The following is a 57671-nucleotide window of genomic DNA, read 5'->3' on the forward strand; positions in this document are numbered from 1 at the left end:
GATCATTAATCGCATCCCAGGCTTTGCTAATCAGCATCACAGTACCCGCTTTACTCGCACTAAGTCCAGCGATATTCGTGAGAAAAAACAAGAAGAAAAAGGATAAAATATTGCCAGGAATCGCGGCTGATAACTCACCCACTCCATAGGTAAACTTGGTGGTAAAACGCAGCGTTTTAATCTCTGGCTTCGGTAAAGCGGATGAGGGAGACTGATCCATAGCGTCAACTTTAGAGTTTGTAGTAAGCGCTTTAGCGCTGATCTCTCATGGACTGACAACAAAGCCAAAGCCTTATTATTACTACCTTATACCGTGTAGACTATCTACTTTCCAAGTAGCGTATCACCCCGTCAGGTTTATGGCACTAAAGTGCCTACTACGAACGACGCGATCGCTTACCTCCCACACGCTGAAGACGCCAGTAAAGCTCAGTAGCCTTTGGAGACTGCCGTTGTGCCTAGCATAAGAATCCTCATAATAATGCCTCCGTCGCAGGAAACTCCGTGTATGCGAGACCGGAGAGGAATGCGCGGTAGCGGTTTTAAACTCCTAAGCTTTCCACAGGTTATACTGATTCTATTGTTGCTGCCATAGTAATTTAACTCAGGACAGCATAACTGAGTCTTCTGCTGATGTTAAAACGAGAGTTAAAAACTACTAATCGTAAGGATTTATGACTATGTTGGATTCTAAAGGTCGTCTTTTTGGTAAAATCAGCATTCTTGATCTAGGGGCTGCCTTGGTCATTTTATTAGTGATTGTGGGAATCTTTGTCATTCCGGGTACAGGTTCCGTCGCCCAGATACCTGGAAGCAGCGCCAAAAAATCTGTTGAAGTTGATTTGATTGTTCGAGGTTTGAGCGTGCGTAAGCCAGAGGATTTGATGTCTCAATTTAGAGAAGAAAAGAAAACAAATATCGTTATTCGCCATCAACCCTCTGGTCAGGTAGACATCATATCGGTAAAAGAATTGCCAAGACTGGTTATTGTACCTCAACCCGATGGCTCGGCTAAAGCACTACCCGATCCCAGACCTGACACCTTTAGCACTGATATACTAATGACCCTCGGTGGTCAAGCCACTATTACCAACGATGGCCCAGTTCTGGGAAATAGCAAGCTTAAAATTGGAACGCCTGTGGAATTAGAGGGTAAGGATTACAATTTCAACGCTAGCGTGATTGATGTCAGGGTTGAATGAAAGGGAACAGGGAACACCTCGGCTCCGCTCGGTGTGTCATAGGGAACAGGGAACAGGTGGGAGCATCCCGTTAAAGCATTCCCAAAAGTCACTACACTGCAATGGTTTCAGCACCTTTAAAACAGCGAACGTGCCAAATTGCAATGCTCCCGAACAGGTAAGAGAGAACAGGATAAACAACTGTTTCTTGATTCTTGAAAATGCTTTGACAGGCAGGTTTAGCTTTAGGGAAAAATGTTACCAAATGACAAATGACCAATGACAAATGACCAATGACAAACTCTTAATCGCCTATCGTTTCCTCTGAATTCAGCATCTTCAAATACTTTCGGATTAAGCCAATTGTGACGGCTGGTAATTCGAGCTGAGGAGTCAATCCAACATCCTCAAGGGTTTGAAAGACTTGAACGGCTTTCGGATTGAGAGCCGCCAGTCGTTTGCCGATTTCTGGGCTGGTAAATTCCGATTTTTGTCCCCAGATAATTGCTGTGGGAGTGGTCAGTTGAGTAATGTACAGGGATAAGTCAAAGCACAAGTCTCCCCGCACAAACGACAGCGCTGCATATTCAGCATTGGGTTGTTGAGCTGAGGCTAAATAAGCATCCACGATTTCTGAGTAAATTCGGCTCGAACGAGCAAATTGCCGGGTTTCTAAGAAACTGCGGATACCGCCTTCAGTGGCGACGCCAGTGCTGTAGAGGATGCGATCCAGAATCGGTGTGCTGATTAACTGAGCAAAAAAGCTACGTGTGTAGTCTTCCCCGAAATCAGAGAGTCCTGATGGAGTGGTGAGAATCAGAGACTTATACAGTTCAGGACGCGCGATCGCGGCTCGGATTGTCAAAGCGGCGGTTAGAGACGAAGCAATCACTGGTGTTCCTTGAGGACAGGTTTGCTCTAGGAATTCATTAATCGTGGTGATGTAGTCATCAATCTGATAATTGCGTTCAGGATGCTCTGAACGACCCCAACCGATGAGATCAGGGGCTAAAATTCGATACTCACTGGCAAATGCCGGATAGACCTTTGACCACTCATAGGCTGATGACCCGCCCCCAAAGCCATGCAAAAAGACTAATGTTGGTCGTTCTTCTGGCTCAGGGGTTTCTGGGGTTTGCCACGGCATGTCGTCAGCCGTGTAGTATGTCATGCGTCCCAGTGAGGTCACTAAGGAGTGCTGTTTAAAACCGTTGGGTTCAATCATATCTCAACCTTATCGCTATTGCTATCATCCCTGATTCTAGGGTCGAGAGCCTCTGACTTTAAGTTGATTCCCTTAACCCGGAATCCTAGGTCAACGTGAGTCAATCTTTGAGAAAGGCGTTAAAATCATAAGTTTTGAACTGAGGGAACTTTTCTCAATATTATTTCATCGGAGGATTTTATGTGAGTGGACGTTTACACACAAAAGGGTACAAACTCATATCAGTAATCACCTAAAAAACACTTGTAGTTTTGAGTGAGACGGTTCCAGGGAGCATCATTGCGGCTGAGTTTCAATTTGAGTATAACCAGCCTGTAGACTTGATTTGCCAGCAGAGCGGAGATATCGGGTGATTTTGAGAGCCGGATATTTGAGCGGTGCTTGAAACCTAAAACTTGACATTTTTTCTCGGCTTATAGAGTTATAAGCTTTCCGGTGTTCGATCTGATCAATTTATTTATTGTTTAAAATTTGTTATAACAATGCAATGCAATTTACAGTTACAGGAAATTATAGATGATAACTTCATCAAGTCGCAAGGGGCGATCGCTTCTCCTGGCTGGGATATAGCTGAATATGAGTCGAGTTTACTCGTGATAAGACCGAAGAGTGTCTGCCTTAATTTGGAAGCTTTAACCTGTTTTGAAGTGGTAGAGCATCAATTTCATCAGTTGGGAGTGACATTTAAAAACGCGATCGCTCTACAGCCATCAAACCCTGCCTATCCTCCCCGCTCTGGTACAATCGTACTCATGGCGGCACCTAAAAGCGGTTGGCTAGAAGCAACATTTTTGCAGCCGATTGCTCGGTTCTGCTGCTACGTCACCAGTTCCCAGCGAACGATCATGTCTGCTTACGACTCCCAGGGTATGCTTATTGATCAAGTGACGACTCAACCCAATTTAGCTGGATCAGATTCATCTACACCTCCCAATACCCAGCTACAGATTAATGCGCCGAATATCTCTCGCATTACATTCTATGCCTTTGACGGTCAATTGACCCTGGATGACTTAAGTTTTGAGTGTTGAGTCCCCTGAATCCGGACAAGGGCGGGTTTAGTTCAGTTATCGGTTTGTGCCAAAACGTTATGGGTAAAACCCGCCCCTACAGAATCGGCTGTATTCCCATCTCCCCCTGCTCCCCCTCCTACCCTATGCAGTTTGCCCCACTCTATCCCCTTTTATACCCAATTCTGAAAACAACCTTTCCCCATTGCCTTTGGTCAGGTTCACCCCAGTCACGAACCATTGCCCTTACGTTTGATGATGGTCCTCACCCCCAGTACACCCCCCAACTTCTGCACGTTCTAGAACGCTACGATATAAAAGCCAGCTTTTTCTGGTTAGGTACTTGCGTCAAATCGGCACCAAACGTTGCCCGTGAGGTCTATGCCAAGGGTCATTGGATTGGATTGCACGGCTATCATCACCACTCTTTCCCCTTGCTGACACCAGATACGCTCAAGCAAAGTTTAGAAAAAACCCAAGCAACAATTACTCAAGCTTGTGGACTGAACTCCGATCGCCTGCGGGATGTTCGCCCCCCGAATGGTTTGTTTACTCCCCAAACTCTCAGATTATTACACCAATGGCATTACCGACCTGTGATGTGGAGTGTTGTACCAGAAGATTGGGTACGTCCGGGGACTTCAGTCGTTGTCCGGCGAGTCCTACAGCAAGTACAGAATGGATCACTCCTGGTCTTGCATGATGGTTACTGTGGAGGAGAAGATGTGACACAAACTACAGCCAGCTTAATCCCAACTCTACTGGATCAAGGATATAATTTTGTGACCATTGATCAACTATGGCAACTCAAATCAGGCATTTTTGCTGTTAACTAAGTTGGCGTTAACGCTATCGGTAGAGTACCATAAGCCAAAAACTGGGATTATTACAACTATATATAGAGTTAAATCTTAGGGAAAATAACCAGGGAGGTAGAGGCGCAGTGGCTGCTGATATCTTGTCTTGTTCGTCTAAACACTGATCATTCCCTTTTACCTTGCCACCTTGATCTTGCCCTTCTGCCATCTGCCCTCTGCCCTCTGTCTTGTCTCCATCTCCGACTGCCAGTTTACATAAGATGACACAAGCGTTACGTATTGTAACCATCTCGGCAAATTTTCTTCAGATTTTCAACACAACTACTCCTATTGTGTGCTAAAACAAATGTTTTACACACCATCGAGCCTTCGTGACTTATGCATTACCTCTACCCTCAAAAAATTTGTTGCATGTACGCCGAACTTCGCTAACGTAGTCAAAGAAGAAGAATCCTCTCAATACAGAACGTTTGTACTAAAATAGGGTGTTTCATGAACTCTAGAGAAACTAAGGCTGTTGAAGTGTCAGCTAACTTCATTAAAATGGCTGATCACATTTCAGCGATTTGTCCGGGACGAACCAGTCTAGTCCCAGAGTACATTAAAGAAGGATTGACCTAACCGGGAGACATCAAGCAGATGGATTCAGTTTCGATGGCTTTCCCCAGCGTAACAGTAAAGCTTACAACTCTATTCGCATACTTCCATCAAGTTAGACTTAGTCCCTCAATTCATCTAGCCATGCAAATCGAGGAAAGACAATCTATAATGGTTTCATTCTTTAGGCAAATATTCATTTCTATTTCGCGCAAAAGCTCTTAAGCGCTGAAGATTATCAGCCCATCTAAGTTGACCAAAAGCGCGAACAAGTTTTTTGAATTAAAGCTAGAATCAAAAAGTCTCAACAGCCGCCAGGATGGAAAATTACTTGACCAGGCATTCATATCCCTATTGAGTTAAGAGGAATAAATTTCATCTGAGTTTATCAGGCTCAAAAATTCAATAACCGATTAGAATGCAAAAGGTAAGATGAAATCGCTGGCTAAACTTTTAAGTAGATTATTAGACATCTACTGGTATTTAACTGAAGGAGCATGAGGAAAAAGGCATGACCCAGGCACACGACGTACTTGCAACAATTTCTCAGCCTCAAAGCGAGTTTGAATTCTTGCTGGAGGATGAAGCCACTCAAAATGATCTGGCGGACGTGAACTCGGAAGCCGTTCAACCAGAACCGGAGGAGGAAGATGCTAAGCCTGGTAAGGTGCGTTCTACCCGCCGTCGCACACAAGCGAAAAAGAAGCACTATACCGAAGATTCCATTCGCCTCTACCTACAAGAAATTGGTCGAATTCGGCTATTACGGGCTGATGAAGAAATTGAACTGGCACGTAAAATTGCTGACTTGTTAGAGTTAGAACGTATTCGCGATCGCTTGTATGATCAGCTCGAGCGAGAACCGAAGGAAGGAGAATGGGCGAGTTCAGTCAACATGGAACTTCCCGCCTTTCGCAAACGCCTTTTCCTGGGTCGGCGGGCAAAAGAGAAAATGGTGCAGTCTAACCTGCGTCTAGTTGTGTCCATTGCCAAGAAATATATGAATCGGGGTCTGTCGTTTCAAGACCTGATTCAAGAAGGATCTTTAGGACTGATCCGGGCGGCGGAAAAGTTCGACCACGAGAAAGGATACAAATTCTCCACCTACGCGACATGGTGGATTCGACAAGCAATCACTCGTGCGATCGCGGATCAATCCCGTACCATTCGCCTCCCCGTTCACCTCTACGAAACCATCTCCCGGATCAAAAAGACCACCAAAATCCTCTCTCAAGAATTGGGTCGCAAACCCACGGAAGAAGAAATTGCCGATCGCATGGAAATGACCATCGAGAAGCTGCGATTTATTGCCAAATCTGCCCAACTTCCCATCTCCCTGGAAACACCAATTGGTAAAGAAGAAGACTCTCGCCTGGGTGACTTTATCGAAGCCGATGGTGAAACGCCAGAAGACCAAGTATCCAAAAATCTGCTGCGGGAAGACTTAGAAAGCGTTCTGGATACCTTAAGCCCCCGCGAACGAGATGTACTCCGCTTGCGCTACGGGTTAGATGACGGACGGATGAAAACCCTAGAAGAAATCGGTCAAATCTTTAACGTGACCCGCGAACGCATTCGCCAAATCGAGGCAAAAGCCCTGCGGAAACTACGCCATCCTAATCGCAACAGTATTCTCAAGGAATATATCCGCTAGGACAAGACCAGAAAGCTGGGGTTCATCGAGTTGAACACCCAGCTATTCTTTCCCCATTACTTAAGTCTGTACGATGCATAACTTCGTTGTTTTGGTTACATTATGTAAATTAATGTAACGAATTGTTGGCAAAACGACAAGAAGTGGGTCAAGGTGACGGTAAAGATAGATGAATATTATCTCCGGAATGCTAAGAACAATTAACTCATGAACTCTCACTAACGACCCTGGAAAAATAAATTTTATATCAAGTTTGATTAAGGGATGTCTATCATCGCAGCTCAACAGCCAGCTAGACTCGACAATTACTACCAACAGATTCGCGTTATTATTGATCGCCAAAATCCAATTACCGGATTATTACCCGCCAGTACAGCAGTGAATGCCCATGGTGACTACACCGATGCCTGGGTTAGGGATAACGTTTACAGCATTTTGGCGGTTTGGGGATTAGCCTTAGCGTACCGCAAACTTGACGCCGATAGTGGGCGCACCTTTGAACTGGAACAAAGTGTGGTCAAACTGATGCGGGGGCTGCTGTTTTGTATGATGCGGCAAGCCGCCAAAGTGGAACGGTTCAAAGACAACCAATCTCTGCTAGACGCACTGCACGCCAAGTACGATACCAGCACTGGTGATGTGGTTGTGGGGGATGATGAGTGGGGTCATTTGCAGCTCGATGCTACCTCCCTATTCCTGTTGATGCTGGCTCAGATGACCGCATCGGGGTTACACATTGTTTACACCATTGCTGAAGTGCATTTCATTCAGAATCTGGTGTATTACATTGGTCGTACCTATCGGACACCGGATTACGGAATTTGGGAACGGGGAAATAAAGTTAATCACGGGAATCCTGAACTCAACGCCAGTTCCGTTGGCATGGCAAAAGCCGCATTAGAGGCGATTAACGGACTCGATTTATTTGGCGTGCGGGGATCTCAAGCCTCCGTCATCCACGTTCTTCCCGATGAAATTGCCCGATCGCGGATTACGTTAGAATCCCTATTACCACGGGAATCGAGTTCCAAAGAAACCGATGCGGCATTGTTAAGTATAATCGGCTTCCCGGCATTTGCCATCGAAGACGTGGAACTGCTGGATAGAACTCGTCAAAAGATTGTCGATAAATTACAAGGACTCTACGGGTGTAAGCGGTTCCTGCGAGATGGACATCAAACGGTACTCGAAGATACCACCCGCTTGCATTATGAACCCTGGGAACTGCAACAATTTGAACATATTGAATGCGAGTGGCCCCTATTTTTTACATACTTAGCCCTAGATGGCTGGTTCCGGGGAGACATTGAACGGGCGCGGAATTATCTGGGGCGTTTGGATACATTGCTGGTTGAGCGAGATGGGATGCGCTTATTACCGGAAGTGTATTACGTGCCTGAGGACAAAATTGAAGCCGAACGCGCTTCTCCCCGTTCCCAAAATCGCCAACCCAATGAAAATTTGCCGCTTGTCTGGGCGCAGAGTTTGTATCTGCTTGCCCAAATGCTTCATGACGGATTAATTACGCGGGGAGATGTTGACCCCTTAGGGCGTCATTTTTGCGTAGGGCGTCACCAAGATCCGGTGGTACAAATTGCCCTGTTAGCAGAGGATGAAGCATTACAGGCGCAACTGGCAGCTTATGGGATTGCCACACAGACCCCCAAACAAGTCGATCCCGTGCAAGTGCGTCAGGCGACTGATCTATCCCGATTGTATGCCCAAATTGGACGGTGTGACTCTTTGGGATTAACTGGACGCCCGATTCGACGCCTACGAAGTTTGACCACATCTCGTATTTTTCGCTTCGGGCAAGAAACGATTGTATTTTTGCCAGCGTTTTTAGACCAGCAACAGTTTTATTTAACCCTGGATTATCATTTCCTGGTGGCTCAAATTAAAAGTGAACTGGCTTATATTCAACGCCACTGGGGTGAGTTGGGACGTCCGACGGTGACATTATTATTAACGCATCAGATGGTGCAGACAGGAGAGGAAACTAATCACCTGGGACAAGAGCAACTTCAAGGTTCAGCTTTACTGGAATTAATCCGGGAATTACAAGAGGGATTCTGTAATGGAGTGCGGGTGAAGTTAGGGCGTTTAAATCAGTTAATGCTCACAGCAGGCGTTGAACGCATTGATCTGCTGCAAGGGTTTGAGTTTACCGACTCTGCGGTTCAAGATGCGGCTCCTCCTGATTATTACCTGAGAAATAGTCCACGAAAAAATGGTCCGTTAAGTCATACGCAGGAATTCCTGCTGGAATGCGAAACGAATCTCCAACTCTTGCTCGATAGTTTACGGCATTCAGAAAATCTTTATGAGCAAATTGAATTATTACGCACCCTGAAAAACTTGCGGGGACTGGATTTTGATACAGGGTTTGGTCAACCTAAACGATCGGTGACGGTGGCGGATTTGCTGAATGAAGTGTATATAAGAGCCAGTAGTGAAGGAGCCTCTCCCTACTGGGGTGTGATTCGTCAAGCCGCGGGGTTACTGAATAAAGTCGAAATTAGTTTGTCCGATGCGGTGACGGATATTTTGGTGCGCGGGAAACAGATAACGGTTGGGAAAGCCTACAGTGAGGCTTCTCTGATTAAAAACCCAATGTCTCATCTGGAACTCCGGGCAAAAATTGACGAATTTTGTCGAGAGGATATTCGCGATCGCGTTTTGACTCAAGAACTCCTGATTTACTTAAGTATTCTGATTAAATCTGAACCTCATACTGAATAAAATTCAAGTCCCCACCTATCGACAGGTGAATATTGAGGCACTTGTGGAATTAGCCACGATATTGGAACGAAATCCAGAGTTGGAAATTGAAGAATACATTGTCCTGGATGTTTTAATTGGTCATGCTGTGCGGTTAGGCTGGTTGGAGCGATATCCAGAACGAGCCGATAAGTATGACGAATATAAGGCAGCCGCTTGGCGTGCTTTTTATGATACGTCTCCTAAACAATGTGCGACTTATATTGCTAAAGCGTTCCAGTTTTTGGCGCAAGTCGAACCCGCCAATGTTGCTTAATTTTGTCATTTCCCAGATGGCAAAGATTCAGCTTTTGTAGAAATTGAGAGTGATTCTAGTGGTGTCTCATCGATGTGTCTACTGCTATACTTGAGCAGCTTTGTAGATACGATGAAGCAGGGGGAGCAGAGGGAGCTAGGGGAGTTGGGGGAGCTAGGGGAGATGTTAGCTGTTCAGTTATTTCTGCCAGGATGCACTAGGAAAGGGCGGGTTTTGAACAACTTTTATCGGTTATGTGCCGATAGGTTAGTTCCTAAACCCGCCCCTACAGATTATCTTGACCTATTATCTTGACCTGGGGGCGATGGAGGCGATCGCATCGCATCCCCTACTGATTTTCCGCCAACGCCTTGGTGCGAGCTTGAAATCCCGCCGACTTCAGCCTGTCAACCATACCTTCATAATCTTGTACCCAGTATTTAGGATCAAAGCGCACAAATTGGCTCTGATTTAACGCCCCAACTCTAGCGATAACTGGCACTTTTTGCGGTTTCCTCTCCCCAGATTGTTCTTGCAAAATCGATTGGAGACGTTTCAAGGTGGCTGTGTCCACGCTCTGGGGGGTTAGTTCCACGATAATCATTTGTGCCGTTTCAATGGGTTCGACGTCTTCAATAATCATCTGAATTTTCTCATCTCGTTCATCCGCCTTACCCCAAACAATTAGACGGGCATCTTTTTCAATTAAGGAACTAATCCGCTCAAAGGTTTTCGGAAAAATAACACCATCGGCTTGACTTGTGAGGTCTTCCATTTGCACAAATGCCATGCGCTCGCCACTTGTTTTGGTATTGTGAAATTTGACCTCAGTCAGCATGACAATGGCACTCAGGATGCTGCGTTTGCTTTGATCGCCTAATTCGTTGAGGTTGATCGGAGTCAGCACCTGATTGGCGACTGGACGCACGGATTTTAGGGGGTGATCCGAGACATAGAAGCCGAGTAATTCTTTTTCTTGCTGTAGCTTTTCTTGAGCCGAGAAATCCTCAATCTTCGGGGTTGTTGGGGCGGCTTTCCATGCCTCATTCCCATCACTGTCGTTATTATCCTTGTTTCCTAAGACATCAAAAATATTGATTTGACCACTCTCTCGATCCTTAGCCCGATCTTGCGCCCAACTAATCAGCACCTCTAAATCGTGAATCAGTTGTTTGCGATTATGTTCTAGGCTATCGAATGCCCCAGAGTAAATTAGGGATTCCAAGGCGCGACGATTCACCACCCGCAAATCCACGCGATCGCAAAAATCGGCTAATGACTGAAACTCTCCTCCCGCTTCCCGTTCCTTGAGAATATTATCAATCGCCCCCTCGCCCAAATTCCGGATTGCCGAGAATCCAAATAAGATTTTGCCAGAGACTGGGGTAAAATCAACCTGCGATCGGTTAATATCCGGCTGCAAGACATCGATGCCCATGGTGGTACAGGTGGCGATGTACTTCTGCACCTTATCCTGATTCCCACTACTGGCGGTTAGCAGCGCTGTCATGTACTCCACCGGATAATTGGCTTTCAGATAAGCCGTCTGATAGGTAACATAGCCATAAGCCGTGGAGTGGGACTTGTTAAAGCAATTGGACGCCACCGAACCATTCGCCAGCAGAAAATTATGGTCGCGCTCGACGCCAATGTCATAGACTGGTTGAGTACCCAAAGGTTTACGACCGATAATTTTAACCACGTTTAGAACTCCTTAAATCGTTTCCAAATTGCGCTGACATGTTAAGAGCCGGAATTGTGGGATTACCCAACGTAGGCAAATCTACTCTATTTAACGCCCTCGTCGCCAATGCGAAAGCAGATGCGGCGAATTTCCCCTTCTGCACGATTGAGCCGAATGTCGGGGTTGTCGCTGTACCCGATCAACGGTTGTCTGTGCTGGCGAAGATTTCCACCTCTGAGCAAATTGTGCCAACTCGGATTGAGTTTGTCGATATTGCTGGATTGGTGAAGGGGGCGAGTAAAGGCGAGGGACTCGGGAACCAATTTTTAGCCAATATCCGAGAAGTGGATGCCATTGTTCATGTTGTGCGCTGTTTTGATGATGAAAATATTATCCATGTTTCCGGTTCCGTTGATCCAGTGCGCGACATTGACGTAATTAATCTGGAACTTGCGTTAGCGGATTTAGCCCAAGTAGAACGCCGCATGGAACGCACCCGCAAGCAGGCGCGGACGAGTAAAGAGGCGCAGTTGGAACTGGAAGCCTTGGAGAAGTTGAGTGCGGGATTGAATCAAGGTAAATCGGCGCGAAATATTAGTTTAACCGAAGACGAAGCCGAGGCGGTGAAGCCGTTAGGATTACTCAGTGCGAAACCGATTATTTATGCGGCGAATGTGTCAGAAGATGATTTAGCCAGTGGGAATGAATGGGTGGAACAAGTGCGACAAGTAGCCACGGCTGAGACAGCGGAAGTCGTAGTGGTTTCGGCGCAAGTCGAGTCAGAATTAGTTGAGTTACCCGAAGATGAACGGGGGGATTTCTTGGAGTCGTTAGGTGTGGAAGAAGGGGGCTTAAAATCCTTAATTCGGGCTACATACAACTTGTTAGGATTACGCACCTTTTTAACCACCGGACCCAAAGAAACCCGGGCTTGGACGATTACAGCCGGAATGAAAGCCCCCCAAGCGGCTGGTACGATTCACACTGATTTTGAGCGGGGTTTTATTCGGGCGGAAACGGTTGCTTATGATGATTTAGTTGCGTCTGGTTCAATGAATGCGGCGAAGGACAAAGGATTAGTGCGGGCGGAAGGGAAAGAGTATGTGGTACAAGAAGGCGATGTGATGCTATTTCGGTTTAATGTGTAAGTCCAATTCTCAACAGTGCGGTTGAAACCGCAGCTACACACACAAAACCTGTCTACGCAGGTTTCCACAGATTTTAGGTAGGGTGGGCAAGAGTTATAAACCAACCCACCCTTATATTATTGTTCGTTGCTCTTGCCCACCACAACGGTAACTGAATTCCTGTGAGTTTAATTCAATTTCTCGCCTAAGCAATTGGCGGTAGCACTTGTTGAAATCAATACGATCAGCAAAATCTATCACAGTTTTGATCAGCTAATCTCTAGCCTTTTAAAGTCAGCTAGCAAAAACCCGATCGCGCCAAATAATTTATCTAAATCTGTAATCGCTATTCTGGTTTTCTCTTTCGTAAAAACATCCCTCACCAGCCGCCCCAGTTGCCATAATTCTCCATCGGTAACAATGCCATAGACAGGTTGTGTTTCATTCTGGTTCATCTTCTGTGCGGCAATTAACTCCGCAAGGCATTGACCCCACCCTTCAATAAAGTTATTCTGTTTGGCTTCAACAACCACGACAAGCGGTAAACCCAGTATTGTTTTTCCGAGTTCTGATTTTGTTGATATTAAATAATCAGGTGTGCCTGTGAGTTTATGATCATAAGTAATGGACTTATGACTCCAGAGTGTGTATTGATCAACAAAGCTTTTATAGACTTCTCTCAAGATTGGATAAATGACATTCTCACAGCGAGAGGCTTCAGATGTAAAAACATCTATATTTTCTAGGTTAAATTCAAATTCGTTACAGAAATCATCTGAAGGTTTCAAGTTAATATATGAAATAAAGGTTTCCTCTGAATACTTGATATTGTATTCTTGTTGAACTTGAGCCAGGGATTTGAAGTCGGTAAATGCCATAGGTTGTCTACAGCCTCTCAACTAATTTTATCTGCCATATCCTTATTTTCCCTCAAACAGGACAACTCAGACTATTTTACTCGATTTAGAGAGCCTCTATTTCACAGCTTATGAGTGGCAAACAAGTTCTTTAGGGATCATTTAACGATAATGATGGGATTACTGACTTGGTTAGGCTAAAGCCCTGACTACGAACCTGGGTTTTCTGCTTCGGTTGAGTGATTTGAAATTCATCAAACTTAATTACGTCTGAGTCTGGTTTCGTGGTATCAAAGCGATAACTGCTGACGATTCCTGTGCTGGTGTCTAAGATGCTAAATACGGTGATATCGTTACTGGAAATATACGGTAAGGGTTGATTATCCTCCCCGCGTAATGGTGCAATCGTTGGCAGAATTGGCTCTAATCCACTGGGATCACCTGTCGCCGCGTAATCTTTTCCCTCTGGCACTTGGCGCTGTTTTTCACTCAGGTAAGCCCCGTAAGTATTCCCCACATTGGATGATTCCAGAAAATGGATTCCCTGAGGATTCACAAAGCGATTCCAAAGATGGGAATGTCCATATAAAACCAGTTGTACACCTGCGGTTTCGAGTAAGGGTATCACATCCCGAATAATATAATCGGCTTGGGGGGGATAGTCATAACGCACCGCCGTAATTGTTCCCTTTCTATCCCGTTCAATAGTTTGTACGGGGTCAGTATAAGGCGGGACAATATTGTCGCCTAAGGAATGGGGCGGATGGTGAAACATGACGATTTTGTATTTGGCTTGTTGGAATTCTGGACTGTTGAGTTCAGCCTGGAGCCAGTTATACTGAGGACTTCCCCGTTTAATCGGTTCAAAAATATGCTGTCCATATCCCCAAGCCGTGGGATCATTTAAATCGGCTTCCCGTTCCCGATACCGTCCTTTGGCATTGGGTTTGAGGCTGGGCGTTCTCCAGATATTAGTAATATACAGGGAAATTAGATGAATATCACCAAAGGTAATGGCGTAATAGTTCTCTTTTCCCGGTAGCGTAAAAATTTCGTTGTAGGTATCGGTATTAAATGAATGATATTTGAGCCAAATGAGAGGGTTATTAGAGTTTAACTGAGCGGACATTTGTTGATAGATTTCTGCGGCAACTTGGCGAGGAATCGGGTCATTGAACTGGTCATTTAATCCGCTATCTGTAGAAAATCGTCCCATGACCTCATGATTTCCCGTGGCGGGAAACAGAGGAGCATGTTGAATTAACTCACCTCCAGTGTAGCGGGTAGTAATGTTATTCTTCTCCAGTTGATAATGAGCATGTCCCTGAAGCGCGGGAAAGAAAGCACCGCCGCGATTATCATCAAACCATTCGGAAGCGCGATCGGGAATATTTACTAAGTCTCCGGCTAGAAAAATGGCATCCACTTTACCCACAGTTTCTGCTACCTTTTGTAAATTGGCGGCTGTCATGGGCATGAGTTGGTGATCTGAGGTGAGCAGAATTTTTAGGGGGGTATCAGGGGGAGGTGCAGCGGCTAAGGTAAATGGGTTACTCTTGATGATTTGTCCATCATTCCGCACGCTGGTTACTTGATAGGGAACTCTTGTACCGGGAGTGAGTTCCGTTACCTCGGCTTCATGTCGCCAGATATCCCTTAGTGTCGGTTTTTGGTAAACTTGAGCATCTTCGGTTTGCTCACCAACACGGGATTTTTGGTCTTCCCGGCTACGACTGAGTTTGGTGGTATTCGCGATCGCAATCCTTTTGAGTCCTTTTCCATAAGCTACACTATGACGGGTTCCCGCAAATTCTGTAAACCAAACCACGCGCACAGAGGTGTCAGTGGGCAATTGTAGAAACGGATCACTCAGCAGTTGCGCTGGGGAGAGATAAGTGGGTGATTGGGTGAACAGCACGACAATGGGTGCAAGCGCAATGAAGACGACAAGTAAACCTGCAATAAGAAGTGGGCGACTGGTTAAATGATTGACCATGAATCGTCCTCGATACAAGATTAGATGCAATAGGTGGGAGTCTGTTCAGGCGTTATTGACTAGAAAAAGGTAAAGGTAATCCTTTTCTCGGTAAAAGTTCCAATTGGCAAATTGATGCCAGCTTTGCCAGTCGAATGTCTCTGGGAAAACCCTTTGAAACGCCTTTTGGTCATTTGTCCTTTGGTTCATTAGGCAACCGCCTCGTATTGTTGGGACTCCGTCTCAACTTGTCGAAGAATTTCCATGGCTTCGGGTAGAGTCTCACAGCTATAATTCGCTTTGAAGTGAAAGGGGCGAACGCGAGAGTCAGTCCGCACAGCCGATTCCCAGATGCACAGTTTGATCGGTTTTTTGGGATTGTTGGTGGCACTAATGGAGTATTGAACCATGGCAGTGCTTCTTTCTACAAAAGGTCGATAGTATCGCAGTACAAACTCAGGAGACTTTTTCTCTCCTTGCTAAATTATGATCGAAAATGTGGCTTGAATGTTCCCTCTGGCTAAGAATTTACCGGGAAAAACAGCAAGGATGAAGCAGAAAACCCAGGTTTGCCTTCATCCTTGCTCTAAATCTAGCCAGCTTCCCCTGATTCCCCTGCTTGCACGCCCGATGATCAAAAACTTTCGTCATGCCTTAGTGATACTCCCATTCAGCTAGGTGGCAATGATGTGCAAGTCAACATCCTTGAGATACCGCAGCAACTGCTTCACAGGAGAACCTCGTAACGCTAACTGCCATCGGGATTTATGAGTTTGTCCCACCACTACTTGAGTAATGTGGTAGTTATGTGCTACTTTGGCGATCGCGTTGGGAATATTGGTGCTGGTGACGTGTAAAAATTCACCCCCAAATTCCTGACAAAAATGCTCACACATTTCTATATAGAGGATTTCATCTTTGGTGAGAAACTGTTCCGGGTGAGCCACAAATAATCCATATAAACGGGCTCGCATGATAGTCGCTAACCGCGCCCCCCGTCGTAGCAGTTGAGCTGAATTAGGATAGGTTGAGACACAAACTAACACCCGTTCGTGAACGCTGTAAAATTTGCCTGTTAGGGTAGACTTTTCAGCCACGGCTTCCAAGTTGTCAGCCACTTCCCGCAGTGCCAATTCTCGTAAGGAGAGTAGGTTTCGGCGTTGGAAGAAATTCTGTAGAGATTGTTCTATTTTTTCAGGGGCGTAAATTTTCCCTTCGATTAATCTTTCTTCTAAAGTTTCTGGCGTGACATCGACAATAACCACTTCGTCGGCTTCATCCAAGAGGCGATCGGGTATTCGTTCTCGCACGACAACCCCGGTAATTTTGGCAACTAAATCGTTGAGACTTTCTAAATGTTGGATATTAACGGTAGAAAAAGCATCAATCCCGGCATCTAAAATAACTTCAACATCTTGATAACGTTTTTCTCTAGGCAAACCCTTTATATTCGTATGGGCGAGTTCATCTAATACCAGTTGCGGTTGACGCGCCAGAATTGTATTGGTGTCCATTTCCGTAAGCGTTGTGTTTCCTCGACATATAGATAAACGGGGAACCATTTCTAGTCCCTCAGCGGCGGCTGCTGTCTCCTGGCGTCCGTGAGTTTCTAATAACCCAATAACGACATCAATTCCTTCTTCTCTAAGTCGATGCGCTTCTTGTAACATTCGATAGGTTTTACCCACGCCCGGTGCCATACCGATATACAGACGGTGTTTTCCGCGACGGCTGGTAGGGGGTTCAAAAGATTCAGGGGAAGCGGATGAATGGGTGAGTTCGTCTTTATTAATCATCGCGGGTCAAAACGTAGAAATTAACTTATAAAGTAGTCTTCGGAAAGTGAACCGACGGTTCCTAATAGAACAATTGTACTGTCACGTTCCAGCAGACCCAGAACATGAGGTCCAACCACCACACCAGCCAGGATTAACCCCACAATACCAGGGAGTTGCAATCGCTCAAATAGCAGGGGAGCGACTAACATAATCGCCAAAATGGTGAGGAAAACGGCTACGGGGTCAGTAATCGGTCCGGGTAAGACTTGAGCTAGGTAAGTCGGTAGGAGCATTCTAATTAGGGATGTCTATTTTACAAGTGACCAACACTTTATTTTTGAACGGGTTCTTTTTTAGGTTGAACTTGTGGAGAATAGCCGTGTTTATAAATAAACCATTTTTTTCGCACAGGTCGAGTGATTTGCCAAAACATCTTAGCAACAGGTTGTTCTATCCATTCCGGTATAAACACGCCAATTAGACCTCGCCCATCATCTTCTCGGAAAAGGACAAAAAGCCGCTCTAAAAAATAGAGAAATAGGAGACCTCCAAAAAAATTAAACAGATAACTCCCGACGTAGAATCCAAAGAGCCTGAGAAATAAAAACCGCAGCGGAATCCAAATTAGAAATCTGACTAGAAATGAGGTAGTCAAAAATAGAATCAATTTCCGCATGGCGTTAACTCAACGGAGGACGGCTTTTGGGGGATTGCGTGGCTCGTTTAAGGTTCGCTTGTGCAGGCTTGTAGGTGGGGTCAAGGTCTAGAGCAACTCGGTAATTTTTTAACGCTTCCAATAACTCGCCTTCAATTTCCTGTAATTAACCCAACATATTAAAGGCATCGGGTAGAGATGGATCTAAACCAATGGCTTGTTTAATATGGACAATTGCTTTGTTAAATTGCCGTTTACGCCGCCATTTTTTGGCAATATTTATTTCCTTTTTATAGCTAGATGATTCATTGGTACTAGAGGATTCAATCTCTAAAACCTGGAAAACAAGATCACGCAGTTCTTTAGGAGTAAACGGCTTTTGCAAAAAATCGACAGCGCCGAGCTTCATTGCTTCAACAGCATCTTCAATCGTGCCATGTGCGGAAATAATGATAACTTTAATATCTGGATGTATCTCGATAGCACGTCGCAGCACTTCTAATCCATTCATTCCTGGCATTTTTAGGTCTAATAGAATCAGAGCGTATTCTTGGGCTTGTAACTGTAATAGAGCATCCTCACCATTGTCTGCTGTTGCCACCTGATAGCCTAATGGGTCTAATGACTGAGCAATGGTTAGTCGAATATTTTTCTCATCATCTACAAGTAAAATGTTGGCATTATTCATTGTTTCCGTCTCCTTTATTGGTGTGTGATAAGAGGTAATTTATTCCATACCTAAACCGGCTGCTGTTCCTCCGGTAAGCGTCATTGACCAAATGGCTTGATGTGAGAGGCGCTGAGTTCGTTCTGAAGCAGACACCATGGTTTGCTGATTTAACTCTCGCAATTCGGTAGAGTTCTGGCGTACTGATTCAAACAAGGGGAATACAGTTTCATAATAGTAGTCTACAGGAATTGGTGTTTGAGTTGATTTATGATTCTGTAATTCTGAAACTGCATTAATGTAAGTTTTGTAGCGGGTTTCAAGACTGAGAATAAGCTGCTGTTCTCCGGGAATCGTGATATTGTCCTTGGCTCTACCCAGCCACTGCAAAAATACCACTTCATTCGCCCAAAACTGATCAGTTCCCTTTTCCTTATCTCCCAGCAAAATTAACAGCGTCGCACTATCCTGTCGTTCAATGGCATCAATCATATTTTCTGCTGCCAGAATGCTACGGTAGTTTTCCCGGAGAATGGCTTCACTCGCTTTACCTAGACGGCGAAGATTAACCACACCCCAGCCACAAACGAGAATAACTAATAGTAAGGTGGAACCATAACCCGCTAGAATTTTTGTTCGCAGTTTCATGACCTATACTGTAGGAATACTTAGTCACAACTCATTGAGGATGACTGTCACTGACATAATGCAGGTTATCGTCAGCAATTAAAGGCTGAAATTGCTCTATAAACTGGTTAGTCAGTGCCATTGAGAACCTGTTAGTTCTGCACATAACCTTCAAGTTAACTCGCTCTCGTTGGGTTTCGTTCCTCAACCCAACCTACACCTCACTTTGCACGGGAAGTCTAGAAACTATTGTAGAGACGCGCTTTTGAAGCGTCTGGGCGGGTTTAGTCACATCTGGGTACAACTAAAAAGATAGTTGTGAAACCCGCCCCTACAGAGGCACCACATACTGTGAAAAGTCAGAACCTAAAAAGGTGATAGGCTTCCGTACTATTCCCTTAAGGTTTAACCCGTTACAGCGCATCAAGTGCCAAATTTAGCCTTAAAACATTTACTCCGGGTTCACCAAAGATGCCGAGAAATCGACCGTCTGTATATTGACGAATGAGAGTCTCAACTTGATTGGTTTCTAGGGAACGTGCCTGGGCAACCCGTTCAATTTGTCTTCTGGCTGCCTCAATGCTAATATGCGGATCTAAGCCAGAACCCGAGGCATAAACTAAATCAGCCGTTGGCTCAATTCCTGCTTCCTGAAGTTGATCAATGGTTTCCTGAATTCGTAGGATTAATTCTGGATTACTGGGTGCTAAATTACTCGCACCAGAAACACCAGTTGGTGCCGCATCTTCTCCTTCAGAGTAGTTTACGGTACTAGGACGACTCCAGAAATATTGTGCAGAGGAGAAGGATTGACCAATCAACGCTGAACCGATTACCTCTCCTTGGTTATTGGTAATCAAACTGCCATTGGCTTGATAGGGAAAAAACACTTGACCGATAAAAATCATCAAAAAGGGATAAATTAAGGCAGTCAAAATCCACAAAACTACTGTGGCACGAATTCCGGTAATCGTTTCTCGAATGACAGACATGGTTTTGAATGATGAATGGGTCGTGTTGGTAGGGTAGGTTAGGGGAGTAAGATACTCCCCCTATTTCTGAGGCAAGTTAAGGGAATTTACATAGTTCCTTCGGCTGGTTCGGTTCAGATGTCTTTGATTGTTTTTTCTGGTGTTTTTTCTGATACCTTTCTAACCATACATGCCGCCACTGGCGCTTGATGCGCCAATTGACTATTCTACTGCGAATTTCTTCAACAAGTTCTTTCCACATAATTAAAATCGCTCCGGTTGAAAAATAACCACAAATAAATACACCGCTAGTCCCAGCGTGACAATGCCCAAAATACCGATCGCATAAGCCGCTTTGCGGGTAATTTCATCCCCTGTCGTGGCATAGACGGCTGGCGCGATCGCGAGATTTAAGCACATCAGTAGAAAGAGTTGAATCGGTAAGCGATTGCCTTGCCACTGTTCCTGGACTAACTCAATCAGTTCACTCACGTCTCTGGGTAAAATTTCGTTTACATCCTTCCCTGGTTTCATCTGTTATCTCCTGGTTAAATCTTTGTTCTACGCCAATCCCACAGCTGCTATTAACCAATCAATCCCTTTAATTCCGATAAACGGTGCAACAATTCCTCCTAACCCATAAATCAAGATATTTCGTCGCAACAATTGATTGGCACTTAAGGGTCTAAACTTCACACCTTTTAATGCCAAAGGAATTAAGGCAGGAATAATCAAGGCATTGTAAATCAGCGCCGCTAATATGGCAGATTGAGCGCTGGCTAACCCCATAATATTGAGACTGCCAATACCAACAGCCGCAAACATGGCGGGTATAATCGCAAAATATTTGGCGATATCATTTGCCAAAGAAAAGGTGGTTAACGCCCCCCGCGTAATCAACAACTGCTTGCCAATCGTGACCAAATCAATTAACTTCGTCGGATCAGAATCTAAATCCACCATATTCGCCGCTTCCTTTGCCGCTTGTGTGCCGGAATTCATGGCTAATCCCACATTTGCCTGTGCCAAGGCTGGGGCGTCATTCGTCCCATCCCCTGTCATCGCCACCAATTTGCCCGCCGCTTGTTCCCGTTGAATCACGGCGATTTTATCTTCCGGTGTCGCTTCGGCAATAAAGTCATCCACTCCGGTTTCTTGGGCAATCACAGAGGCAGTAATTCGGTTATCCCCAGTCAGCATCACACTCTTAACCCCCATGCGCCGCAACTGGTCAAAGCGATCGCGCATTCCGGGTTTGATGATATCTTTGAGGTAAATTACGCCATAAATATCCTCACCACAGGCAACCGCCAAGGGAGTCCCTCCTAAGCGAGAAACCCGTTCGTCAGCTTCATCTAAGTCAGATGTCAATTGACCGCCCCGAGACCGCACAAATCCCTTAATCGCATCCACAGCGCCTTTGCGTATCTCGTCTCCATTGGGGAGATTTGTGCCACTCATACGAGTTTTCGCCGTAAACTCCACCCCTTCCGCCGCGTTGCGGTCAAAGGTGACAGCTGAACCCATTTGATGTGCCAGTTTCACAATCGACTTGCCTTCCGGCGTCTGATCAAAGATACTGGCAGCTAATGCAACATCGGCAACCTCGACAGCGGAGTGACCATTTACGGGAATGAACTCCTCCGCCAAGCGGTTCCCCAGGGTAATCGTGCCAGTTTTATCCAAAACCAAGGTATTCACATCACCACAGGCTTCCACTGCCCGTCCCGATGTGGCTACTACGTTAAACTGGGCAACTCTATCCATCCCAGCGATACCAATCGCACTGAGTAATCCGCCAATGGTTGTCGGAATTAGCGCCACCAATAGGGCAATTAAGGTAACCACTCCCACCGGCGAACCCACATAATTAGCAATTGGGGGAATTGTTACCACGACAATTAAAAACACCTGGGTAAGAACCGCCAACAACACAGTTAAAGCAATCTCATTCGGCGTCTTGCTGCGTTGTGCCCCTTCCACCAAAGCAATCATCCTATCCAGGAATCCTTGACCCGGCTCTGCCGTTACCCGGATAATCAGTTCATCAGATAGAATCCGGGTTCCCCCTGTCACCGAACTTGCCACATCAGAACCGGGTTCCTTGAGAACCGGGGCGGATTCCCCAGTAATAGCGGATTCATCAACCGAAGCCACCCCTTCAATCACTTCCCCATCGGCGGGAATGATGTCACCGGCAATCACTTTAATGGTTTCACCTTTATGCAATTCGGTGGAACTCACCTCTACCACCGTCTTATCAGGCAAAAGTTTCCGGGCGACGGTATCGGATTGAGTCGAACGCAAGGAATCTGCTTGTGCTTTACCCCGCCCTTCTGCTACGGCTTCGGCAAAATTGGCAAATAGAATCGTGAGTAAGAGAATGATGGCAACCAGACTATTAAATAAGCGCTGATTGTCTCCAGGCACCGGACCAAACAAACTCGGATATAGCGCCAGCAAAATGGTGATGATTGTACCCACCCAAACCACAAACATGACTGGGTTTTTCATCATCACGCGGGGGTTCAGCTTGAGGAAAGCTTCCCGTAACGCGCGTTTGTAGAGTCCTTTGGTATTGACTCGCCCTCGTTTATTTTGCTGTCGATTCTCACGACGGCGAGGTGGTTTTTGGGGTGTTTCCAGAGGTTTTTTGGTGTTCATACCGTAACGATGGATAATCAATGGGTCTAGTCCGGGTGATGAAAGGCTGAATGCTAACCGCCAGCGGCAATTTGAAAGGCTTCGGCAATTGGTCCTAGGGCTAGTACAGGGAAGAAGGTGAGGGCGCCAAGGATGAGAATCACGCCAGCCGTTACACTGGTAAACAATGCCGTATCGGTGCGTAGCGTACCTGTTGTTTCTGGTACAGGCTGTTTCCGGTACATACTGTCGGCTAACAGCAATAGGGCAATAATGGGGATGTAGCGTCCTGCCAAAAGGCTAATGCTGGCTGTCAAATTCCACCACAACGTACCATCGGCTAAGCCTTCAAATCCTGACCCGTTATTAGCAGCAGCAGAGGCATATTCATAGATAACTTGGGAGATGCCGTGAAAGCCGGGATTCGTAATTCCGGCTAGGGTTTCTACATCTGGCAAACCCATCGTATCCGCGAAGGAAATACTAATCGCACCAGGAATCAAAATCATAATCGGGTGGACTAGCAAAATTACACTCGCCAGAACAATTTCGTGCTTTTCAATCTTGCGTCCAAAGAGTTCGGGGGTTCGCCCCACCATCAATCCGGTGAGAAATACCGTCAAGATTAAGAAGGTAAACAGATAGGCAGTTCCCGTTCCTTGACCCCCCCAAACAATTTGTAGGAACATATTGAATAGGGTGGTAAAACCTCCCGGTGGCATCAATGAATCATGCATTCCGTTCACTGCACCACACATCGTTCCTGTGGTAGAGACTGCCCAAAGGGCTGTTAATGCCCAATCAAAGCGCACTTCTTTTCCTTCCAAGTTTGTTGCCAATTCACCTAAACGATTATTGACTAAGGGATTCCCTTGATACTCACCGATGGCAGCAACTACAATCAGGACGGCATAGATCAAAAAAACCATGCCAAAGAGTAACCAGCCTGGCTTTTTATTATTAGCAAAGATGCCGTAGGTGTAAATGAGTGCGGCGGGAATAACCAACATGGTAAGTAGGTGGGGACAATTAAAGTTAACGGTGGGGAACTCGCTTTCGCGAGAAGCAAGCTACGTCATTCGTCATTGGTCATTCGTCATTTGTAAGGGTTTGAGGCTTGTTAACATAACTTAATATGGTTGAGTTTATTTCCACCAACCTACTTAATCGTTTCAATCAGGTTAGTCGCACCGTTGGGGTTTTCAAAGGGATGGGCTGAGTTGATGCCAAAAAATCCTCCCCCGTTTTCGCCCAGTTCTTTAATCATTTCAAAGTGAGCAACTGGACCTCTGGCAATGTATTGTGTGGCACCTTCTAAGGTGGTGGCAACCGCCGATCCAGCTAAGGTTTCGGGGACACCGAGGATGAGTAAGACTAATCCCCCAACTAGAGAAATCGGCAGCAAAATTCGGGTGATTGATCGGGTTAAATCCACATAGAAGTTCCCCAGGGATCGACCTGTTAACCCTCGGATGAATGCGATTCCTACTGCCAAACCTGTCGCCGCTGACGTAAACATTAAATACCCCAGGGCTAGCATTTGAGAGGCATAACTGAATGTGGTTTCGCCAGAGTAATGCTGCTGATTGGTGTTAGTAACAAAGGAAATCGCCGTGTGTAGGGCTAAGTCCCAACTCGGTGCATCTAATTCTGTGGGATTCAAAGGTAGAATCCCCTGAAGCATGAAGATTAAATACACCAGAACAAACATGGCGAGGTTGCTGTAAAGCACGCCTTTGGCATACTGCCAACCAGTCATATCCCGTTGCGGGCGGACTCCAATTAGCTTATAAATGACTCGTTCAATCGGTGTTAGAATTGGGTCGAGAATGGTTCTCTCACCCAAGAATACCCTCGCCATATAGGTGCCAAAAAAGGGAACAATTGCCACTAATATTGCTAAAATTATGGCAATTTGGAAAAAGCCTTGTAACATAAATAAGTGGGTGGTGACAATAAAGTTTAACGGCGGTGATTGTCATTGGTCATTGGTCATTTGTCATTTGTCTTTTGTCCTTTGTAAGGGACGAATTCCGTCCGACTGGAATAGGGCATCACTGTTGTCAGTTAGAACTTCGTAAATGGACGCGATCGCGTCGGGCAATGCGACCAAGAGAAAGTCCTGTCCGCAATTCATTGCCGCTTCAATTGTGGAGGCAATTCCGTGGGTGAGTCTCACACTATTCATGAGTAGGCATTCTTTGGGTATCGGCAGAACCGAAAAGTTTATCCCGAATTGGCGGCTATGCCATTGAATCTGATAGTGAATCAGGTGGATTGACAATGTAAACATGGTTTTGCCTCGATAGCTGTTCTGGGAATGGTAAGCGAGTTTTCAATAATTTAATTATTAACTCTCAGGGAAAAATGGACATCATCCATCGAGTATAAATTTATTTATTTTTGAAAAATAGCTTAAATTTATCGGATTATATACGGATTTATATTCAATGAATATTGAGATTTAATCAAAGATATATACTTAGAGATATAGTTGGTAGCTGAACGTCAAGTTTAGGCTAGATTAGGAGTAGTCTATAGGCTTGGATAAAACAAACAAAGCGAATTATAATGTTGCGCCGATTACTGGCTATAAAACCGACGTTTTTCCCTCAAAACCAGCACAATAAAACCTGTTGGCTGATAGCTGGAACCTTTGCTGTGGGGCTAAAACTCCAACGCCAACCTGTAAATTTGGTGGCGTTAGCAGAGGAAGTGATTGCCACCTTCACCGATTTAGCCGCTAGCCGTCGGGTGCATATCCTCCTGAATCAAAGTGAATCGGACTTTCGCCGTTCTTTATGGGTGAATGGGGATGCTTTACAATTGCAGCGAGTGTTTGCCAATTTACTGGTTAATGCGATCAACCATTCCCCCCGTGGCGGTAAAGTCGAAGTGAGAGTAGCATCCCCTGGAGAGTATCAAGTTGTCAGGATGCTTGATAGTGGACAAGGCATTACAGAGGAAGAATTACCTCACCTATTCGAGCGATTTTATCAAGGACACACCAATCGTCAAGCCACAGGTTCGGGACTAGGACTATACCTGACGAGGCAGATTATTGAAGCCCATGGCGGTACAATTTGGGCAGAGAACCGAAAACCTAAAGGAGCGCTGTTTGGGTTTAAAGTGCCGGCTTATGTTAAAGACGAATGATGAATAATACCAAATCCGGGTTAGCCACCCCCGTTATAACCCAGTCCGCGCAGGCGGACTTTGTTTGTATAGCAGCGATTTCAATCGCCTCTTACAGGGAGTAATAAAGGCGGATTTGGTATGACATAAACAAATGACAAATAACGAATGCGGATTCTACTCGTAGAAGATGATGAACTGTTCCGCTTAGGACTATCGACGCGATTGCAGCAAGAACCAGGATTAGAAATTGTCGCAGAGGCGGTAGATGGCGAAACGGCGGTGGAATTAACCAATCAGTATCTACCCGATGTTGTACTGTTGGATGTGGGACTACCCGGACTTGGTGGTGTGGAAGCCTGTCGTCAAATTAAGCAGCAGCACCCAGAATTACCGATTTTAGTCCTAACCTCTCATTCCCAGAAACCTCTAATTGAGCGGCTAATAGCAGTGGGGGCTTCTGGATACTGTCTCAAAGGCATTGAAGCAGAAGTATTAATCCTAGCACTGCGTTCTGTGGCGGCGGGGGCATCATGGTGGGACAAAACCAGTACCCGTGAAATTCGCGCCGCTGTGGGAGAACAGACTCCGGAGGTTGCCCAATCTACAGATGAATCGTCCGCCAATCCTCTGACTCAGCGGGAACAGGAAATTCTGGCGCTGATTGCGGCGGGTAAGAGTAATCAAGAAATTGGGCAACTCTTACATATTGCCACAGGGACAGTCAGGGTTCATGTTCATGCCATTTTACAAAAATTGGACGTGCGCGATCGCACTCAAGCCGCTGTTCTGGCAATTCAAAAAGGATTGGTGAAAACGTAACGGTTCTAGCGCTATCGCGTTGCGGGAATAGGGAATAGGGAATAGTGAAATGTGCCAGACGTAGCATGCTACCTCTCTACCTGACTTTCCTCACTGGTACGCTTAATCTTAGTAGCCTTAGATAGTCTTGAATGGAGAGTAGGGTTATGGTTTTTCGACTAGAGACGCAGACGAAAGAAGATGTCATTTACCCGGAAAGTGATGGTCAACCGATGGCAGACAATACCAAGCAATTTCGCTGGATTATGGTCATCTACTACAACTTAGAGTGGCTCTTCGCTGATGATGCCAATGTGTTTGTCGCGGGGGATTTGTTGTGGTATCCCGTTCAAGGAAATAATAAAATTCGTCAAGCCCCTGATGTGATGATTGTCTTTGGTGCTACCAAGGGTGATAGAGGTTCTTACCAGCAGTGGAATGAGGGGAATATCGCGCCGCAGGTGGTGTTTGAAATTCTCTCTCCTGGTAATACCTTAACGGAAATGAATAAGAAGCAGGTATTTTATGATCGCTACGGTGTTGAGGAATACTATCTGTACGACCCGAATAAAAATGATTTGAGTGGTTGGTTGCGTTCTGAGTCTCGTTTGGATGTAATTGATGAGATGAATAATTGGGTGAGTCCCCGACTAGGTATTCGCTTTGATCTGTCTGGGGAACAGTTGCAGCTTTATCGTCCTGATGGTAACCCATTTGCCAGTTATCTGGAGATTCAACGCCGCCTAGAAGAAACTCAGCTACGAGTCGAAGACGCTGAACAACGAGCAGAAGATGAACGGCAACGGGCAGAGGCTGAACGACAACGGGCAGAGGCTGAACGACAACGGGCAGAGGCTGAACGGCAACGAGCAGAAAGGTTGGCACAGCGGTTGAGAGAGTTGGGTATTGACCCGGAGCAGGTAGATTGATGGGACTGGGCTTTATTTGGCGTTGATTTTTGTTTATGAAAACGTAACGGTTCTAGCATTCGGGAACTGTAGAGACGTTGCAGGCAACGTCTCTACGAGGTTTTACTGAACTGGACTTAACTCCCGTTCTGCCACCGCATCGGGATTGGCTTCTGGGGTATCTTCTTCCGAGGGGGGCACGACTTGCCAGAATTTCGGTAAAAATTCCGACCAATTTGCCAGAATTGTCTTGGCTTTATCACTTCCGGTGCGGTCAACATGGGCTTGTATCAGGGCTTTTAGCTGCTGTTCCCCAGCCGATGTGGTTACCCGTTGCATCTTCACAATTTCGGGGTTGACTTTTTCTGGAAATTGTGCATCTTCATCCAAGAAGTAGGCTAAACCACCTGTCATCCCTGCACCCACATTGCGCCCAACATGACCTAAAACCACAATCACACCGCCTGTCATGTATTCACAGCAGTGATCGCCAGCGCCTTCAATCACGGCTTGACCTTTAGAATTGCGGACACCGAATCGTTCACCCGCCCAGCCATTGGCGAATAAAGTACCGCCTGTGGCACCGTAGAGGCAGGTATTACCGACAATCACATTTTCGGCGTGGTTGTAGGTGGCTTCAGTGGGGGGCGTGATAATAATTTCCCCCCCATGCATCCCTTTACCTACATAATCATTGGCTTCCCCAACTAGGTTTAGGGTGATTCCGGGCAGATTAAAAGCACCAAAGCTTTGTCCAGCTGCACCTTTGAAGTTGAGGTTAATCTGTCCGGTAAAGCCATTATTACCGTATTTTTTGGCGATCGCACCCGCTAGACGTGTCCCGACACTGCGATCGGTATTCAACACCGCTACGTCTTTGGTGATTGTACCGTGGTTAGCGATGCAGGCTTGAATCTCTGGATCAGATAATAATTGATCATCGAGAACAGATCCATTACTGTGAACCTCCTCATGGTTGAGGAAGGAACGATCCGTGCGCGTATCGGGTAAATCGGTTAAGCATTTCACCGATATCGTCGCCGTCTTAGTTAACGCGACATCTTGGCGTTGCTGCAATAAATCCGCCCGACCGATTACCTCGTCTAACTTACGATAGCCTAACCGTGCCAAGAGCGATCGCACTTCTTCGGCGACAAAGTAGAAGAAGTTGACTACATGATCGGGGATTCCGGTAAACCGCTTCCGCAAATGATCCTGCTGTGTCGCTACCCCAACTGGACAGTTATTCGTATGACAAATCCGCGCCATGATGCAGCCTTCCGCAATCATCGACACCGAACCAAAGCCATATTCTTCCGCACCCATTAACGCCGCCATCACCACATCCCAGCCGGTTTTGAAGCCGCCATCTGCCCGTAAAATCACGCGATCGCGCAATTGATTCCTCATCAGCGCTCGATGTACCTCGGTGACACCCAATTCCCAAGGAACACCCGCATGTTTAATCGAACTTAAGGGAGATGCGCCAGTTCCACCATCATGACCAGAAATTTGGATCACATCAGCATTTGCCTTTGCCACACCTGCTGCGATCGTACCAATGCCAATTTCTGCCACCAATTTTACCGACACCTTCGCCTCTGGGTTAATCTGATGCAAGTCAAAAATCAACTGGGCGAGGTCTTCAATCGAATAGATATCATGATGGGGGGGCGGTGAAATCAGCGGTACACCGGCTTTAGACCGTCGCAGCATAGCAATATAAGGACTCACCTTTTTCCCCGGTAACTGTCCCCCTTCTCCGGGTTTCGCACCCTGAGCCATTTTAATTTCCAATTGTTTGCCACTGATCAGGTACTCTGGCGTTACACCAAAGCGCCCTGAGGCTACCTGTTTGGTCGCAGAACTCGCTGTATCCCCATTCCGTAGTCCTTTAAGATGGGGCAATGTAGGCGAATTCCCCTGATTATCCACATCATCCAAGACTTTAAACCGAACTGGGTCTTCGCCCCCTTCACCGGAATTGGATTTCCCACCAATCCGATTCATGGCAATGGCTAAGGTTTCATGTGCCTCTCGTGACAAGGAACCCAAGGACATCGCCCCCGTACAGAAACGCTGGACAATATCCGCCACAGGTTCTACCTCTTCGATGGGGATGGGGACGCGATCGCTCCTGAAGTCTAGTAAATCCCGTAACGCCGTCACTGGGCGGTCTTCCAGGTATTTTTTATAGACATCATAATGGTCATAAGCGGTCTTTCCGTTGTCAGTTTTGCCGTTTCCGTTTTTAACCGATGAACCTTGACCATTAAAAGACGCCACGGCTTTATGCAGCGCCTTTGCCATCTCCGGGCTATTCATGTGATATTCCCCACCGGGACGATACTGGATAAAGCCAAAGTTTTCCAGTTTCTTACCCGTCAACTCCGGGAACGCCCGTTGATGGAAAGCAATCACTTCCTGTGCCAATTCTGCCAGATTCAAACCACCCAGGCGGGAGGTTGTACCGCGAAAGGCTAAATCTAATACCTCTGCACCAATTCCCAATGCCTCAAAAATCTGCGCCCCTTGGTAAGACGAGAGTAGGGAAATCCCCATTTTGGACAGGATTTTTAATAAACCCGCTTCCACCGCCTTACGGTAATTTTTCTGTGCCGCGTCAATGGTTAAAGGTTCAATTTTACCCCGATCCATCAATTTATGGGTCTTGGGATTCGACCACCACTGACGCACAGATTCCAATGCCAAATAGGGATGAATTGCCGAAGCCCCATACCCAATCAAACAAGCAAAATGATGGGTACTCCAACATTGCGCCGTTTCTACAACCAGGGAGGCTTTCATCCGCAATCCGTCGCGAATCAGATGATGGTGAACCGCCCCGACTGCCAATAGCGGCGGAATATAACTGGTATTTTCTCCTACACTTCCACCAATTTTATCGCTCAAAATCAGCACTTTTGAGCCAGATTTCACAGCTTGATCAGCTTGGTCACATAATCTGTCAATAGCGGCTTTTAACCCATCCGGACCAGCACTAATCTCAAATAAGGTGGAGAGTTCTGTTGTGGCAAACCCAGAGGTTTTTACCGCATTTAACTCGGCTTGATTCAGAACCGGGGTTTTCAGTTTCAGCAATTGGGCATACTCTGGTTTAGCCTCTAACAGATTCCCCCGTTGACCCAGTTCTATACTTAAGGACATCACCAGACTTTCCCGCAATGGGTCAATCGGTGGATTGGTTACCTGGGCAAAGCGTTGTTTAAAATAGTCATACAGCAGGCGCGGCTTATCGGAGAGGATAGCTAAGGGAATATCATCTCCCATACAGAACGTGGGTTCTTTCCCTTGAGTCGTCATCGGTTCCAGGATCATATCCAAATCCTCAGCCGTATACCCAAAGGCGGTTTGCTGCTGTAGCAAGGTTTGGGCGTCGAGTTGAGTTGAATCGGTAAACCCTTGAGGGGATAAAACCTGACGATGCTGTTTCAGCCAGTCCCCGTAGGGTAGCCGTTGGGCAACTCGCTGTTTGATGTCCCAGTTTTTGAGAATTTCGTGGTTGGCTAAATCCACAGCAATCATCTGTCCGGGTCCAAGTCTACCCTTTTCCACGATGTCCGCTTCGGGTAAATCTACGACACCCGCTTCTGATCCAACCACCACATAACCATTCCGGGTGATACTATAACGGGCAGGTCGCAATCCATTGCGGTCAAGGGTTGCACCCACAACTTGACCATCACTAAAGACTAACAGCGCCGGACCATCCCAAGGTTCTTGAACACCGCTGTAATATTCGTAAAAATCAACAATTTCCGGATGATCCTGCAAATCGGGCTGATTCTTATAGGCTTCGGGCACCATAATCATCAAGGCTTCCAAAGGACTACGACCCGATCGCACGAGTAGCTCAAATATATTATCCAGGGTAGCGGAGTCACTATTATCCGGATCAACGGTGGGCTTGAGATCTTCGATTTCACTCCCCCACACCGGATGCGATAAATCCGCTTCCCGCGCCTTCATCCAGTTAATATTACCCAGCAGGGTATTAATTTCCCCATTATGTCCCAATAACCGCATCGGTTGGGCTAGGGGCCATTTGGGTAGGGTATTGGTGCTAAAACGGCGATGATAGACGGCAAAGGGGCTTTGAAACTCAGGATGTTTTAAGTCCTGATAAAATTCACCCAGTACCGCAGAACGCACCATGCCTTTATAGACAATTGTGCGACTGGAGAGGGAGCAAATATATAAATCATCAGACCAATGCAGGGTGCCATTGGCTTCTAAAGCATTGCCAATGCGACGGCGGGTTTTATAGAGAAGACGTTCCCGATCATCTTCGCTTTGATTGGGGCAGCTAACAATAACTTGCTCAATGTGCGGTTGATTTTCTAGGGCTTGCGGTCCAACCACTGACTCGTTTAGGGGAACGACACGCCAACCCAATACGGTAAAACCGTCGTGTTTGAAGACGTCGGCAACAATGTGCCGCACTTTAGTCGCCAATGTCCCATCTTGGGGTAAAAATACCATACCCACCGCCAACTGTTCTGTTGGTGGCATGGTGATTCCTTGTTCCTCAAACCAAGATTTAAACAAACCCCAAGGAATAGCTGTCATCAAGCCAGCGCCATCACCCGAATCTCGGTCAGCGCTACAACCGCCGCGATGTTCTAAACAGGTTAATGCCGAAAGTGCCTGTTCAATCAGTTCATGGCTGGCGATACCTGCGACGGAGGCGATAAAGCCAACACCGCAAGCATCTCGTTCTTCCACCAACCATCGTTGTCCTGGATAGGCTACATCGTCTCGACTCCAAGATTGATGCTGTTGATTTGGGTTGATGCTCCTGTTTGTCATAAGATAGTTCCTAGTGTTATTGGTCATTGGTCACTGGTCATTCGTCACTAGAGGTAGGGGGGCAATGGGTATAAACCTTGAAACCCTTGTCTTATCGTTCGTTAGTTGTTCTCGCCCACTTTACGGTAACTAGAACTTGATTACCAGTACGGCAAAATCTCCGTTCTATCCAAGTTAGCTACGACATCGCCCGTTCCATTGCAAAACTGAAAAATAGAGAAATAATTGACGTTAATTCACTCTCTAGTCATCATTGTGTGAGTCATCTCGTGTCCAGTTGGCGTGGTTGTCCTAAATAGTTTTATATATACGGTTGGCAGACGGAGTAGCATCAGCCACTAAACTACAGACCCAGAAGGGTCAGCCACTTTGGTTCTCAAATGAAGCTCTTTAGATGGGGAGATTTATCTTAGCGAAAATACTTGACTCTGGCAATCCCTTATGCCATGAGTTTAAACTATTAACCGATTAATCGACCTAGCTGCAAACAATTTTATCTGGAGGAGCCAAGAGCATTGGTGTTTCCTTGCTCACTCTGGAGTAATGCCACATTTTACAATCCGTGGCATAGAATGAATAATGTGACACAAATAAAGCAGATGAGTGAACTATCCAAATCCGTAGAAGTACATTTGGGTCGTCAGGGGCGGTTAGTCATTCCGGCAGCATTGCGGCGATTGTTGGGGTTTGAGGAAGGGGATAAGCTAGTTGCCCGTGAGGAGGCGGGGCGGTTGGTGTTGGAAAAGCCAGAGGCGATTAAGCAAAAGTTGAAGGCACGGTTCGCACAGATACCCAAAAATCGCAGTTTGGTCGATGAGTTGATCGCTGAACGTCGCCAAGCCGCGAGAAAGGAAGAGACTGAATGACGGTAGTGTTGGACGCTTCAGCTTTGCTGGCTTATCTCAAGGGTGAGCCGGGAGAAGAGGTTGTAGATAGTGTGTTAACTGAGTCGGTGATATCCAGTGTGAACTGGGCGGAAGTCGTGCAGAAGGCGATCGCGGCTGGAGTCGAGGTGGATGGCATGGTGGATGATTTGCAGGCACTGGGGTTGACGGTAGAGCCGTTTACCCTGGAGGATGGGGAAATGGTAGGACGACTGTGGGAGTTAACGCGGCAAGCGGGATTATCTTTGGGAGATCGTGCCTGTTTGAGTCTGGGATGGCGATTGGGAGTTCGAGTTTTGACCTGCGATCGCGCCTGGGCTGCTCTCAATCTGTCTGTCGATGTGCAGGTGATTCGCTGATGAGCTATTCATTTCTATGGGATAGGTGTTGACCTAAGGGAGTCGATAATATTCCTAATATTTGGTTAACTTCTTTAATGAAGTAATCGTTTAAATCAATAAAAGCTGTTTGATCAACTAACTTGATAAACTTCCAAATCATTCCTGTCGTCACGGCACCCTAGATAGCATCAATTATCGTTAGGTTAAATGTTATTCTGACTTTGCTGAGGGTAGTAAAATCGCTGTACGCCATATTTATAAGCTTAAGATAGCTTTATCTCGTTTCAATAGAGTCATTGCCTGTTTTACCAAGGACTTCCGACTAACGTAAATGCACTCCAATAATACGGATGAGTAAGTTCCTTATCCGGTAATTCAGCCAACTGGGGTGGTAAAGGAAGGGTAAAATTCGGCGTAATCAGTTGACCCTTTTCGATTCGCACCTCACCCCGAATCATCGCTAACTGTGTTTGTCGTAATGCTTCAGCTTTAATCGGCGCTTGTTTTAAGTAGGAATAAAAGGTGGTCATTAATCCCAATGTCGCTTCATCGCTGACATACCAGAGACTTCCCACGGCAGATTTAACCCCCGCTTGTACTGCTAATCCGGTAAATCCTAACTCCGCCTCCTCATCCCCTAAAGCAGTGCGACAGGCGCTTAATACCATTAGTTCCACCGGGGGGTTATTTAATCCCAATCCTCGGATTTGGTCAAGGGCTAATTTTGTCTGCCAAAACTGAATATAAGAGTTTTCGGGTTTGCCGGATTTAAATTCACCATGGGTGGCTAGATGCAGGATGCCAAAGGGAGTTTGATTCCGAACTGTTTTCAACTGTTGGGGCGTGAATGTAGTATTGAGAAACGATTGACCTTGCCAGAGTTTCTCCGTAATTATTGATAACTCTACCGGAACGGCAGGTAAGGGATTTTGGTCGGTAAATTCGGATGCCCCCATCGCTAACACTTTCAGATTCTTTATATTCGCATAGCGAGTATCCGTCAAGGAAATACTGGGCATTAAATTAACATTGTATTTCTCCAAAAGAAACTCATTCCCATCATGCAAAATTGCCATGGGTAGGGAACGTAAACCACTATCGACGAGAAGGGAAATAGTATCAATTTGGTGGGTATTTAACTCCGATTCAATGGGAGCAACTAACCATTGATAAAGCTGTTGTGCCGCCGGGAGGTAAGGGCGAGGAATGCGAATATCAGTGACAGCGCGACGTAACTGTTGACTGGTTTGGAGAACTTTTTCTCGTGTTGCACCCGGTATAGGACGGCGTATGGGTTGCCCTTCAGCGGTAACAATAATTAATTCTAGTTGATCCTGACTGCTGTCGCGTCCACTTTCCGGCGTTTCTAGTTTTTTGTTGAGATTTAATCCTGGAGTTGGTGTTAGTGAGGGGGCGTTACTAGGAACAAAAACAGCATAGAGTAGTGCAGGTTTAGTTCCCGTTTCTTGTTCAATGCGGCGGAGGATGGCTTGGGATTCGGCTTGGTTGGTCGTTGGAGTATCGGAAAACCCTAAATAATCCTCATACTGACGAGTCAAATATTCCTCAATTTCTGCCACAATATCGAGTTTTAGGTCAGGAATTTGAGCTTGGACTATTGGGGGTGGGTTTTGGGGCAATTGGAGTAGGTTGACGGGATTAATCGTTGAATTCGGGGACGAGTCATTGATGGGATTGACAGGATTAATTATTGGATTGGCAGATGATTCATTGATGGGATTGACAGGATTAATTGTTGGATTGCCAGACGAGTCATTGATGGGATTGACAGGATTAATCGGTTGAGGAGTTGAGGGGGATTGGGGTTCGGGTTGAGGAGTTAATGGCGGTTGAGTTGGGTTATCTGTGTTGGTTAAATCAAAGGGTGTCAACTGTAAACCGTTAGCGGTAGCGATGACTTGATAGTTGCCCGCAATTGTATTTGCCGTTACCGGATTCTCGGCGATACCTTGAGGATTGGTGAGGACGGTTGTCCCGTTACCCAAACTGCCTGATGCACCACTCGATGGAGCATTGAACCTGATAGGAACACCTGGAATCGGCTGATTAGCAAAGTTCTCTAATACTTGCACAGTCAATGAGTCAGCAAAAGCCGTATTGACTAGTGTACTTTGAGGTGAACCTGTGACATTTAAAGTAAAGCCTTGGGACTCAAATGCACCAATATCAACGAGGTCATTAATAATGCGGATTCCTCCTCGTTGGTCAGTCGTTATACCAGCAGGAATATTAGCATTATTCCCCGCATCTAGGGCGGGACTCCCTGGAACGAGAGCATGGGTTTGAGTTGAGCCGCCATTGTCAGCTAAGGGAGCAAGAATTTGGTTGATAGTAGTGATACCTAAACTGGCAAAAGTGAGGTCACTCCCTGTACCGATAGTACCGTTTGCGCCTGTGGGGTCGCCGATGAGGTTATTCGCATCACCATTAATAGTAGCTCTACCTGAAACATCAGGGTGAATCCTACCGCCGAGATCAAAATTACCGGCAACAATGCTGTTGCGGATGGTTAAAGTGTTGCCGCCCAAAAGAGTTGAATTATAGATACCACCGCCATCTCCTATCCCATTGCCATTGGATTCGGCTGTGTTATTGGTGATAGTGCTGTTAATGATTGTGCCGCCACCACGGGTGTTAATACCGCCGCCGTCACCTGTTGCTATATTGCCACTTATGGTGCTGTTGATAATGGTTACTCCACTGCTGCTGAAAAGACCGCCGCCAAATCCGCTGAAAAGACCGTCGCCAGATCCGCTTGCCGAATTTCCATTGACAGTGCTGTTGGTCAGGGTTACGGTATCTGCGCTGCGAATGCCACCACCAAGATTGTCACTCACAGTGCTGTTTTCCAGTAGCATCGCACCATTAGCGAGAATGCCACGAACAGAATTACCCCTTACCGTACTGTTATTGAGAGTGACTGTACTCTGGATGCTGCGAATGCCGTAACGGGAATTTTCACTCACAGTGCTGTTGTTGAGTGTCACCGCACGCCCAGCTAAAATGCCAAAAGCCAAATTATTACTCACACTGCTATTGTTGAGTGTTACTACATCTACTCGGCTATAAATGCCGTCACTGGAATTGTCATGCACAGTACTGTCAGTTAGAGTCACTGCACCGTGAGCGTCTATACCGTCACCAGAATTATTATTCACAGTGCTGTTGGTCAGAGTTACAGCATCTGTGCTGCGAATGCCGCCACCAAGATTGTCACTCACAGTGCTGTTTTCCAGTAGCATCGCATCACTACTGGTAATGCCACGACCAGAATTACCCCTCACCGTACTGTTATTGAGAGTGACTGTACTATGGATGCTGTGAATGCCTTCACGGGAATTTTCACTCACAGTGCTGTTGTTGAGTGTCACCGCACCCGAAGCGTAAATGCCAAAAGCCAAATTATTACTCACACTGCTATTGTTGAGTGTTACTACATCTACTCGGCTATAAATGCCGTCACTGGAATTGTCATGCACAGTACTGTCAGTTAGAGTCACTGCACCGTGAGCGTCTATACCGTCACCAGAATTATTATTCACAGTGCTGTTGGTCAGAGTCACTGTACCAATGCTGCGAATGCCATGACGAGAATTATTACTCACAGTGCTGTTTTCCAGTAGCACCGCACCATCACTAGCTATACTACCAGCAGAAATGCCGTCACCGGAATTGTCACTCACAGTACTGTCAGTCAGACGTAGCGTTCCCGGTCCAATACCCCAAGCTATACCACCTGCGCCGAGACTAACACCATTACGAATCGTCAAGGTATCCATAGTGACATTGCCATCCCCCGTAATATCGAAAATACGGAAATTGGGCGTTCCGGCGACAGTACTGCGTTCAACAATCACATTACTCGCACCACCGGAATTACCGTCAATTATCAAATCCCCATTCCTGGTATCAATAAATAACTCATCGGATGTCAGCGTTACTTCAGTTAACCCAGGTATAAAGCGAATCTGATCATCTCCATCAGCAGCATTAGCATTCAGAAGCGCTTGTCGCAGTGAACCTATCCCAGCATCATTCCCATTGGTAGTTGTAAATACCTGTAACGTATCCCCATAATTCGCCAACACACTCCCCTCAAACGGTGCAGTCGCCTGAATCTCCCCCACACTCCGTTCTAACTGCCAATCTCCCCCGAAGCCAGTCAAATTCGTAGAACCCGCCACATCTGCCCCTGTGTAACTTGCCAGGGTATTCAGCAAAGCGTCACCACTACTCCCCAATGCCACAAAACAGGCATAGAGTAAAATATCTGCCCCTACATTCAATCCCTGATTCCACGTCGCCATTTGAAGTTGATATTGACGGATCGTATTACTATCGACAAAGGCGTTCCCTAACCAGAAATTCCCCTCACTCCCTTCTGAGACAATATGCAGCGCATCGACTAAACTCAGTCCTGGCGTGGTTAGAGTTTCAGTAATCCTCTCAACGCCATTTTCATTCGGCGTAACCACCACCGTTGTGGTTCCCGCCTCACCCCCGAAGAGTAAATCACTGTAATTAGGGACAGTCGCATCTAGGAAAATGTAGTGGTTAGCATCCGTTGGATTAGCGGCAAACCGGGTAACGGTAGGGGCGCTGTATTCCCCGTTATGAGTGCGAATTAAGGTTTCTGGATTGCCAACGGGGTTAACCTGATTCGCCGCCGCCAGATGAACTTGATTCCCCTCAACTTGACCCGCAATCGTCACATGACCTGCCGTATCTAGGGGACTGTTGGTATCTGTTAACCTGAGTTCATCGTTGGCATCAACACTGATTCCTGTGTCGTCTTGCAGATTGGAACCTGTGAGTAACCGGGCTAAGTCTGTCGCCTGAATACCACTCTCCAAATCAGCCGGACTAATTTCTAAACCCAACACCATTCCCGCTTGGTTAATCCTGACGGTTTTATTTTCAGGGACAGCCGTAATCGTAATCGTCCCATTAGCAGTGCTGAGGGTTCCAGTATTAATCACACTGCTACCGATGAGTGCCAAATTTCCCTGGTTCAGTTCAACTTCAGCCGCGTTGACGATACTGCCATTATCACCTGTAAAAATAAATTGATTGGGCGCACCCAACAGATTTTGATAGTTAACATTACCTGTCGCCGGAAAGAAGCCACTCTCAAAACCAATGGCGTCGGCGGTGGTGACGGTTAAACTGCCAGGAATGTTAAAACTTGCCCCTTGAGTAAACACAATCCCGGCGGGGTTCATCAGCAGCAGGTTACTATTACCCCCAGTGACTTGCAGTAAACCTTGGATAATCGAAGGGTTTCCCCCAGTAACTCGCCCGAAGATCGTTTGGATATTGGGATTGGAGAGAAAGTTGGCAATTTCGTTGGGTGAGAGTCCGAGTTCCCCAAAGGAGTGGAATATTTTAGAGTCAACTTGTGTACCCCCCGTAATCGTGTAGGTGTTGCCCTCCTGTTGAACAATCGTACCCGTGTCATCAGCGGCTGGCGTGATAGATTGGGCAAGGGTTTGGGGCGCAAGGGTAGTTAGTCCCACCAGGGGGAGGAAGGCAATAGCGATGCTGCGGCGATCTACCATGAGGTTTGGGGAACCTTTATTCAGATTATTCAGAGGGGAATTCCTATTATTCTCTCACAAGAGTAGGATATTTGGGAGATTCAGGGATGCCTGTCACCAATAAATTTAGCCCAACAAAAGGGAATATATCTCTAGGCGATCAGGCTTTGGGTAGAATAGCTTACTTCATGGTCTCACGCGATCGCTAAAATCTTGCCCCACTTTTCTGTACCCGATGCGACTGATTCAACCTGTGCGATCGCGAATTCTTCTATAGCTACAGGCGGACACATTTTCCCATGATAAAACTATACCATAAAACGTTAGTTTTGCAGCGCCTTTTGAAAAGTTTTAATGGCATCCACATGATTCACCATAGTGATGCAACGCAACAACAAATCCAGATCAATTCCTTTTACTTCTTCACTACTCTTAATCTGTTCATAGTGAAGTGTCTTTCCCTCACCTCGCAGGTGATAAAGTTCCAACACCCCATCTTCCCAAAACCAAACTTCCTTGATCTTCAGCCGCTTATAGATCTCCAACTTGTTGATACCGCCACTGGTAAACACCACCTCAATCGCCAGATCAGGATTGGTTCGACCCGGCGCTAGTTTATAGGATTCATCAGCTTCTCGCTTGACGGCAACTCCTTCACTTTCCAACGTCATTGAACCAGTTGGAGTAAAGTCAAATTCTGCCATCAACAGGTAAAACTCCAACAATGCACCGATTCTTTCTTTAACCGTTTGGTGGGGTTCTCCAGGCATTCGTCGTATCTCCAAAACTCCATCTAAAAAAGAAAGTCGATATCCTGGGCGGTCTAACAATTGCTCAACGGCTTTGAACTCTCGCCATGTCATTCCCTCAAACAAAAGCGGGGATTCCTTTTTGGGTGTTGCGATTGTGGCTAAAGTCATTTGAGTCTCCCGTTTTTTTTGATTATAAATCAACTCAAAACTGGACAGGTTTACTACCTACCCTTTCTTTTAAAGTCAATGACTATTTTAACTTGAAAGCCAAGGTTAACTGGAACTTTTGAGCCGAGATTGCTGTCAATAGCAAAACAGCCGATGTATAGCCCTACGGGGATACGTTAGGACATTCCCCTGTTGCCTATTGCCTATTGCCTGTTGCCTTTTCACCCAATTGTATTGTCCTAACCTTAATGCGTAGTGCTATAGAGTTTAGCCTGAATTGTTAAACTAATTTTTTGAATAGACCTACAATACAGGAATTAGTTTATCGGTATGGTTAAATGTTAATTCATCTCACACCAAAGCCAAGATTATGACAAAGGTCTTCTCACGGAATAAAGCCAAAATTGTGATAGGACTCTTAGCAATTTGTACTTCATGCCTAGGTTTAACCGCTAAACGTGTTAGTTGTGCGGAATCCCTAGTAATAGAGAGTCTAACCATGGGGGAAATTCTGCAACGTTTAGTTGTTCAGTCAACCCTTGAACTCGATCGCGAATGGGTAGAAGCTGAAGCCGCTACTTCCTCGCCTCAGACTCATAGATTAGCTCAAACCCCTACTCAAGTCGTTGGCACAGGGACAAAACTCTTATTAAATGGTCGTATTGTACCCCTTGCTTGGAAACAGTGGCAGGTTGGGGGAGTCATTCGCACAGGTATCAGTGATGTAGGAGTTCAACAACTCTTCGGACTAGAATTGTTGAGTACCCGCAATTGGACGCGACAACCGATACAGTGGTTTTCTAATCCCCTGAGTACGCCTCTCGTTTTCGTGGCTCACCATCGTGATGCTTATCGCTATTTAGATGTTACAGAGTTTGCTCAACAGGTGGGATGGCAATTTCAAGGTCAAGGAGATACATTAGCGTTAACCTCTATACCCGCACGATTAGACAGTATCCGACAAGAGACGCAGCTATGGGGGTTTAGAATTGTCCTTGATTTAGATCGTCCCACACCTTGGCAAGTGAGCAGAAGTCCTGGTGAAGGGGCGATTATCTTAAACGCGATCGCGAATCCCTCTGTGATTGAACAGTTTACTCCACCTCCGGCGGTGGAAGATGAGGGAGATGAGACAGATAACTCCACACTCAACACCCAACACTCAAAACTTAGTCAGGGCGGGTTTAGTCACATCCGGGTGAAGCAAGAAATGATAGTAGTAAAACCCGCCCCTACACAATCAACACTTAAAACGTCCCCAATTGAGGGGGATGAGAAAAACAATGCAGCGCCGGAGAATCAACCGATTATCCGCGTTGAAACCACTCAAACCCAAACCACTATCGGCGTTTCGATTCCAGATGATCTACGGTTACACGTCTTTAGTTTACCCAACCCCAATCGCTTAGTTATCGAACTTCGTCCCAATGCCATGGTGGAAAAAGACATTCTGTGGGCGCCTGGTATTTGGTGGCGTCAGCGGACTGCGACTCTGGCTGATACTCAATTTCCTGTGGTGTGGCTAGAGGTTGATCCCAAAAATCCGCAAGTCAAGCTGAAACCGATTTGGAGTAATCCCACAACTCAAGTGGGAACCGCCCCCCTGATTAAAACCGCGCAGTTGTGGAAAGCTGCGGCTGCAATTAATGGTGGCTTCTTTAACCGCAATAATCAATTACCATTAGGTGCGATCCGCCGGGATGGATATTGGTATTCTGGACCGATTCTCAACCGAGGTGCGATCGCGTGGACTGATCAGCATCAATTTAAATTTGGACGCCTTAGCCTCCAGGAAACCTTAATTACCGCTAATGGAGAACGGTTTCCGAGTCTATTTCTGAATAGTGGTTATGTGCAAGCCGGGATATCTCGCTATACCCCAGCTTGGGGCGTAACCTATACCCCTTTAACCGATAATGAAGTGATTTGGGTGGTGCAGAATAACCAGATTACGGCTCAATTACCTGGAGGAGTCGCTGGAGAGGAATCCTTTGTCATTCCAGTTAATGGTTATTTGCTTACCAACCGAGGGCATGATCCCAGTGCGATCGCGCAATCACTCACCCTTGGCACAACCGTTCAGATTGAACAGAAAACCTTGCCCATTGAGTTTAACAATTATCCTCATATCCTGGGTGCAGGTCCGTTGTTACTGCAAAATCGCCAAATTGTGTTAGATGCCAAAGCCGAAAAATTTAGTGATGCCTTTGCTCAACAATCTGCCATTCGCAGTGCGATCGGAATCACAGCAAATGGCACGCTAATTATTGCCGCTATCCATAATCGTGTCGGTGGCAGAGGACCCAACTTAACTGAAACGGCGCAGTTGATGCAACAACTGGGAGCGGTTGATGCGCTCAATCTCGATGGTGGCAGTTCTACTGGACTCTATTTGGGGGGTCATCTTCTAGATCGTTCTCCTCATACAGCCGCCCGGGTTCACAATGGTTTAGGACTCTTCCGACCCTATAAGTAGGTGGACACAATAAAAGCTAACGGTGGAGATTGTCATTTGTCATTCGTCCTGTGTCCTTTGTCAGGGTTTGAGGCTTATTTACAAAACTTAATAAGTGTACCATTTTCTGTTGTCCGACTCCTTTCTTAAAGTTTCGATAAAGCTCAAGCCTCTCAAGCCTCTAAATGTGAAGACTTCCTACAATTTGACGAATCCAGCCTCTAATGTGTGCAAAATCTAAGCTGAATTTGCTAATGTTGATTGTGGTTAGGTTTTGTGTTGTTGAGAACCTGGCAATAGCTAAAAAGCCGATAAAACGTTTTTACACACGATTAATGTCGTAACTATTTTCAGGAGAAATACTATGGTTCAGCAAGCAGTTCCTCAAGATTCGGCGATCACCCTACCCAGATCGTTGACTGCCGAAGGCGCTGCCGCTACAGAACTAAGACCTTGGGGTTCATTTACTGTTCTGGAAGAGGGGCGAGGATACAAAATTAAGCGTATTGAGGTGAAGCCGGGTCATCGCCTCAGTCTGCAAATGCACTACCATCGTAGTGAACACTGGATTGTTGTCAGTGGCATGGCGAAGGTTATTTGCGGGGATAAGGAATTATTGATTCATCAAAATCAGTCCAGCTACGTTCCTCAAGGACATGCTCATCGCCTAGAAAATCCGGGTGTCATTCCGCTGGTATTAATTGAAGTACAGAATGGCGAGTATCTTGGCGAAGATGACATTATTCGCTATGAAGATGACTACGCTCGCAGCGAGTCCACCTGACAATAGGTTAGATTGTCTGAAGTAGCTAAGATTGCTTACCTGTGCTTTACCGAAATTAATGGGTCTAAAGCCCCGTCCTTCTAGGACGGCTTTTTATCTAAAGTTTGCTTCCCTGCGAATAAGCTCCCTGTAAATATGAAAAGCCGATACCAGTACCGATGTTATCCCACCCCTGGTCAGCGTCAATCATTGGCGCGGTTGTTTGGGTGTGTTCGGGTGGTCTGGAATGATGCGTTGGCGATGTGCAAGCAGTCAGACAAATTGCCGAAAAACAATGAACTTCAAAAGCTGTGCATCACCCAGGCTAAGAATACTGAGGATAGGGAATGGCTAAAGCAGGTGTCGGCTATTCCCTTGCAACAATCGGTTGCGGATTTAGGTGTAGCCTTTAAAAACTTCTTTCAATCCCGGTCTGGCAAGCGCAAAGGGAGAAGGGTCAACCCGCCACGGTTTAAGCGACGAATCAACCGCCAGACGGCACGGTTCACCCGAAATGGTTTCAAGGTCAAGACCTCCAAGGTCTACCTAGCCAAGATTGGGGACATTAAGGTCAAGTGGTCGCGTCCTTTGCCGTCCCAACCCAGTTCGGTCGCGGTGATTAAAGATTGCGCGGGCAGATATTTCCTCAGTTTTGTCGTCGAGGTAGAGCCGGAAATTGAACCGCCCAGGAACCCATCCATCGGGATTGATTTAGGATTAAAGACGTTTGCTTCCTGTAGTAATGGGGATAAAGTTGATAGCCCGGATTATTCCCGACTCTACCGCCAACTGAAACGATGCCAACGGCGGTTAGCCAAGCGTGAACGGGGCAGCAAACGGCGTGAACGGATGCGGGTTAAGGTCGCCAAACTCAATGCCCAGATACGGGATAAGCGTAAAGACTTTCTGCACAAATTGTCTACCAAGGTAATCAACGAGAACCAAGTGATTGTCTTGGAGGATTTAAATGTTGGTGGTATGCTCAAAAACCGCAAATTATCACGGGCAATTAGCCAAGCTGGGTGGTATAAATTCCGGTCATTGTGTGAGGGGAAAACCTGTATTCAAAACCGGGACTTCCGAATCATCAGCCGATGGGAACCCACCAGCCAAGTTTGCTCTGAATGTGGGTATCGGTGGGGCAAATTAGACCTATCGATCAGAACAATCGTCTGTATCAATTGTGGTGTAGAGCATGACCGGGATGATAATGCCTCGGTCAATATTGAACAAGCTGGACTCAAGGCGAAGTCTTGTCAAGAAGTCGGGGTCGGGCAGACCCACGACGTTAAATGGACGGGGAGCGCGTGTAAGACCTCGGATGAGGCAGTGTGTGGAGAACCGTCAACCCACCGAGAGTACGTACAATTAAAATTGTTCGACTGGTAGGAATCCCCGTGCGTTCACGCCGGGGAGGATGTCAATAGCTTGACGCCAAATTTGCTCCTCCCTAATACTAGGGGAGGAAATTTTTTTGCCCCAGGTGACGAAAGTTCTCATCGTCATCAATAGAAGGAGTTTTTGAGAATTGCCTGTCAAGGTGATTTCTGATCCAGGACAAAACCAATGATTACACTGAGTCAAGCGGCGATCGCTGAAATTAGACGCCTGCAAACCAAGCGCCAGCAACAGCAAGCTCGATTACGCTTAGGCGTGAAGCCAGGAGGATGTGCCGATTTATACTATACTCTGGAGTTTGATCATGCCGTCAGAGCGAGCGATCGCGTCTATGAGTGTCAGGGCATCGTCGTTGTCGTGGATGAGGCAAGTATTAAGCATTTAACGACCCTCACCTTGGATTATTCCGAAGATCTCATGGGCGGTGGGTTTCGCTTTGATAATCCAAATGCCATTGAATCCTGTGGCTGCGGAAACTCATTTCGAGTCAAAGCGTGAGGAATGCTCCTCGGCGTAAGGAGTAATTAAAGGACAAAGGACGTAGCTTGCTTCTCGCTTGGGCGAGTATGACCAAAGACAAACGACCAAAAAATTGACATTGTTGCCTAAAAGTCAGTACAATCAGAATTTGTCAATACTTGCAAACGATTCAAGGAATATCACACGCCTTAACTCATGCCCACTATCCAGCAGCTTATTCGTAGCGAACGTGCCAAAATTAAGGCGAAAACCAAATCGCCGGCACTGAAACAATGCCCACAACGGCGGGGTGTTTGCACCCGCGTCTACACGACAACCCCCAAGAAACCGAACTCAGCCCTGCGGAAAGTGGCGAGGGTACGTCTGACCTCGGGTTTTGAAGTGACGGCGTATATTCCAGGGATTGGTCATAACCTTCAAGAACACTCGGTCGTCATGATTAGAGGAGGACGGGTTAAAGATTTACCCGGAGTTCGATATCACATTATTCGAGGAACTCTAGATACGGCGGGTGTGAAAGATCGCAAGCAAGGTCGTTCCAAGTACGGAACCAAGCGTCCTAAGTAAACCAAGAGAGCTTTTCTAAATCTGCCAAAACCCTGCTAGACTTAACCCATAGCGGTTTGTTTTGGGTAACTTGATCAGGAAAATAGGGAGATGAAGTGGCTTGTTTTTTCAAGCAACTCCTCAAGCTGGAGAAAAAATAATCAGTTCCAGGATAAATAGTTAAATTTGCCGTGTATGTATTTTGTAAAGGCTGACTATGTCTCGTCGTACAGTTGTTAAAAAGCGCCCAGTCCCCCCTGACCCGGTTTATAACAGCCGTCTGCTTAGTATGATGGTGCGCCGGATTATGCATCATGGGAAAAAATCAGTAGCATCTCGGATTATCTATGACGCCTTCAAAATTATTGAAGAACGCACCGGAAAGGAACCGCTAGAGGTATTTGAAGAAGCGGTACGGAATGTCACTCCTTTAGTAGAAGTGAAAGCCCGTCGGGTGGGAGGGGCAACCTACCAAGTTCCCATGGAAGTCCGCTCAGAACGCGGAATAACATTAGCCATGCGCTGGCTGATCCAGTTTTCCCGGAGTCGTCCAGGGAGAAGTATGGCGAGTAAATTCGCAAATGAGCTGATGGATGCGGCAAATGAAACAGGGAATGCCATTCGTAAGCGGGAAGAAACCCATCGGATGGCAGATGCCAATAAAGCGTTTGCTCATTATCGCTACTAATTCAGTAAGCTGATGACTGACAGCGCTAAGGAGGCTAAGGTTTAATTCGGCGTTCCGTGAGGAATAAAGTCGCTGGCTGGCTTTTTGAGGAACAATTAGGACAAATCCCTAAAAAGTTAAACAAAGTATAGAATTGTAAAGAGATAGCAACGCAACGTGTAAACTTGCGGCACAGACGAAGGAGGTAGCTGTGGCACGTACCATCCCGCTTGAGAAAATACGCAATATCGGGATTGCCGCCCACATTGATGCGGGCAAGACAACAACAACAGAACGAATTCTGTTTTACTCAGGAATCGTTCATAAACTAGGCGAAGTCCATGAAGGGACAGCCGTGACCGACTGGATGGAGCAAGAGCGGGAACGGGGAATTACAATTACTGCTGCTGCCATCAGCACGAACTGGCTGGATCACCGAATTAACATCATTGATACACCGGGTCACGTAGACTTCACAATTGAAGTTGAGCGTTCGATGCGGGTTTTAGATGGTGTAATTGCTGTGTTCTGCTCAGTGGGAGGTGTCCAGCCCCAATCGGAAACCGTGTGGCGTCAAGCAGATCGCTACAAGGTGCCGAGGATTGCCTTTGTCAACAAGATGGATCGCACGGGTGCTAACTTTTTCAAAGTATACGATCAACTCCGCGATCGGCTGCGTACCAATGCGGTTGCCATCCAAATTCCCATCGGCAGTGAAAGTGATTTCCACGGGATTGTCGATCTTGTGCAAATGCGTGCCCGGATTTATACCAATGACCTGGGTACGGATATGCAAGACACCGAAATCCCCCAAGAGGTTCAAGAGCTAGCCCAAGAGTACCGAGTCAAGCTGATCGAAGCTGTAGCTGAGACCGATGAAGCGCTCTTAGAAAAATATCTGGCAGAAGAAGAACTCACCGAAGACGAAATTCGCTCTGCCCTGCGTAAAGGTACAATTGCGGGAACAATTGTGCCGGTGCTGTGTGGTTCAGCCTTCAAAAATAGAGGAGTACAGTTACTCCTTGATGGAGTGGTAGACTATCTACCCTCTCCGCCGGAAGTTCCGCCAATTCAGGGACTATTGCCAGATGGGACACCGGACAAGCGACCAGCAGATGATGAAGTACCCCTATCGGCGCTGGCATTTAAAATCATGTCAGACCCTTATGGTCGTTTAACCTTCATGCGGGTCTACTCCGGAGTTCTGCAAAAAGGTAGCTATATTCTCAACTCCACCAAAGATCAGAAGGAGCGGATCTCCCGGCTGATTATTTTGAAATCCAACGAGCGTATTGAGGTCGATGAGCTACGAGCTGGCGATCTCGGTGCGGCAATTGGTCTCAAGCAAACAACCACGGGTGATACAATTTGTGGCGAAGAAGCCCCGATTATTTTGGAATCGCTTTATATTCCAGAGCCGGTGATTTCGGTAGCCGTAGAACCCAAAACCAAGCAGGACATGGAGAAGCTTTCCAAAGCACTCCAAGCCTTATCGGAAGAAGATCCGACATTCCGGGTCAGTATCGACCCAGAAACCAATCAAACCGTGATTGCGGGAATGGGTGAACTTCACCTGGAAATTCTGGTTGATCGGATGCTGCGGGAGTTCAAGGTTGAAGCGAATGTGGGTGCCCCTCAGGTGGCTTACCGAGAAACCATTCGCAAATCCGTGCAAGCAGAAGGCAAGTTCATCCGTCAAAGTGGCGGTAAAGGTCAGTACGGTCATGTCGTCATTGAATTGGAGCCAGGTGAATCCGGTAGTGGGTTTGAATTTGTCTCCAAGATTGTTGGTGGTTCCGTACCGAGAGAATTTATTTCCCCGGCTGAGCAGGGTATGAAAGAAGCCTGCGAATCGGGTATCCTAGCTGGGTATCCCCTCATTGATGTCAAAGCCACATTAGTTGATGGTTCGTACCACGATGTTGATTCTTCGGAAATGGCGTTCAAAATTGCTGGTTCGATGGCAATTAAAAACGGCGTAACGAAGGCTGCACCCGTGTTACTCGAGCCTATGATGAAAGTGGAAGTTGAAGTGCCTGAAGACTTTCTCGGAGATGTCATGGGCGATCTCAACTCCCGCCGTGGTCAAATTGAAGGGATGGGTACTGACGAAGGTATTGCCAAAGTTTCTGCTAAAGTTCCATTAGCCGAGATGTTTGGTTATGCTACGGATATCCGGTCAAAAACCCAAGGTCGAGGTATCTTCTCAATGGAGTTTAGCAACTATGATGAAGTGCCTCGTAACGTGGCTGAAGCTATCATTGCTAAGAGCAAAGGGAACGCATAACTAAGAAAAGGAAAACGTAATTCATGGCACGCTCAAAGTTTGAAAGGACTAAACCCCACGTCAACATTGGCACAATTGGTCACGTAGATCACGGCAAAACAACGTTGACGGCTGCCATTACCATGACTCTGGCTTCATCAGGTCAAGCAACCGCCAAGAAGTACGAAGAAATCGATGCGGCACCAGAGGAAAAGGCGCGGGGGATTACCATTAACACCGCTCACGTTGAGTATGAAACGGCGAATCGCCACTACGCTCACGTTGATTGCCCAGGACACGCTGACTACGTGAAAAACATGATCACGGGTGCGGCTCAAATGGATGGGGCGATCCTGGTGGTTTCCGCCGCTGACGGTCCGATGCCCCAAACACGGGAACATATCCTCCTTGCCAAGCAGGTAGGCGTCCCCAACTTGGTGGTCTTTTTGAATAAGAAAGACATGGTGGACGACGAAGAATTACTGGAATTGGTGGAACTGGAAGTCCGCGAACTCCTCAGTGATTATGAATTCGATGGAGATAATATTCCCATCGTGGCAGGTTCGGCGTTAAAGGCGCTTGACTCTCTTACCTCTAACCCAAACCTTAAGAAGGGTGATGATGAGTGGGTTGATCAGATCTACGCGTTAATGGACGAGGTCGATGCTTACATTCCTACCCCAGAACGGGATGTAGATAAGCCCTTCCTGATGGCAGTTGAAGATGTCTTCACCATCACCGGTCGGGGGACAGTCGCCACGGGTCGGATCGAGCGCGGTAAAGTCAAGATTGGCGACGAAGTTGAGCTAGTTGGACTCCGGGATACGGTCAAGAAAACCGTCACCGGCATTGAGATGTTTAAGAAGAGTCTCGATGAAGGGATGGCGGGTGACAATGCCGGAATTCTGCTCCGAGGTGTTGAGAAGAAAGATATTGAGCGGGGAATGGTAATTGCCAAGCCCGGTTCGATCACTCCTCATACTCAGTTTGAGTCGGAAGTCTATGTCCTCAAAAAAGAAGAAGGAGGACGTCATACTCCGTTCTTTTCCGGTTATCGCCCTCAGTTCTATGTTCGTACCACCGATGTGACGGGAACAATCAGTTCCTACACCGCTGATGATGGTAGCAATGTGGAAATGGTTATGCCGGGAGACCGAGTAAAAATGACCGTGGAGTTAATCAACCCGATCGCGATTGAACAAGGAATGCGCTTTGCCATTCGTGAAGGCGGTCGCACCATCGGTGCAGGTGTTGTCTCCAAAATCCTCAAGTAGCACTGTTCTCACTCCAAAGAGTAGGAGCAGAGAAGCTGATGCTTTTCTCTGCTCCTTATTCTCTGTGTTGGCAAAACGTTATGAATTCTGAGTGTTGAGTTCTGAGTTCGGGAACATTCATTCAACACTCAACAAACTCCTAATTATTTCAGAACCTAGACAACTCAAAAAAATGGCAACGATTCAGCAGCAAAAAATTCGGATTCGTCTTAAAGCATTTGATCGGCGATTACTAGACACTTCATGCGAGAAGATTGTGGATACAGCAAATCGCACCAATGCTGCCGCCGTCGGTCCAATTCCCTTACCGACCAAACGTCGTATTTATTGTGTCTTGCGATCGCCCCACGTTGATAAAGATTCGCGGGAACATTTTGAAACCCGTACTCATCGGCGACTTATTGACATTTATCAGCCATCGTCCAAAACCATTGACGCCCTGATGAAACTGGATTTACCGGCTGGTGTGGATATTGAAGTGAAGTTATAAGGTGGAAGAGGAGAAGGGTAGGAGGGTAGAAGAGTAATTCTATTGCCCAAATCAGTACAGGTAATAGACATGCCATAAAACCGGACAAGATATGAGTTCGTACAGCTTTAACGGATTTTGTGGCTTCTTGTCCCCAAAAAATCCGTTAAAGTAGGTAAAGAAGCGCAGTTACCCTTTTCACCAAGGCACAATGGCATCCTCTTCCTCAATTGCTGTTAGAGAACTTCCTTTGTTTCCACTGCCAGAAGTGGTTCTATTTCCGGGACGTCCTCTGCCCCTCCATATCTTTGAATTTCGCTATCGTATCCTGATGAACACGATTTTGGAGAGCGATCGGCGTTTTGGGGTATTAATGTGGGACCCGGTGCAAGGTCAACCCGCCGCCGTTGGCTGCTGCGCTGAAATTATACATTTCCAGCGTCTGCCTGATGATCGGATGAAAGTCTTAACCCTCGGTCAGCAACGATTTCGGGTTTTAGAATACGTCCGAGAAAAACCCTATCGTGTCGGATTAGTGGAATGGATAGAGGATCAACCCTCTCAAAAAGACTTAAAAGAAATTTCCACATCCGTTGAGCAATTGCTGCGAGATGTTGTCCATCTTTCTGCCAAGCTGACGGATCAGAAAATCGAGCTGCCCGAAGACTTGCCAGACCTTCCCTTAGAACTATCGTATTGGGTAGCGGGCAATCTTTACGGCGTCGCCTCCGAACAACAAGCGTTGTTAGAAATGCAGGATACAGCAGCCCGTTTGGAGCGCGAAGCGGAAATACTTACCTCCACGCGCAATCATTTGGCTGCCCGTACAGTCCTTAAAGATGCATTTAATTAAGCTTAATTCTCAATCAGCGCAGTTGAATCAATGGGTATGACGCTGTAGCTGCCAAAAATTTTCAGAATTTCTGTATGAGAGGCAGCTTCTGAGAGTGCCTCTTGCACCAACGGTGTAGAGGCATTGGCTTCTAAATCAATAAAGAAAAGATACTCACCCAGCGATCGCTTCGTCGGGCGAGACTCAATCCGACTCAGGTTAATCTCACGCTGGGCAAAGGCTTGCAGAGGTTTAACTAAGGCTCCCGGTACATTGGCGGGTGTGCTAAAAGCCAGGGAGGTATGACTACCCCCAGGAGACGATTGCTGCCCTACAATCCAAAAACGAGTACAGTTGTCTGGATAATCATTGATAGCCCCTGCCAGGATAGGTAATTGATAAAGCATCGCCGCCCGTTGAGACGCGATCGCACCTGCCGTATAGTCAGTATCCAGATGCTGTAAGGCTTCTGTGGTTGAGTTTGTGGGTATGAGTTGTACCAAGGGTAGACTGTTTTCTAGCCACCCTTGACATTGGGCAAGGGCTTGAGGATGAGAATAAACTGTTTGGATTGCCTGAAGACGAGATGCCCGTGACATCAGGGCATGTTGGATTGGCAAAACCAATGCCTGTTGAATTTGCAGTTGATCGAGTTGCCACAAAGTATCCAATGTAATCGTGACACTACCTTCTATGGAATTTTCCACAGGCACCACCGCCAAATCCGCTTGCCCTTTGGCGACGGCGTGCAAGGTTTGGGCAATGCTGGGATAAGGACATAACCAGGGTTTTGAATCAAATTCATCGGTAAGAGTGCGACAGTAAGCTAAGGCAGCCGCTTCCGCGTAAGTCCCTGGTGGTCCGAGATGGGCAATCGAGATTGACATACGATACGTTTTACACTATGTACAGTCAAGCATTTTTAACCGTTCTCAGTCATAAAATTGAATAGTCTCCTTCCTTGGGACTAAACGTTTAGACTGAATCGATGCATCCTTAGAGTCTTCTATAGGAAGATAACGCTTGATTATTATAATTTCTACAATCAGAGTAGGGTAAGGTTTAAGTCATAAGCTGTGGTCTCACTGACGAGACTCCCTAATCTCCCTAAGCTTAAAAAATTTCCCCCAGTTATGTAAATAAACTTTAATTAAAGTAAGATTAACTTTAAGAAACTTAGACGAAACCCAACGTTTCTCCCACCTTATGACCAGCCAGTTTACTGCATCCCAATCCGTAGAAATTACTGTACCTGCACAACCTGCCCCCATTCAGCACTATTTACGTCAACCTCAGCGTCTAGTACACGCGATCGCTGATCCGAATCTGATCGAGCAACTAAGTCCAGAGCAGTTTCGCCTAAAGATGCGTCCATTGAATTTTCTGTCGTTAACCTTTCAACCGCGAGTCACCCTCAAAGTTTGGGCAGATGGTGACGGTACAGTTCATCTGCGATCGGTAGATTGTGACATTCCTGGATTAGACTACATCAATCAACGCTTTACCCTGGAGGTCAAAGGAAAACTCTATCCTGAGCAACAGCAAAACACCACTCGGCTCAAAGGTAAGGCTGATTTAAAGGTTCGGGTTGATATTCCCTTTCCTCTCTCGATGACACCCCAACCCATTATTGAAACAACCGGAAATGGATTACTCAAAAGTGTGTTACTGCGAATTAAACAGAAATTAATGCATCAACTGCTATTGGATTATCGGCAATGGGCTAACGCGGATCGTTCAACCCTGACTCAATCTAAATCTCAACACCTTGCACCAGTCGATAATCCCACCATTTAGTCATTTGTCAGGGAACAGGTAAGGTAGAGTGTTGAGTTAACTTCCTCATCTTCCCATCTCCCCCTGCTCCCTCTGCTCCCCCTGCTCCTCCGCTTCTCGGCATCCCTACACCCCATCTCCCTCATCCCCCATCCCTCAGTTGACATTGACAAGGACGAAACGAACGGCGATGCTGGGGCGAAGGACCCAACTCTTGCAGGGCTAAACGATGTCGTTGAGTTCCGTACCCCTTATTAGCGGCTAAGTCATAATCGGGATACTTCGTCGCTAAACGCCCAACTAAATCATCGCGCCAGACTTTTGCCACAATGCTAGCCGCGGCGATTTCCAGCGATCGCTGATCTCCTTTAATCAGACTTTTTTGGGGTACAGGTAAACCTACCAATGCCTGTCTCCCATCAATCAAACATAAATCAGGCTGCACTTTTAACTTAAGCACAGCCCGTTTCATTGCCAACAGAGAGGCTTGTAAGATATTAATTTGGTCGATTTCAGTACTGGTGGCATAACCAATACTCCAATCGACGGCTAACTCTTGAATCGCTTGCGCCAATTTTTGGCGTCGTAGAGGAGTTAACTGTTTACTATCTTTCATTCCAGAACTAGCCAAATTGGGCAGAGTCGATGCAGGTAAAATAACCGCTGCTGCTACAACCGGACCAAATAAAGCGCCACGCCCAACTTCATCGACTCCGGCAACCAATTTGCGATCGCCCGATAGTTCCGGTAGTTGACAATAGTTAGCTGAATTTTCCATTTTCATGGATTCAAGAGAGTCAACTTAAGGTGAATGATACTGAATTAAGGCTGGTGGGCAATGCCCACCCTACTAGCTACGGTATATCAAGGGTTTCGGTGATCCAAAATAGCTTATTTCAGTGCCATTCGTAAAAACCAGTACTGGCAAGCCTTGAGGTATGTATCCGTACCTCCAAATGAAAAAAATCTTCCACTTCCCTCTCCTTGTAGGAGAGGGCTAGGGAGAGGTTCGGGGAAGGGTTTGGGGAGGGGTCTAATGACCAGCAGTATCCAAGCGTGGGAGAGGGGCTAGGGGTGAGGGGAGTGATACCAAATCCGCTTTTGAAACCCCTTTATCCCTTACTCATTCTCCATTGCTGAAGAACGGCGGCGACGACGGCGAATCAAAGGCGGTTTTGTTTCCGATTCGCTGGTTGAGGTTGAATCAGCCGATGATTCTAAATCAACATCAACGGCTTCTCCAGAAGAAGTAACCAGTACCTTGTCTGAACTCTCTTCTAAGTCTGAGTCCTCTGATGGGTCAGACCTATCCTCCCATGAATCGTCAGTGGTGTCATTGTCTGTGGTGTCATTGTCAGAAGAACCCGATTCAGCTTCTCCAGGAAGCACCACCGAAACCATAACTGATCGGGGATTTCTAATCTCCTGATCTAACCGCACTAATGGTGAAATGCCCATCAAGGCATAAACATCCTGTTCTTCCGGCGTCATCTCAACCTGAATAACTTGCGGCGGTTCCATTTCTACCACCGACCGAATGAGCTGGGGTTTGCCCACTCGTTCACTGGAATCTGACACGATGGGACGTTCAACAGATGTCGTATCGCGCCTCATCTCCTCTACATCTTCACTCACATCAGAGGAACGTTGGGACAGGGTAATTGGGCGAACATTGCTCTTGGCTACGGGTTCATCTTTGGAGATTACATCCTCCAGGCGGCGACGACGACGGCGGCGATTAGTGCCATTAGGGATTCCCCGTTCTTGATAACTCGGATGATTGAGTTCAAGTTCATCCGGTTCATTAAAGCCAGGGATATCCAGGGGTTCTGGAAGATCAGGGGTTTCTGGGATTTCAACGCGAGAAATAGGCTCTGGCTCTTGCTGAACTTGAGGTTCTGGCTCACCGGGAAGATGTACCAGATGTCCCAATCCACCACAGCTTGGACAAGTGCGACCAAATAATTCGTAAATATTTTGACCTTGGCGCTTGCGGGTGAGTTCGACTAACCCCAGTTCTGACAATTGGGCGATTTGGGGTCTGGCTTTGTCCATTTTCAACGCTTTGTTGAAATGTTCCAGAACTTGTAATTGGTCACGCCGCGAGTCCATATCGATAAAGTCCACGATGATTACGCCAGCAATATTACGTAGGCGCAATTGGCGGGCGATTTCCGTCGCGGCTTCGCAGTTCGTCCAAAGAACCGTTTCCCGCGCCGTGGCGGAACGGGTAAAGGAACCGGAGTTCACATCAATGACAGTGAGAGCTTCCGTCTGCTGGATGATAATGTAGCCTCCCGAAGGCAGATCGACTCGTGGTTTTAAGGCTTCTCGAATCGCCGCATTAATACGGAAATAATCGAGAATCGAGAGGCGATCGCGGTGATGGTCAATTAAAACCCCTTCCGGTGATCGACCACCACTCCAGCTTACTAACTGCTGTTTTACCCGTTTGACCCCAGTATTGGAATCAACCACAATCCGATTCACATCCGCTGTGTACATATCGCGGAGGACTCGTTGGATAAAATCATCATCGCGATTAAGTAGAGCCGGCGCTCTGGTCGAAGTTGCCTCCTGCTGGATGGCTTCCCACTGGCGTTGCAGCGCCTCCAAATCCTCCATTATCGCTTCTTCGGCTCTGCCCTCGGCTTCTGTGCGAACCAATAATCCCATCCCAGCGGGTTTAATCAGCACAGCCAAGGCTCTGAGGCGATTACGTTCGTTTTCGTTCTTAATCCGTCGGGATAAATTAACCCCTCGTCCATAAGGCATCAGCACCAGATAACGACCCGGTAAGCTGATATTTCCGGTCAGCCGAGGACCTTTATTGCCCGTCGGCTCCTTCATCACTTGGACTAAGACTTTTTGCTGCGGGGTGAGCAGTTCCGTAATCGCTCCGGAGCGACGTTTAAGTCGCAGAGGACCCAAGTCGGTGACATGAATAAATCCATTGCGTTCGGCATCACCGATATTGACGAATGCAGCATCAATGCCTGGTAAAACGTTTTCGACAATGCCGAGATAAATATCACCTACTTGGTGGCTGCCCGTGGCAACGACAAGTTCTTGGATTTGATCTTCTGAAAAGACAGCAGCCAGCCGATATTGCTCTGCAATAATAATTTGCTTTGCCATTCAATTTCCTCAAAATTTGGCAGTACGCTCAAGTACTGAAGCTTGGTCTAAGTTGAAATTTTAGATAGCTGATTAGTTTAGAGAACAGGCAAACGAGCCAAGCTTGAATAATGCTTGAATGCTTGTCTGAGTTACCTTTTCCACCAAAAATCTTAAATCGCATACCTAAAATTGATCGGTCACTCTTACTTTGGCTACCCTTTATGATTCTGAAAAGCAAAAACTTTAGCTTTACTTAGAAAACGTAAATTGTGATCGGGGAGTGACTGAAGACTACTGACACTCTCATGGATCTACTTTTTCTCCAATGCTACAGGTAGCCAATGTCATATCCCTTCGCCCAAGGGCTAGCATTGGAGTTTGGTAACGTGCAAGTCAAAAGTCTGGAAGTGTGAATCAGTTACGGACAGTATCTATGAGATAGTTTCTACAGGTCGAACCTAGTGTCACTGTAGGTACGCAACTGTTTCCTCAATTTTACATTATACTGCTTTGATTGTTGATTGTTAACGGGTAAGACTATTAGTTTCGCTGTGAGGGGGTTATCTGTGCCGGGAAAACAGGGGAGGCTGGGGGAGCAATGTAGAGACGCGCCATGGCGCGTCTGGGAGCTGGAGGAGTTAATTCAAACCTTACTCAGGGCGGGTTTAGTTAAATTAGAGGTTTCCTTCTGAACGTTATTGGTCAAACCCGCCCCTACAGACTCACACGCCATGCTCTCGAACAAAGTGAAGGGTCAACACTCAACAATCAAAACTACCTCCATCACCCTAACTCGGGTTACAAAACCGGCGTTTTATGGGTTTGAGCTTGACGCAAGGACTCAATCGTCGCGATCGCTTGTTGACCAACGGTATCGATTTCCTCGGCTTTATTATAGCGCCCGATACCAAACCGAATCGAAGCATGAGCTAGGGATTCTGAATGTCCTAATGCCAAAAGGACGTGGGATGGCGCTACATTAGTCGAGGAGCAAGCAGAACCTGACGAAACCGCGACTACAGGCTGCAATCCCAACAGCAGGGCGGAACCATCCACCCCTTCCACAGAAATATTAAGATTCCCTGACAATCGCTGCCGAGGATGACCATTCAGGTGAATCCCGCCTACCAGAGAGAGGGTGTTCCACAGCCGTTCCCGTAACTGGATGAGGCGTTTAGATTCAGAGGCTTGTTCAGCTAATCCCAGTTCCACCGCTTTGGCAAAGCCAACGATTTGCGGCGTGTAGAGAGTACCCGAACGGATTCCCCGTTCCTGTCCCCCTCCCTGTATTTGTGAGGCTAACTTAACTCTAGGATTACGGCGGCGGACATAAAGTACCCCAATACCCTTAGGACCATAAAGTTTATGGGCAGTTAGGGACATCAAGTCAATATTCATATCCTGGACATCCAAGGGGATTTTACCAATCCCTTGGGCGGCGTCGGTATGGAAGAGTACCTGATGCTGGTGACACAGTTCCCCAATTTCAGTCAGGGGTTGTAACACGCCAATTTCGTTATTGGCAGCCATCACCGAGACTAAAATTGTATCGGGACGAATTGCTTTTTCAAGCTGGGTTACGTCGAGTAGTCCATCCCTTTGAACCGGAAGCCGCGTGATCTCAAATCCTAAGTTTTGTAAATAGGTACAAGGATCAAGCACCGCCCGATGTTCGGTTTGGACAGTAATAATATGACGCCCTTTACTAAAATAAGCTTCAGCCACCCCTTTAATCGCTAAATTATTCGCTTCTGTTGCACCAC

At 46.6% G+C, this 57671-nt stretch carries 42 protein-coding genes and 4 pseudogenes (1 of these 46 running past the window's edge); 22 read left to right on the forward strand and 24 right to left on the reverse strand.

The genetic code is table 11. The annotated features are described in order from the left end of the window. Positions 1-220 (reverse strand): MFS transporter (locus ACLFWI_RS00005; RefSeq protein WP_446411193.1); only part of this gene is annotated, 220 nt, incomplete at its 3' end. Positions 221-674: 454 nt separating this feature from the next. On the opposite strand from ACLFWI_RS00005, the gene ACLFWI_RS00010 reads away from it, so the two are divergent. Then, positions 675-1202: a DUF4330 domain-containing protein gene (locus ACLFWI_RS00010; RefSeq protein WP_446411194.1), complete on the forward strand. Its 528-nt coding sequence runs from the start codon at positions 675-677 to the stop codon at positions 1200-1202. Between the two features lie 283 nt (positions 1203-1485). Here the strand turns inward: ACLFWI_RS00010 and ACLFWI_RS00015 are convergent, their stop codons facing one another. Continuing rightward, positions 1486-2406 (reverse strand): alpha/beta fold hydrolase, encoded by a 921-nt coding sequence (locus tag ACLFWI_RS00015; protein ID WP_446411195.1) that lies wholly within the window; start codon positions 2404-2406, stop codon positions 1486-1488. A gap of 482 nt (positions 2407-2888) precedes the next feature. On the opposite strand from ACLFWI_RS00015, the gene ACLFWI_RS00020 reads away from it, so the two are divergent. Together ACLFWI_RS00020 and ACLFWI_RS00025 are read left to right on the forward strand one after the other, a co-directional pair. Then, complete coding sequence (locus ACLFWI_RS00020; protein ID WP_446411196.1) at positions 2889-3437, forward strand: hypothetical protein; 549 nt, start codon at positions 2889-2891, stop codon at positions 3435-3437. A gap of 125 nt (positions 3438-3562) precedes the next feature. After that, positions 3563-4252, forward strand: a complete 690-nt coding sequence (locus tag ACLFWI_RS00025; RefSeq protein ID WP_446411197.1) for a polysaccharide deacetylase family protein — start codon at positions 3563-3565, stop codon at positions 4250-4252. A 13-nt stretch (positions 4253-4265) separates the two neighbouring features. Here the strand turns inward: ACLFWI_RS00025 and ACLFWI_RS00030 are convergent, their stop codons facing one another. Further along, complete coding sequence (locus ACLFWI_RS00030; RefSeq protein WP_446411198.1) at positions 4266-4523, reverse strand: hypothetical protein; 258 nt, start codon at positions 4521-4523, stop codon at positions 4266-4268. An 819-nt stretch (positions 4524-5342) separates the two neighbouring features. On the opposite strand from ACLFWI_RS00030, the gene rpoD reads away from it, so the two are divergent. Together rpoD and ACLFWI_RS00040 are read left to right on the forward strand one after the other, a co-directional pair. Further along, positions 5343-6485, forward strand: a complete 1143-nt coding sequence (gene rpoD, locus ACLFWI_RS00035) for an RNA polymerase sigma factor RpoD (protein WP_446411199.1) — start codon at positions 5343-5345, stop codon at positions 6483-6485. A gap of 264 nt (positions 6486-6749) precedes the next feature. Further along, positions 6750-9522: pseudogene (locus ACLFWI_RS00040) on the forward strand (glycoside hydrolase family 15 protein). A gap of 328 nt (positions 9523-9850) precedes the next feature. Here the strand turns inward: ACLFWI_RS00040 and ACLFWI_RS00045 are convergent. Beyond that, the gene (locus ACLFWI_RS00045; RefSeq protein WP_446411200.1) at positions 9851-11203 is read right to left on the reverse strand and encodes a helix-hairpin-helix domain-containing protein; all 1353 of its coding nucleotides are present in this window, start codon (positions 11201-11203) and stop codon (positions 9851-9853) included. 38 nt (positions 11204-11241) lie between these two features. Here ACLFWI_RS00045 and ychF point away from each other — a divergent pair, with 38 nt between their 5' ends. Further along, entirely contained in the window at positions 11242-12333 is a 1092-nt protein-coding gene (gene ychF / locus ACLFWI_RS00050) for a redox-regulated ATPase YchF (protein ID WP_446411201.1), read from the forward strand. A gap of 248 nt (positions 12334-12581) precedes the next feature. Here the strand turns inward: ychF and ACLFWI_RS00055 are convergent, their stop codons facing one another. The 13 genes and pseudogenes from ACLFWI_RS00055 to ACLFWI_RS00115 all read right to left on the reverse strand — a co-directional run bounded on the left by ACLFWI_RS00055 (position 12582) and on the right by ACLFWI_RS00115 (position 24778). After that, complete coding sequence (locus tag ACLFWI_RS00055) at positions 12582-13190, reverse strand: hypothetical protein (protein WP_446411202.1); 609 nt, start codon at positions 13188-13190, stop codon at positions 12582-12584. A gap of 130 nt (positions 13191-13320) precedes the next feature. Then, on the reverse strand, positions 13321-15165 hold the full coding sequence (locus ACLFWI_RS00060) for a metallophosphoesterase (RefSeq protein ID WP_446411203.1): 1845 nt from the start codon (positions 15163-15165) through the stop codon (positions 13321-13323). 188 nt (positions 15166-15353) lie between these two features. Beyond that, positions 15354-15554: a hypothetical protein gene (locus tag ACLFWI_RS00065; protein WP_446411204.1), complete on the reverse strand. Its 201-nt coding sequence runs from the start codon at positions 15552-15554 to the stop codon at positions 15354-15356. Between the two features lie 264 nt (positions 15555-15818). Beyond that, the gene (locus tag ACLFWI_RS00070) at positions 15819-16940 is read right to left on the reverse strand and encodes a sensor histidine kinase KdpD (protein WP_446411205.1); all 1122 of its coding nucleotides are present in this window, start codon (positions 16938-16940) and stop codon (positions 15819-15821) included. A 44-nt stretch (positions 16941-16984) separates the two neighbouring features. Then, positions 16985-17215 (reverse strand): annotated as a pseudogene (locus tag ACLFWI_RS00075) (cation:proton antiporter domain-containing protein); the annotation flags it as partial. A gap of 38 nt (positions 17216-17253) precedes the next feature. Continuing rightward, positions 17254-17598 carry a hypothetical protein gene (locus ACLFWI_RS00080; RefSeq protein WP_446411206.1) on the reverse strand — a complete coding sequence of 115 codons (345 nt, stop codon included), beginning with the start codon at positions 17596-17598 and terminating at the stop codon, positions 17254-17256. A gap of 145 nt (positions 17599-17743) precedes the next feature. Next, entirely contained in the window at positions 17744-18265 is a 522-nt protein-coding gene (locus ACLFWI_RS00085; protein WP_446411207.1) for a sigma-54-dependent transcriptional regulator, read from the reverse strand. A gap of 39 nt (positions 18266-18304) precedes the next feature. After that, on the reverse strand, positions 18305-18892 hold the full coding sequence (locus ACLFWI_RS00090) for a hypothetical protein (RefSeq protein WP_446411208.1): 588 nt from the start codon (positions 18890-18892) through the stop codon (positions 18305-18307). Between the two features lie 392 nt (positions 18893-19284). Continuing rightward, on the reverse strand, positions 19285-19863 hold the full coding sequence (gene kdpC, locus ACLFWI_RS00095) for a K(+)-transporting ATPase subunit C (RefSeq protein WP_446411209.1): 579 nt from the start codon (positions 19861-19863) through the stop codon (positions 19285-19287). Positions 19864-20106: 243 nt separating this feature from the next. Continuing rightward, positions 20107-20376, reverse strand: a complete 270-nt coding sequence (kdpF, locus tag ACLFWI_RS00100) for a K(+)-transporting ATPase subunit F (RefSeq protein WP_446410754.1) — start codon at positions 20374-20376, stop codon at positions 20107-20109. Between the two features lie 27 nt (positions 20377-20403). After that, positions 20404-22506 (reverse strand): potassium-transporting ATPase subunit KdpB, encoded by a 2103-nt coding sequence (kdpB, locus tag ACLFWI_RS00105; protein ID WP_446411210.1) that lies wholly within the window; start codon positions 22504-22506, stop codon positions 20404-20406. Positions 22507-22559: 53 nt separating this feature from the next. Then, a pseudogene (gene kdpA / locus ACLFWI_RS00110) lies at positions 22560-24421 on the reverse strand (potassium-transporting ATPase subunit KdpA). Positions 24422-24484: 63 nt separating this feature from the next. Continuing rightward, positions 24485-24778 (reverse strand): hypothetical protein, encoded by a 294-nt coding sequence (locus ACLFWI_RS00115; protein WP_446411211.1) that lies wholly within the window; start codon positions 24776-24778, stop codon positions 24485-24487. 365 nt (positions 24779-25143) lie between these two features. Between ACLFWI_RS00115 and ACLFWI_RS00120 the strand changes: the two are divergent. The 3 genes and pseudogenes from ACLFWI_RS00120 to ACLFWI_RS00130 form a co-directional block, all read left to right on the forward strand. Continuing rightward, positions 25144-25641: pseudogene (locus ACLFWI_RS00120) on the forward strand (sensor histidine kinase); the annotation flags it as partial. A gap of 147 nt (positions 25642-25788) precedes the next feature. Beyond that, on the forward strand, positions 25789-26442 hold the full coding sequence (locus ACLFWI_RS00125; RefSeq protein ID WP_446411212.1) for a response regulator: 654 nt from the start codon (positions 25789-25791) through the stop codon (positions 26440-26442). Positions 26443-26588: 146 nt separating this feature from the next. Next, on the forward strand, positions 26589-27350 hold the full coding sequence (locus ACLFWI_RS00130) for a Uma2 family endonuclease (RefSeq protein ID WP_446411213.1): 762 nt from the start codon (positions 26589-26591) through the stop codon (positions 27348-27350). A gap of 102 nt (positions 27351-27452) precedes the next feature. On the opposite strand, the gene gltB is transcribed toward ACLFWI_RS00130, so the two are convergent. After that, the gene (gltB, locus tag ACLFWI_RS00135) at positions 27453-32159 is read right to left on the reverse strand and encodes a glutamate synthase large subunit (protein WP_446411243.1); all 4707 of its coding nucleotides are present in this window, start codon (positions 32157-32159) and stop codon (positions 27453-27455) included. 599 nt (positions 32160-32758) lie between these two features. Between gltB and ACLFWI_RS00140 the strand changes: the two genes are divergently transcribed. After that, positions 32759-33025, forward strand: coding sequence for an AbrB/MazE/SpoVT family DNA-binding domain-containing protein (locus ACLFWI_RS00140; RefSeq protein WP_044209065.1), 267 nt, complete (start codon positions 32759-32761; stop codon positions 33023-33025). Next, the gene (locus tag ACLFWI_RS00145; RefSeq protein WP_446408709.1) at positions 33022-33402 is read left to right on the forward strand and encodes a type II toxin-antitoxin system VapC family toxin; all 381 of its coding nucleotides are present in this window, start codon (positions 33022-33024) and stop codon (positions 33400-33402) included. The genes ACLFWI_RS00140 and ACLFWI_RS00145 overlap by 4 nt, the downstream gene beginning before the upstream one ends. A 287-nt stretch (positions 33403-33689) precedes the next feature. Here ACLFWI_RS00145 and ACLFWI_RS00150 read toward each other — a convergent pair whose 3' ends face one another. Together ACLFWI_RS00150 and ACLFWI_RS00155 are read right to left on the reverse strand one after the other, a co-directional pair. Beyond that, positions 33690-38963 (reverse strand): CHAT domain-containing protein, encoded by a 5274-nt coding sequence (locus ACLFWI_RS00150; RefSeq protein WP_446411214.1) that lies wholly within the window; start codon positions 38961-38963, stop codon positions 33690-33692. A gap of 302 nt (positions 38964-39265) precedes the next feature. Further along, positions 39266-39862, reverse strand: a complete 597-nt coding sequence (locus tag ACLFWI_RS00155) for a Uma2 family endonuclease (RefSeq protein WP_446411215.1) — start codon at positions 39860-39862, stop codon at positions 39266-39268. 499 nt (positions 39863-40361) lie between these two features. Here ACLFWI_RS00155 and ACLFWI_RS00160 point away from each other — a divergent pair, with 499 nt between their 5' ends. The 10 genes from ACLFWI_RS00160 (at position 40362) to ACLFWI_RS00205 (ending at position 51033) form a co-directional block, all read left to right on the forward strand. Continuing rightward, positions 40362-42338, forward strand: a complete 1977-nt coding sequence (locus tag ACLFWI_RS00160; RefSeq protein WP_446411216.1) for a phosphodiester glycosidase family protein — start codon at positions 40362-40364, stop codon at positions 42336-42338. 343 nt (positions 42339-42681) lie between these two features. Next, a complete protein-coding gene (locus ACLFWI_RS00165) occupies positions 42682-43101 on the forward strand; it encodes a phosphomannose isomerase type II C-terminal cupin domain (protein ID WP_006103117.1) in 420 nt (139 codons plus the stop codon). A 135-nt stretch (positions 43102-43236) separates the two neighbouring features. Next, the gene (locus tag ACLFWI_RS00170; RefSeq protein ID WP_446411217.1) at positions 43237-44469 is read left to right on the forward strand and encodes an RNA-guided endonuclease InsQ/TnpB family protein; all 1233 of its coding nucleotides are present in this window, start codon (positions 43237-43239) and stop codon (positions 44467-44469) included. A 177-nt stretch (positions 44470-44646) separates the two neighbouring features. Beyond that, positions 44647-44976, forward strand: a complete 330-nt coding sequence (locus ACLFWI_RS00175; protein ID WP_446411218.1) for a HesB/IscA family protein — start codon at positions 44647-44649, stop codon at positions 44974-44976. 177 nt (positions 44977-45153) lie between these two features. After that, positions 45154-45525, forward strand: coding sequence for a 30S ribosomal protein S12 (rpsL, locus tag ACLFWI_RS00180; protein WP_006103254.1), 372 nt, complete (start codon positions 45154-45156; stop codon positions 45523-45525). Positions 45526-45721: 196 nt separating this feature from the next. Further along, complete coding sequence (rpsG, locus tag ACLFWI_RS00185) at positions 45722-46192, forward strand: 30S ribosomal protein S7 (protein WP_006103261.1); 471 nt, start codon at positions 45722-45724, stop codon at positions 46190-46192. Between the two features lie 190 nt (positions 46193-46382). Then, positions 46383-48458: an elongation factor G gene (gene fusA, locus ACLFWI_RS00190; RefSeq protein ID WP_446411219.1), complete on the forward strand. Its 2076-nt coding sequence runs from the start codon at positions 46383-46385 to the stop codon at positions 48456-48458. 23 nt (positions 48459-48481) lie between these two features. Next, entirely contained in the window at positions 48482-49711 is a 1230-nt protein-coding gene (gene tuf, locus ACLFWI_RS00195; protein WP_446411220.1) for an elongation factor Tu, read from the forward strand. A 172-nt stretch (positions 49712-49883) separates the two neighbouring features. Then, entirely contained in the window at positions 49884-50201 is a 318-nt protein-coding gene (gene rpsJ, locus ACLFWI_RS00200; protein WP_044208966.1) for a 30S ribosomal protein S10, read from the forward strand. Between the two features lie 190 nt (positions 50202-50391). Beyond that, positions 50392-51033 carry an LON peptidase substrate-binding domain-containing protein gene (locus tag ACLFWI_RS00205; RefSeq protein WP_044208968.1) on the forward strand — a complete coding sequence of 214 codons (642 nt, stop codon included), beginning with the start codon at positions 50392-50394 and terminating at the stop codon, positions 51031-51033. Positions 51034-51035: 2 nt separating this feature from the next. On the opposite strand, the gene pheA is transcribed toward ACLFWI_RS00205, so the two are convergent. Then, positions 51036-51899, reverse strand: a complete 864-nt coding sequence (gene pheA / locus ACLFWI_RS00210; protein WP_446411221.1) for a prephenate dehydratase — start codon at positions 51897-51899, stop codon at positions 51036-51038. A 319-nt stretch (positions 51900-52218) separates the two neighbouring features. On the opposite strand from pheA, the gene ACLFWI_RS00215 reads away from it, so the two are divergent. After that, positions 52219-52809: a DUF1997 domain-containing protein gene (locus ACLFWI_RS00215; protein ID WP_446408714.1), complete on the forward strand. Its 591-nt coding sequence runs from the start codon at positions 52219-52221 to the stop codon at positions 52807-52809. A 121-nt stretch (positions 52810-52930) separates the two neighbouring features. On the opposite strand, the gene ACLFWI_RS00220 is transcribed toward ACLFWI_RS00215, so the two are convergent. From ACLFWI_RS00220 to ACLFWI_RS00230, 3 genes are all read right to left on the reverse strand, one after another. Continuing rightward, positions 52931-53572 (reverse strand): ribonuclease HII, encoded by a 642-nt coding sequence (locus tag ACLFWI_RS00220; RefSeq protein WP_446408715.1) that lies wholly within the window; start codon positions 53570-53572, stop codon positions 52931-52933. 335 nt (positions 53573-53907) lie between these two features. Next, positions 53908-55926 carry an Rne/Rng family ribonuclease gene (locus ACLFWI_RS00225; RefSeq protein WP_446411222.1) on the reverse strand — a complete coding sequence of 673 codons (2019 nt, stop codon included), beginning with the start codon at positions 55924-55926 and terminating at the stop codon, positions 53908-53910. Positions 55927-56706: 780 nt separating this feature from the next. Continuing rightward, positions 56707-57671, reverse strand: partial view of a cysteine desulfurase family protein gene (locus ACLFWI_RS00230; protein ID WP_446411244.1) — the 3' portion only. Its footprint extends 214 nt past the window's final position; the window shows 965 of its 1179 coding nt (coding positions 215-1179); its start codon lies off the right edge, out of view — the gene reads right to left on this strand; it ends in the stop codon at positions 56707-56709.

The organism is Coleofasciculus sp., assembly GCF_046539235.1.
GTDB lineage: Bacteria > Cyanobacteriota > Cyanobacteriia > Cyanobacteriales > Coleofasciculaceae > Coleofasciculus.

Excerpts from the sequence above, each read along its gene's own strand:
- ACLFWI_RS00160 (WP_446411216.1), top strand. The coding sequence starts at position 40,362 with ATGGGGGAAATTCTGCAACGTTTAGTTGTTCAGTCAACCCTTGAACTC.
- ACLFWI_RS00155 (WP_446411215.1), bottom strand. The coding sequence starts at position 39,862 with ATGACTTTAGCCACAATCGCAACACCCAAAAAGGAATCCCCGCTTTTG.
- kdpF (WP_446410754.1), bottom strand. The coding sequence starts at position 20,376 with ATGAAACCAGGGAAGGATGTAAACGAAATTTTACCCAGAGACGTGAGT.
- gltB (WP_446411243.1), bottom strand. The coding sequence starts at position 32,159 with ATGACAAACAGGAGCATCAACCCAAATCAACAGCATCAATCTTGGAGT.
- rpsL (WP_006103254.1), top strand. The coding sequence starts at position 45,154 with ATGCCCACTATCCAGCAGCTTATTCGTAGCGAACGTGCCAAAATTAAG.
- ACLFWI_RS00020 (WP_446411196.1), top strand. The coding sequence starts at position 2,889 with ATGCAATGCAATTTACAGTTACAGGAAATTATAGATGATAACTTCATC.
- ACLFWI_RS00010 (WP_446411194.1), top strand. The coding sequence starts at position 675 with ATGACTATGTTGGATTCTAAAGGTCGTCTTTTTGGTAAAATCAGCATT.
- ACLFWI_RS00205 (WP_044208968.1), top strand. The coding sequence starts at position 50,392 with ATGGCATCCTCTTCCTCAATTGCTGTTAGAGAACTTCCTTTGTTTCCA.
- ACLFWI_RS00080 (WP_446411206.1), bottom strand. The coding sequence starts at position 17,598 with ATGCGGAAATTGATTCTATTTTTGACTACCTCATTTCTAGTCAGATTT.
- ACLFWI_RS00145 (WP_446408709.1), top strand. The coding sequence starts at position 33,022 with ATGACGGTAGTGTTGGACGCTTCAGCTTTGCTGGCTTATCTCAAGGGT.
- ACLFWI_RS00070 (WP_446411205.1), bottom strand. The coding sequence starts at position 16,940 with ATGATTAATAAAGACGAACTCACCCATTCATCCGCTTCCCCTGAATCT.
- ACLFWI_RS00215 (WP_446408714.1), top strand. The coding sequence starts at position 52,219 with ATGACCAGCCAGTTTACTGCATCCCAATCCGTAGAAATTACTGTACCT.
- ACLFWI_RS00030 (WP_446411198.1), bottom strand. The coding sequence starts at position 4,523 with ATGGTTACAATACGTAACGCTTGTGTCATCTTATGTAAACTGGCAGTC.
- ychF (WP_446411201.1), top strand. The coding sequence starts at position 11,242 with ATGTTAAGAGCCGGAATTGTGGGATTACCCAACGTAGGCAAATCTACT.
- ACLFWI_RS00165 (WP_006103117.1), top strand. The coding sequence starts at position 42,682 with ATGGTTCAGCAAGCAGTTCCTCAAGATTCGGCGATCACCCTACCCAGA.
- rpoD (WP_446411199.1), top strand. The coding sequence starts at position 5,343 with ATGACCCAGGCACACGACGTACTTGCAACAATTTCTCAGCCTCAAAGC.
- tuf (WP_446411220.1), top strand. The coding sequence starts at position 48,482 with ATGGCACGCTCAAAGTTTGAAAGGACTAAACCCCACGTCAACATTGGC.
- ACLFWI_RS00015 (WP_446411195.1), bottom strand. The coding sequence starts at position 2,406 with ATGATTGAACCCAACGGTTTTAAACAGCACTCCTTAGTGACCTCACTG.
- ACLFWI_RS00220 (WP_446408715.1), bottom strand. The coding sequence starts at position 53,572 with ATGAAAATGGAAAATTCAGCTAACTATTGTCAACTACCGGAACTATCG.
- ACLFWI_RS00225 (WP_446411222.1), bottom strand. The coding sequence starts at position 55,926 with ATGGCAAAGCAAATTATTATTGCAGAGCAATATCGGCTGGCTGCTGTC.
- kdpC (WP_446411209.1), bottom strand. The coding sequence starts at position 19,863 with ATGTCTGTCATTCGAGAAACGATTACCGGAATTCGTGCCACAGTAGTT.
- ACLFWI_RS00150 (WP_446411214.1), bottom strand. The coding sequence starts at position 38,963 with ATGGTAGATCGCCGCAGCATCGCTATTGCCTTCCTCCCCCTGGTGGGA.
- ACLFWI_RS00130 (WP_446411213.1), top strand. The coding sequence starts at position 26,589 with ATGGTTTTTCGACTAGAGACGCAGACGAAAGAAGATGTCATTTACCCG.
- ACLFWI_RS00085 (WP_446411207.1), bottom strand. The coding sequence starts at position 18,265 with ATGAATAATGCCAACATTTTACTTGTAGATGATGAGAAAAATATTCGA.
- ACLFWI_RS00065 (WP_446411204.1), bottom strand. The coding sequence starts at position 15,554 with ATGGTTCAATACTCCATTAGTGCCACCAACAATCCCAAAAAACCGATC.
- rpsJ (WP_044208966.1), top strand. The coding sequence starts at position 49,884 with ATGGCAACGATTCAGCAGCAAAAAATTCGGATTCGTCTTAAAGCATTT.
- ACLFWI_RS00170 (WP_446411217.1), top strand. The coding sequence starts at position 43,237 with ATGAAAAGCCGATACCAGTACCGATGTTATCCCACCCCTGGTCAGCGT.
- ACLFWI_RS00055 (WP_446411202.1), bottom strand. The coding sequence starts at position 13,190 with ATGGCATTTACCGACTTCAAATCCCTGGCTCAAGTTCAACAAGAATAC.
- ACLFWI_RS00090 (WP_446411208.1), bottom strand. The coding sequence starts at position 18,892 with ATGAAACTGCGAACAAAAATTCTAGCGGGTTATGGTTCCACCTTACTA.
- kdpB (WP_446411210.1), bottom strand. The coding sequence starts at position 22,506 with ATGAACACCAAAAAACCTCTGGAAACACCCCAAAAACCACCTCGCCGT.
- pheA (WP_446411221.1), bottom strand. The coding sequence starts at position 51,899 with ATGTCAATCTCGATTGCCCATCTCGGACCACCAGGGACTTACGCGGAA.
- ACLFWI_RS00025 (WP_446411197.1), top strand. The coding sequence starts at position 3,563 with ATGCAGTTTGCCCCACTCTATCCCCTTTTATACCCAATTCTGAAAACA.
- ACLFWI_RS00175 (WP_446411218.1), top strand. The coding sequence starts at position 44,647 with ATGATTACACTGAGTCAAGCGGCGATCGCTGAAATTAGACGCCTGCAA.
- ACLFWI_RS00140 (WP_044209065.1), top strand. The coding sequence starts at position 32,759 with ATGAGTGAACTATCCAAATCCGTAGAAGTACATTTGGGTCGTCAGGGG.
- ACLFWI_RS00125 (WP_446411212.1), top strand. The coding sequence starts at position 25,789 with ATGCGGATTCTACTCGTAGAAGATGATGAACTGTTCCGCTTAGGACTA.
- ACLFWI_RS00115 (WP_446411211.1), bottom strand. The coding sequence starts at position 24,778 with ATGTTTACATTGTCAATCCACCTGATTCACTATCAGATTCAATGGCAT.
- rpsG (WP_006103261.1), top strand. The coding sequence starts at position 45,722 with ATGTCTCGTCGTACAGTTGTTAAAAAGCGCCCAGTCCCCCCTGACCCG.
- ACLFWI_RS00060 (WP_446411203.1), bottom strand. The coding sequence starts at position 15,165 with ATGGTCAATCATTTAACCAGTCGCCCACTTCTTATTGCAGGTTTACTT.